Consider the following 41,130-nt stretch of genomic DNA (forward strand, 5'->3'; position numbering starts at 1 on the left):
CGCTGGCGGGAAGAATATAACCATGACAGGACACATTCTTCATTAAATGATCTGACTCCGGCAGAATTTATCCGAAGTCACCAAAAAAGACAGATCCTCTAATTGATCCTGGGTCAGGATATGGGAGAGGTCAATTGATGCTCCACCTCTAATCGTGCGAGGCCCGTACTGGCGGGATGTTATGTCCTGCAAGTGTAGCGCTATTATGCGAAGCTATTTAGAGTGATTTAATTGTATTGATCCGATCAAGTAACGGCGGTTGCGCGTCTTTATCGATCAACACATCAATCACAGCGGGAACACCTTTCATGATCGCCGCACGCAGCGCGGTTTCCAACTCGTCCGCCTGTGCAACCCTGACGCCATCTGCGCCCAATGCGGTGGCGAACAACGAAAAATCAACTTGAGGAATAACACAGTCCAGCGGCGGGTTGCCTAACAAGCTCAATCCTTGTCGACACATGTTGTATTCACCGTCGTTCATTATCAGCCAAATAGCCGGTAATTGATAACGGACAGCCGTACTGATTTCATTATTCATCAGCATGGAACCATCACCGATAATACCGAGGGTCGTCTTTCCTGACGCACTCAGGCCAACGATCCCGCAAGCATAGTGGCCCATGGCACCCAGCGCGGTACAAATTCGATAGCGGTTCGGTTTTTGAAAATGTAAATATCGGTTTGCCCATACAAACGTATTTCCTGCTTCCGCAGCGATCAAGCAGTCATATTCTTCAATCGCTACCTTTTGAATAATCGCCATTACCTGCTGTGGATGAACGACTCCAACCTTAACCGATATCGGAGCGCATTGCTCAGGTTCCTGTCCTCTGCAGAACATCTGGGGATGATAATAATCGGCATTTTTTTTTACTTTATCGTATACCCCATGCAGGAAATGAGAAATTTCCGCCTCAATAATCACGGCGCTGGCGGGAAGGTTCTTATTAACATCCTCATTTCTCAGTCCAATATAATATATATTAGCATGGGTCATCTGATTTTGAATATATGAGGAACTGAGCTCCCCTAGTTTCGAACCCAATATAATAACTGTCTTCAATGATGAGTCGCTTAGCTTTTCCCTAAGTTTTTCGCCATTGGATCCTAACCCGGTGGTGCCAATGTAAAGCGCGTGATTTTCGGGGAATATGCCCTTCCCTCTTGGGGTCGACATTACTGGCGTATTCGTTACAACAGCAAGACGGGTTAATATTTCTGCGGAATGAAGGCAACCGAATCCATTCCATATAATGGCTCCATCTGTTGTAAGCGCATCCGCTATTTTTTGCTGTTGATTCTCAGCGCCATTGTCCTTTTTGTAAGAAATTAAAGTGTGAAGGATTCGCTTGCTATTTATTTTATTATTTTCTTTTAAAATTTCTTTTTGAATATTCGTCGGAATGAAAATGCCCAGAACATGACCATAAGATGTCGCAACATTATTGATGGCGGCTATTGCTTCCACTAATTTTTCTTGTCTGTCGACAAAGACAATGCTGTCAAAGAAACCACTGATGCCATCGCCTGCAAGGTCGTTGATATCTTGGCGGGTTGTTTGCTGCAATCCCCATTGACCATTGTGCTCCTCAATGGTGGTTGCAGAAATGAATATCACTTTAGCGCCATCCAACTTCGCCGCGCGCAATCCTGTCAAAGCATTGGTAATACCTGGTCCGGCCGTGGAAAATACGACAGAGGGAATATTGTTATATAAACTGTACTCAGAGGCGGAAAAAGCGGCTCCGCTTTCATGCCTGCAATGGATAACCTTGATGGATGAGTCCGATAGTGCTTCCCACAAAGGGACGATAAATCCGCCTGAAACGCCAAAAGCGGCGTCAACGCCTGCTTTTTTTACATTATCGACCAGTGTTTGTATGACCGTCAGCGGTTGTCCTTCGTTCATAAATCCCACCTATAAAAATATAAAGGTTTACCATCCTTTTATATGGCAGAGTTAAATGATTGACAATCAGAATACACTATTTTGATAAAATCGCCGCATGGATATAGATACATTGCTGGCTTCCCCCCCCCCCCCGATGAACTGCGCTCTCTGGCGTTAAAATTACTAGCAGGCCTTGAGCAAAAGACGCAGCGAAACCAGGAACAGGCAGACTACATTCAGCAGTTGGAAGAGGCACTAAAAAACGCCCGTCAGTGGCTCTTCGGTCGAAAAAGTGAAGCCTTTTAGGGAGAACAGCGCAGCCTGTTCGAAGAAATATCGAGGCTAATATCTCCGATAGGGACTTTTTATCTTAAAATATAACCCAACAATTACTTACAATTCAGTAAAATAATCCACCACACAAATCATTGATACGTTATATCTCTAAAAATCTCTCTCATTTCTATATTTAGTTGTTTACTGCCCCACAATCTGAATCCGATTAAATTTTCCTATCTAATTCATCAGACTGGGGAACAAAAATGCCATTCCGTTGTTTTTTAACGCTATTGATCACGCTTGCTACACAATCTACCGCCGCACAGGCCATCATTTACACTACGGGAAAGTGGCCGGTGATCAGCCCCCAACCCGACACAGTAGTGCAAATACTGGAAGATGTACAAAATCGGGAGCAGACGCTGTTCCCCAATCTGTACACCAGCCCGGAACAGGCTGAACGGCAGGCGCTGCTGCGGATGCAACAGCCAGACTGGCAGGAGAAGGAGGCACGGTTAACTCGCGCCTATCAGGCATTGATGGATGCATGGTCTCTGGGCATCTCCAAAGTTCCGGCAGTGGTGTTTGAAGATAAATACGTTGTCTACGGCACGACGGATATCGGGCTTGCGCGGCAAAAGCTGGAAGCCTGGCGGGAGCGGCAACCATGAAATTGCGCCGTTCCCTCTCATACGCCCTGCTGGCCGTGACGCTGCCCGCCGCCGCCATCACCACGCCGCAGATTGTAGCTTCCTCACTGTCGCCGGACTGCCTGCGATATCGGGTAGTGGGACTTTGCTATTGGCTATTATGCACGCCCTGGGGCTGTAGCGTAAAAGTCTCTATCAAGGTTAAACACAATCTGCCTGAGCTGGTGGTGTCGACGTACACCACACCCGGCGATAACCCGTGGCGGGAGATGGCCTTTATGGGGACTGCGGTCACTGGTGCCGAAGGCGGCGGCGACACCAACCCGCGTCCGGAAAACATCAAAACCAAAATTCGTTTCAAAAACGCCGACGCCATCGGCCACCCCGGCGGCGAGGTATTCAATCGTTTTCTGGGCGCATTCGGTTACAGTTGCAGCAGCGATGTCGTTCCCTTCCAGCCCTACTTTCTCAGTACCCTCGATACGCTGGCCTGGCGCGGCGCCGTGCCGGAAATGCTTTATCCCGAAGCGTTAACTCCCGGTCTGCGTGAAGTGGGACAGACCGGCGATTTATGGGGCAACGTCTACCCCCGCGCCGGCGCGTTGGGACAAACCCACGATCACAAAGCCGCGGCGGTCATGGCGCAACGCGCAGCGGATATCGTCACCCGTACCGGCCAGTTGCACGTCTATCTGCCGCTGACCGCCTCATCCCGTCCCGGTTACTGGCCGCCGTCCCCGGTGCAGGAAAACCGCTCCAACAATCACGGCTGGCAGATGCTCGTTCCCCAAACAAGCAACCAGTGCATCACCTTTCCCGACCGCAGCATCAACGACACCTACGCCGACAGGCTTGCCATTGATGGCAACTACTCCTGGACGCTCTGGCGTCCTTATTCCTGCTGCAAACGTCGCGGTCAGATATTTCTCGGCAGTACCGGAGGAGAATCCAATGAAACTGAAGTTCGCTCTGATCCCCCTATTGTCCTGCTTCCTCGGTGACATCGTGCTGGCAGCTGACGACAGCTATAGTCTGGAACAACGTGGCGCTATTGCGGACAGCCTTTATTACCAGATCGGCGGCGGGTCAGTGATCACTCCCGCCCTGACGCGCCGCAACACGCAGCTACTGAATATGCAACTGGGCTGGAATGCCGATCTGATGTGCGGAAATTTTGATATCAGCACTACGGTCAAAAACCAGCTTAACGGCGTCACAAGCGGGTTTCAGGATCTGATGGGGCAGGTTATCCAGAATGCCACAGGGGCCGTGGCCAGTCTGCCTGCGATGATCATCCAGCGAGCGAACCCTCAGCTTTATGATTTGCTTACCAACGGCATCCTACAGGGGCGGCTCGACTTTGATAAATCCATGCTCAGTTGCCGCAGGATGGCGGAGAAAATGACCGATTTTGCTTCCGGCTCGATATGGACGCAAAGTGCAAAGGCCGAAAATTACCAGACCGTCGCCGCCAGTGAAACCGATGCGGTACGCGCGGAGCAGCAGGCCAGTCGGGAAGCGGCTAAAAAAGGAAAAACCTGGGTGGGCGGGCAAAAACGAGGCGGCGCTGGGCAACGCCCCATCAAACTTATCGGCGATACCGTCAAAGCGGGCTACAACCTCCTGAATCAGCGTGACGTAACGGATACCAGCAGTGTCTCAGGCTCCTGGTGCAAAGGCGAGCTTTGTCAGGTCTGGGAAAAACCGGAAGAGGTCGCCGCATGGACAACGCGCGTTGTCGGTGAACAGACGATTAATGTCGCTCCCGATAATGATGCCGCCGGCAACAGCGAGAATAAAACCGGCGCGCAGGCGGGCGTGGGGCTTTCGCCGCTGATAGAAGAAGAGCAGGAGAAAATCGCGCAGGTGCTGGCCGAACTGGTTAACGGTTCGCTTCGGCCCACGCACGAGAATCTGTCCAAAGCCAGCGGCGGCAAGCTGTTGCTCACACGCGGCGTGATAGAGGCATTGAAAGACGATCCCGACGCCGTGGTGCTGGTACAGCGATTATCGGGAGAAATGGCGCTCGCCAGGGTAATGGAACAGGCGCTGATGGCCCGCCGCACCCTGCTGGCCGGGATGCGCGAGCCCAATATCGCCAGTGAAAAAGAAGCGCAGTCACAACTGGGACAGACCGCCCTGCAACTCGAGCAGGAACTGAACCAGTTACGCCTCGAAATGGAGATGCGCCGTGCGCTGGCGGATAACGCCAGCAGCGTCATTCTGGAACGTCAGTCCTATCGCAATCTGACGCAGGGCCGGACTATTGATACGCATGATGACATGGATAATCGCATCAACAAACTGAATACCCCGGAACAGGAGAGCCACTGATGACATTCTCCCGAACCGGTAAAATACTGCTGTATGTTGTGGCGCTGATACTGGTTGCCGCGCTGACGACCTGGCTGGGAATACAGCTAACCGGCAGTGGATCTGACTGGCGCCATTGGCTGTATCAGGCACGCTTCGGCCTGCTTTGCTGGCGTCTGGCGTTGTACCTCTGTCTGGCCGCCTCCTGGCTGTCGCTGCGCAGAACACTTCTACAACGTTATCCCGCCTGCCAGCGCTTGTCGCTGCGTACCGCCTTCCTGTTTTTTCTGCTGGTCGCTGCCGCAGAATACAGCAATCTGGTATACCTCCGGGGAGATGACGCATGACGGCCAATACCTATCTGGAATACTTCCTCACGCTGCTGGGGTGGCTCGCCAATAACGGCATCTGGTCGGTCATCACCGCGACCGGCCTGTTCGCCTTCCCGCTGCTGGCGAAGCTCATTGAAATCTGGCTAAAAGCCCGCAGTCAGGGGGCTGACGAGGGAAATCAGGGAGGACTGGCGTTAGCCTGGATGGAGCACACGGTCTACACCGCGCTGGTGGTCATCATGTTTGCCTGCGTCCCTCTGCTGGATGTCCATCTGTCCACTCTCCGCTATGATGCCTCTCGTATCTCGCAGTGTGGCCGCACCGTCGTGCAACCCTCTGATTCGGGTTACGCCTCGCTGACCAACGAACTGGGCGGCCAAACCGCGGCGGTTCCGGTATGGTGGTATTTTATTCATGCCGTATCCAAGGGCGTCACTAACGCCGCGGTCTCCACACTCCCCTGCTCTCCCGACCTGCGGCAGATCCGCTTCGAGGTACAGCATAGCCGCATCAGCGACCCGACGCTGGCGCAGGAGCTCCAGGATTTTGTGGAGGAGTGTTATGCGCCTTCCCGAGCCCGCCTGAAAAGACAAGAAGCCGGTCTGGCGCTGGATATCAGCGATGACGTGGCCTGGCTCGGCTCTTCTCACTTCCTGACGACGTCCGGCTACTACGATACCGATCACGCACGTTCGCCGCGAAGCCAATGGCCGTATGACAGCACCCGGGACGCCGGATTATTTGATGCAGGCACCGGCGGCTATCCCACCTGCAAGCAGTGGTGGCAGGACGGTAGCATCGGCCTGAAAGATCGCCTGCTGGCGCTGATTCAGCCTACCGTCTGGCAGCAGCTCAACGCGCTGGGGCAACCGAAAAGCGTTTACGAAGCGTCAGTGCTGCGTTCTCTGGTCAGTCAGCGAAACATGCAGGCATCACAAAGCGGCTCCGTTTATGGCGGATATGGCGGCAATGCCGGAATGATCTCGACCACACAAGCACTAACGAGACTAAGCAGTCTGACGGGTACCGCCGTGTCCAGTCTGGCGATGTTTCCAGCATTCGACAGCATGCGCCAGGCGCTACCGATGGTACAGGCCATTCTACAGATGGCGCTGGTGATCTGCCTTCCCATGGTCATTCTGTTCTCCGCCTATGCGCTGAAAACAGTGATCACACTGACGGCGGTACAGTTCGCCCTGTTCTTCGTCACCTTCTGGTGGGAGCTCGCCCGCTGGCTCGATAGCTGGCTGCTGATTGCGATGTACGACAGCAGTACCCATAGCAGCGTTTCGCTGAATACGCTGAATTACGGATTCCAGAACAGCAGCGACGACATCATCGTCAATATCGTGATGGGTGCCATGTTTCTGGTACTGCCGGCTTTCTGGATGGGGGCGCTGGGATGGGCGGGCATTGCGCTTGGAGGAGCCATAGAGGGTGCAATACGCCAGGGAACACATAATAGCCAGCAAGCCGGTGGTTCCAGCATGAGCGTACTAAAAAACGCTATACGAAAGTAACTATTCCGGCAATTTTACACCATTACAATAATAACCAGGCCCTTCGGGGCCATCACCGTGGTAGCCATTCAGATTTTTTCCATCGTCAAATGTGTCAGGCACAAACGCCAGAAAGTCCAGAATCAATTCGCCGACAGGTACAGCCTGATCCTGCGACTCCGACGCGGGCGATTGATCATGGCTCTGCTGCATTTGCTGCATGGCTTCCCGGCATTTATCTTCATTGGTCCATTCGTTATCCGGTGCGCTTTGCAGCCAGTTTTTGAGGCTGTTTTTCATGATTTCATTCCCTTATCCGTGTCCGCCAGCATGATGAAAGTTTACCACTTTGCACAAAAAACGCACAATATTTGTTCATTTTTGCTGGTTCTTGCGTCGTATCGCATCCAGTTTTCTGTGGCAGGCATCCAGTACCCAGGCGGAGAAATTGGCGTTAGGATTATCCGTTTTTTCCTGCTCTACGCTGGTATTGATTTCGTCGATAAGTTCATGAGGGAAACGAACCCCCTTTGTTGTAGAACGATTGTTTTTAAAACCTGTAGGCATACCGTTTTTCCTTTGTCGGTGAAGGAACACTATACAGAGGAAAAGAGTTTTTAAAAATATTGACGTGTATATGCACCTAGCGCTATGGTGTATATACACCAAGATACTTTATGGTGAATAGCGAAGCCCGGCAGTGCGCCAACACTAACCGGGCCTCTGACCACAACGTTATAGGAGTAACGCTATGGCTGATGCCCAGTCTACCCAAGCTCGTCTTAAATATCAGTACCTTTTACAACTTCTTCCCATTCTGCGAAAGGCTACTGCTCGCCTGTTGGCTCAGGAGGCGGACTATGTACGATGATACGCCACTGGAACTGGACGAACTGATCGATCAGTGCCGGGCGCTGGTTTATGCCGCTGTGAGAATTGAACGAGAGGGTGTTCGTGAGATCCTGCTGTTCATTTTGCAGGAACGGATTGAATGTCTACACAACACTTGCCAGAAGCAAATCAAAGAAGAACTGGCTGAAGCGAATGCAACTAACGGGTAGTCAACGCCAGATTGCCGTTTCCGGTCATCATTCATTTCAATAAAATCATAGCCTGTTTTTCGTCACCTATAACGAAAAAACAGGCTTTTTGCTTACATAAAACCAGAGAAGAACCATCTGCCGGGAAGTATGAATAGCGGCGACCAGGCCATTTTGCAGATGGCGCGAGTGAGTCCTAATACCCGAGCCCCCTTCTCCATCACAGTAACCCGTTAAAAAACATCATTTCAGATATCCAGTTTTCCGTATATCCACGCCACTCCGTAATCCACCATTCCCCCGGCAAGTCGCTGCTGTCGCAGCACCCGGTGAACGCCGTTCACGCCCCCGAATGCTCATACACCTGAAAACGAGCGACGCCTTACGCGCTGGTGCATGCCCTTCACATTATTCTGATATCGGAGAACCAATATGTCTGAATTAATCCAATATGGCCTTTTTTCGCCTACGGACAAAATGCTGATTGCCCGAGCTATCCAGGCAATCGAAAAACAATTTATCGGTGCATCTGAGAATACGCCGGTTTTTACCGACAACCAGATGGCGGTTGATTATCTGCGTTTACAACTGTGCGACCATGACCGGGAACATTTTATGGTGCTGTTTCTTAACTCTCAGAACAGGTTAATTGCCGCAGAGAAAGTCTTCAGCGGCAGTCTGGCGTCTGTGGAAGTTCATCCGCGAATTATTGCCCGCAAGGCGCTCATTCATAATTCCAGAAGCCTGATTCTGGCGCATAATCACCCTTCGGGTAATGCACTTCCCAGCCAGGCGGACAGGGTGCTCACCCGTAATATGGTGCAGTGCCTTTCCCTCTTCGACATTAACATTCTGGACCATATTATTATCACGCCCGGCGATGCGTATTATGCCTTTTCCCAACATGGTGAAATATAATCTGAAAGCACCCTTCAATGGAGGGTGCTTTTTAATTATGCATTCATGAAAAATGGATTTTGTTATTATCTTTGACGAACTAAAAAGGGAAAGGGCCAACGGCAAGGGATAAAGGTTTTTAAGGGTAACAGGCTTTACCGAAAGGGCCAGAGGCAAAAGGCTATTTCCCTGAACAGGAAATCCTGTTTTCATGCATTCAGTCTTTAATAAAACATGCTGGATCTGTTTTTAATTAATTACCGACCAATTAGTGATTTTCCGTCAGAGTTTCTCTTGCATTCATTCTTTTGGCTTTTCAGTATTTCATGAATTCAGGAGATCTTATGATCATCAGCTTTATCAGCCAGAAAGGTGGCGTCAGCCGTTCAACGCTCGCCCGCGCCACTGCCGTTGAACTCATTCACTCAGGCAAAAAAGTACATCTCGCCGATCTGGACAGCCAGCAGCAAACGTCCGCCAAATGGGCGGAGCGCCGCGACAACGCCGGTATTTCTCCCGCAGTGGAAACCGGCGTTTATCGCCGTCACGACGTGGCGCTAAAAGTCGCAAACAGTTATCAGTGCCTTATCATCGATACCCGTCCATTTGTCGATATCTCCTCTCTCGATATCGCCCGTCAGTCAAACCTCGTCGTGATCGCCACCGGCACCTCGCTGGATGACCTGGAACCCTCACTGCTGTTGGGCCATGAACTGGTGCACAGAGGCATTCCCCACAACCGGTTGTTTTATGTGGTCAGCAAAGCGCCCAGCCAGGCCGAAGGCCGTTCCGCCTGTCAGACCATCACCGCCTGGCAGTTTGCCTGCGCGCACACGTTCCTCACGTTTAAACCGGGTTACAGCATTGCACTGGATGCTGGACTGTCCATCACAGAAACGCCGTGGAAAACGTTGAACCGACGCGCAAAAAACGTGATCCACGAAATTTGTGGTCGTGCAGCCCGTCCCCAGCCTTAATTTCTTCCTGCCTGAAAACAGGAAAGAAGAAAAATCGGCATTCATGATTTCAGGCTCTTTCGGCATTCAGGACTTCCGATATGGCAAAAAAATCCGTACTCAAGTTGACGCCCCTTGCACCCCGTCCACTGGAGGTAACGAGCACCGAGCACCAGACCGACAATACAAAACCCATTCAGATCCGCATCGATCCCCTGATGCACCGGGAAATCAAGGCGTTTGCCGCCGAGCAGGGAAAAACCATCACGGCATTTTTACTGGAGTGCTACCAGTTTTACCGCCAGATGAACAAATAACATCATGACAGGTCACCATCATGAAAACCGGCATTCATGCAAAACTGAAATGGCTCACCAGCAAAAAGTCAATACCCGAACCGGCAACAGCCCCTGTCTATCAGGAAATCACTACCGGCTGGCTATATCCACAGAAAGCAGAAGCGCTGCTCGTCACCCCATTGCGCCGACAACTGATGAAAATCATCTGGCAGAGAACATCGTTACCCGTCGCATTATTCAAGGAACTGTATCAACGCCCGATTGCACGTTTTTCCGAACTGGTACAACAGTTCCCGGCCTCCGAATATCATCATCACTCGCATCCGGGAGGGTTGCTGGATCACACGCTGGAGGTCATGGCATTTGCGGCAAAGCTGCGCCAGCGCCATCTCCTTCCCGTTGGCGCGGCGCCGGAAGATCAGGCCCGAGAAGCCGAAGCCTGGACAGCGGGGATACTTTATGCCGCTCTGCTGCATGATATCGGAAAAATAGTAACGGATATTGAAGTCATGACCGACGATAACCAGCGCTGGTTGCCGTGGATGGGGCCGCTGGCGCAACCCTATCGCCTGAGATACCAAAAAAACCGCGATCACCGGCTCCACCCGGCGATCGGAAGCCTGCTGGCCCTACAGATCCTGCCGGTTTCGGCGCTCAACTGGCTGGCGCAGTACCGGGAACTCAACGAATCCTTCCTGTATTGTATCAGCGGCCATTATGACAACGCGGGTGTACTGGGTGAACTGGTACAGGAAGCGGATCGCGCATCAGTGGCACAGTTTATGGGGGGCAATGCCAGCCAGACGCTGACCCGCCCGGCATCCTCGCTGCCGGAACAACTCCTCTCTGCCCTGCGGGAACTGGTGAGAGCGGAACTCAAGCTAAGTAACCCAAGTTCAGGCTCCGATGGCTGGCTAACGGACGACGCGCTTTGGCTGATCAGCAAAACCACCGCCGACAGAGCGCGGGCGTGGTTGTTGCAACAGGGCGTAACCAGCGTACCTGAAAGCAATGTCCGGCTATTTGATGAAATGCAGGCGCATGGGCTGATTGTTCCCACGCAGGACGGTAAGGCGGTCTGGTCATGCACCGTCACCGCTGACAGCGGCTGGACGCCGGGCCGCCCACTAACATTGTTGCGCCTAGCGCCATCACGGATCTGGCCGAACTCAGAAGATCGACCCACGCCGTTTTCCGGAAAAGTGATACCAGGTAGTACGGCGACGACCATAGCCACTGAAAGAGGAAAAGCTGACAGCCAAACCGCTCCCGACATTACTGCACCTGAAAACGAACTCAGTGAGTTGGCTTTTTCTCTGTTTGCACCACCGGAACAGGAAATCGATAAACACATCCTGCCCGCATCGACAGATATAGTTGATGAATTACCGAAAGTTCAGCCCGGACAGGTAGAAGCAGAGACAGGCGGCAGGGAAAACGTCAGTCGGCAACCAGAGACGCCACGTCCCGTTGCCGTACCCGAAACCGCTCAGGTTACGGATACCGGTTTTATCGACTGGCTCAGGGAAGGCATACGAACCTATAAAATTGCGGTAAACGACACGCTGGCAAGGATCCATATGGTCGAAGGCAAAGCGTTTCTGGTCTCACCGGAAATCTTTAAGCTGTACGTCAAAACCACTACCGGCGCAACCGGCGATGAATGGAAACAGGTGCAGAAAGCATTCCAGAAACTGAAACTCCACCAGCGCGGCAACGATGGCATCAACATTTTCGTTTGCGAAGTGAAAGGTCCGCGTAAAACGCGTCGGGTGAAGGGGTATCTGCTAAACAGGCCGGAAGATATATTTGATGAAGCTGTGCCAGAGGATAATCCTTATTTGTCGGTTGTTACGGACATTCAAAGCGGTAGATGACTTTAACCATATAGCGCTATTATCAGACAGTCGGGTATGGTTAAGGGACATAAAGGAATACATACGACCCGCCCAGAGCGTTCCCCACGATATACCTTACGCGGAGATTAAACTGCGAATTTATTTTACTTACCCATGTTAATCCAGAAGTATAATTTACCTTCATGCTAAAAATTAGAGTTATTGACTTATTTTTAAAGCACTGGTTATTTGTACATTGAAAAGGAAAAAAACAGACACATTTATAAGCTATCTTTCCGAGAGGGAGTTAGCGATGTCTGACGTAAGTGCAGTGAATGATTACAACGTTCGGATACTTAGTCTGAATGGTGGTGGGGCTAGGGGGATGTTTACTATCAGTGTCCTTGCAGAGATTGAGAGGATACTTGCCAGTAAACACCCTAGCCAAGACATCAAAATTGGTGACTATTTTGATCTCATTACTGGAACATCAATAGGCGGTATATTGGCTCTCGGGCTTGCTACAGGCAAGAGTGCTCGCGATCTGGAACGAGCCTTCTTCGTTAAAGCGAATGACATTTTTCCAACCAGATGGTGGCTGACCAACCTGGTTAAGTCACTTGTTGCTCCTATTTACAGTAGCTTGCCCCTCCGGGAAACCGTTGAAGAAATGATAGGAGCTGAAACCACCTTTAATGACCTGACCCGGCGAGTGATGGTTCCGGCAGTAAACCTGTCAACAGGAAAGCCGCAGTTTTTCAAGACACCACATAACCCTGATTTCACCCGCGACGGGCCGCTAAAATTGATTGATGCCGCGCTCGCAACCTCCGCCGCACCAACGTACTTTGCCCCGCACTATTGCAAAGATCTCCGCGCGTATTTTGCTGATGGGGGTTTGGTTGCTAACAACCCTAGTTACATAGGACTTCTGGAAGTGTTCAGGGATATGAAGTCTGACTTTAATGTAGCCCACAAAGACATACACATACTCAATATCGGTACTGTCGGTGAAGAATACTCACTTAGTCCAAGGCTTCTGAGCAAAAAATGGTGGAGTGGATACTGCCACCTGTGGGGAGTGGGTAAACGACTGGTGCTTACAACCATGACGGCTAACCAGCATCTTCATAAAAATATGCTCCTGCGTGAGCTTACTCTCCATGACGCGTTCGATAACTATATCTACTTGGATGAAGTTATCCCCAATGAAGCAGCCAGTGATATCACTCTGGATAATGCCACGAAGAGTTCCCTGGAAAATCTAAGCGCAAGGGGAACACAACTCGCTAATGTGCAGTTCGCTCAGAATCAGAAGCTTAAGAACTTTTTCACTACACCTGCAAAACCCTTTAGGCGCACAATCGCGCAGGAGATACTCTGATGCGTTGGGATTTTAACAATTACTACAGCCACAATGTGGATGGCTTAATCAGTAAACTCAAACTGGGAAAGACTGAATCCGATAAACTGAAAGCGCTTCGCCAGAAAGTCCGTGAGAGAACGAGAGATGTATTTAAGGAAGCCCGGGAAGTCGCTACTGACGTCAGAAGGCAAACATTGACACTTGAGAGCGTCAGGTTAAAACTGGAGCAAACGAATGTTCGCTACCTCTCGCCCTCAGACCGTGCTGATCTTGCACGGCTCATTTTTGAAATGGAAGATGAAGCACGAGATGATTTCATCAAATTTCAGCCTCGTTTCTGGACTCAGGGAAGCTTTCAGTACGATACGTTAAACAGGCCTTTTCATCCGGGGCAGGAAATGGATATAGATGATGGTACCTATATGCCCATGACCGTATTTGAATCCGAACCTAGCATTGGCCACACTCTGCTACTTCTACTCGTAGATACTTCACTGAAATCGTTAGAAGCTGAAAACGATGGATGGAGATTTGAAGAAAAGAATACATGTGGCCGCATTAAAATTCCTCATGAGAAAACACACATTGATGTGCCTATGTATGCGATCCCGAAAGAGCAATTTCAGACCAAACAAACCGCAGCAGATTCTGCACACGTCATAAAGGCAAATTCGATGTTTGAGTCTGTAGCTATGAATAGGGATTTGCGCGAGGCATATGTCGTTGAGTCCGACAAAGTCAATTTAGCACTACGTGATGGGGTAAAAAGGTGGTCGATAAGCGACCCAAAAATTGTTGAAGACTGGTTTAACGACAGTTGCAAGCGCATCGGAGGGCACCTTCGTTCAATTTGCCGCTTTATGAAAGCCTGGAGAGATGCTCAATGGGAAGTTGGAGGCCCTTCATCAATCAGTCTGATGACTGCCGTGGTAAACATCCTCGACAGAGAGGATCATAATGGTTCCGACCTCACCGAGACGATGAAACTCGTTGCCAGACTACTGCCTGATGAATTCTGTAGTGGTCTGGAAAGTCCCGACGATACTGATGACAAGTTACTGTTCCCGGCTGAATGCGATCATAATGTACACCAGAGAACCATCGTTGAAACTATGAGAAGCTTACAGGGTATTTTACTTGATGCTGAGAGCTCAGGCAGCAGAGAAGATGCGCTACATAAAATGAATGAAGCATTTGGGAAACGAGTAACTAATGCTTCGTTAATCACATCAATTGCTGCGGCTCCGGCATTTCACAATTTGCCATCTAAAGAGCCTGCACCCGTGAAAATCAACAAAACGATGGTAAGTGGCTGATGGAGGAAGGGCTACTTCATAAAGTGATGACAGGTTGCGGGTATCGCTATACACGTGCTCGCAATCTGCCTGAGAAGGCTATTCTGCACAGCCAGGATCGTCGGAAAGGCTTTTATACGAAAGAATACGAGACTATCGCAGGTAACTTTAATATTGCTCTTGTGATCCACTCTGACCCATTTACTGAACTACCGATAGCTTGCATTTTTGAACTCCCTGAGCAATTCAGAGACCGTCTTATGCCCCATGTCAGTCTTGAAGGGATCCTATGTTATGTAGAACAAATGGAGGCGGACTGGGATTCCAACGACCTAGAAGGAACATATAGAGAAGTTGATACACAGATACACAGAACTCTAGTTAACTCGGTATTAGCAGCTATAGAAGGGCAGAATGATAAGAGAGAACTGGAAGGCGAATTTACCACATACTGGCGACCCAGTGAGAGCCTGTTTATTCTGTCAAACGCAAGCCGGGAGACAAAACTTAAAACTCGTTTGTCGAAATCATTAACGCCTGATGGTACCCCCAGACTGGAGTATATAACGGTTGAGGAATCGTCACCGGAGGACTCGGAAAGTGTTATTACAAAATGGCTTAAGCAAAGGTATCTCCACCTGAGCTCGTTAAAAGAATACCTTATCAATACGCACTACATTTCTGTAAACCCCTGCCGCCTTGCCGGGATGAAATGGCCACCGGCTTCATTTCGGGACTTATTGGATTGGCTTGAAAAGGCGGATCGCAATGCCAGAGATAGAGTCATTGAACACATCAAAGCGGAAGGCAAGAAAAGGTACATTTTTCTCTTTGATATTTTCAACCAGGATATCTTTGCTATTTATGTTGAGTTCAACACAAAGTCTATTGATTTCAGGAGACATAAGAGATCAGCCAAAAACTCAACCGCCAAATTAGCTACAATGTTGGGTGGCAAAAGCGTTTGTACAGCGTATCAAAGACTGGAGGTTATTCGTGCGGATATTGCGACATTACTTAGCCGAAATTCCCGGCGAGAAGGGGCAGCAAATCTATCAGAAAAGTGTATAGCTCTGGTCGGCTGTGGAACAATTGGTGGGTATCTTGCGGAATTATTACTCCGGAACGGGGCTGGATGCGGTAAAGGTTTCCTGCACCTCTATGATGATGATTTATATAAACCAAGTAATTTTGGTCGCCATCCCTTATCGTCACATGATTTTGGGTGGCCCAAATCCCTTTCACTTGCAACAAGACTCCAGGACTCCGTGCATTTACAGACGAAGGTTGTCGGATTTATAAAACAATTCACTATCAGTACTGATGTAATGCAGAAATACGACATTATTATTGATGCAACAGGCCGTCCTCCGGTATCCAAGCGTATGGCTGCGATAGTAAGAGAGATTCCCCCAGAGCAAAGACCAATAGTTATTCACGCATTTAATGATGGTAACGGACGAGCATCAAAAGTTTTAATCGATGACGGTCGAAGCTGCTATGTGTGTATGGTTTCTAATCCCGCAAAATACCGCAACGAGATCGATTCACGATTTTACAATCTCGATATATCAAGTGAAAAAAGCAAAAGCTGTGGTAGCACTTACACACCTTATGATGCGGCGGTGAGTAGTATAACTGCATCTTTAGCTCAACTGGCGGTGTTGAGTATTCTCGAACCCGAGCTGAAGTGGACTTATAGTGAACATATGCTTGAGGGTGGACGTTCGCTCAAACCTCAATTTTTGCCACGCCAGCCTAACTGCCCTATATGTAATGAACATAAATGAATTGGTATTCATCGATGATTTTAACAATCATGTCGTTATCATGAGTGAGGTCGTGCAACGGCTCAATTCATATCGTCAAATGCATTATGCTAGTACCGAGGCTGGAGGGACCCTGATAGGAGAACGCCGGGGGCAACACATTGTCATCACTAACATTTCGGAGCCCGGTTCTGGTGATATCAGGTCACGTAATCAGGTAGATAGAAAAGGTGTTCACCATCAGCAAAAAATTGACGAATTATTTCAACAATCAGACGGCTTCCTTGTTTATTTGGGCGAATGGCATACACATCCCGAAGATTTTCCGCAACCATCGTATACAGACATAAAATCTTGGCTGACCGGGCTAAAAGTAACTGAACCAATGGTCATGCTTATTGTGGGCAGAAAAAGAGTATGGGGAGGTAAAAAATATTGTAATGACATAAAAATTTTAAAAGAGAAAATAAGTAATAGCCAGGATTAATGGCCCATATGTATTAGCTATATTAGCTCATAGCTGCTCTGAGATATTAGCCGCCATTAACTACTGGATATTTTGTGGATACTGTCCTGTCAGATATTTCAAGTTCGGAACGGCGGCGCTGACCTGTCAACGCTGTACGGTTATCCGTCTGATATCCGCAAGGCGATTTACACCACCAACGCTATTGAGTCGCTGAATAGCGTAATCCGGCATGCGATTAAAAAACGTAAGGTGTTCCCATCAGACGACTCGGTAAAGAAGGTGATATGGCTGGCGATAGAGACGGCGTCAAAGAAATGGACAATGCCGCTGAGGGACTGGCGGTTGGCCATGAGCCGCTTTATTATCGAGTTCGGTGATCGTGCGAGCGATCACCTTTAAATGAGATGGCGATTAAACAGAATCGTGGACAGGCTCCAAAAATGAAAAAGACGATCCGTTTTCCACAGCGGATCGCCCTCACTGGATAAATTCTGCTACAGCATTACTGCGCGTGCCGATTCATTAACTTTTCGCCCCCACCACTCCATAACCTCAACACGCTGCGAGAGATATGTGGAGCGGTTATAAGCGGCCCGCGTCTGATTGGTATCGACATGCGCCAACACAGCTTCAATCACATCCGGTGAAAATCCGGCTTCATTCATGGCCGTACTGCCCAAGGCCCGAAAACCGTGCGATACCAGTTCTCCCCCCAGTCCCATGCGATGTAAAGCCTTATTGACCGTTTCACTGTTCATCGGCTTGCTACGCTTCCCTCTGCCGGGAAAAACGAATGCCGAGTGCCCGCTAAACGGTTTAAGCCGCTCTAGTAGCACCATCGCTTGCGGTGACAGCGGTACTTGATGTTCACGGCGCTTCTTCATACGCTCTGGCGGAATGGTCCAGAGTTTTTTTTCCATGTCGATTTCACGCCACATAGCCCCGGCCGCCTCGCCGGGACGAACCAATGTCAAAAGTTGCCATTTCAGCAGATAGCGCGTCATCAGGCCCAGATTGGTCGTTTCAATGCGCTGCATTAGTTCCGGCAAACGTTCGGGACGAATGGTTGCCATATGCTGTTTCTTCGGCTTCTCAAACACCTTACCAATCGTGGATGCCGGGTTGGCATCAAGAAGCCCGGAATTGACCGCGAATACCATGATTTCATTGATACGCTGCGTCAGACGGCGCAGGGTTTCCAGCGCACCACGTACCCGTACCGGTTCAAGCGCGGCGATCAGTGTGTGCGCTTTCAAGTCAGCCACAGCTATCTGTCCAATTACCGGAAAAACGTCACGCTCCAGTGAACGCCAAATATCGCCGGCATGAACCTCGGAAATACCGCTGTTTTTTTTAATGGCAAACCACCTCGTTGCCACATTAACGAACAGGCTGTCTTTGGCTCTTTTTTCCTGCTCAGCCTCGTCCTGTTCCTGTTTTTTGGGGTCGATACCTTTGATCAAAAGCGAGATATATTCATCATGAAGGCTACGCGCGGCCGCCAGCGTCATGGAGGGATAATGGCCCAGCGTGATATTGGTACGCGTTGAGGAATTTGGTCGCTGGTAACGAAAACGCCAGATTTTCTTGCCCGTAGTCCTGATGGAAAGTGTCAGACCATGACCATCAGGCAGTTCATAATCTTTAGCGGCGGGTTTTGCTTTTTGTACTGTGACAGCAGAAAGCAGGCGGTGTGTTGCGGTCATCGTTCACTCCTTAGTTGTCGTTAAAAAACCAAACGACGGGAATGGTGTAATGTCCTGTATCCGCAACCCTTTCTCAGCCACAAAACCAAAATGGCCTACGAAATTTCTCTTTCCTATGCGTAGGCCATTTTGTGGGCCATTTCGCGCCGGATACCCCGATATGCAGAGGGTATCATAGAGACGAAAAAAAACCGTATGCCTTTGACAGCGATACGGTTTTCATTCATCCAGAGATGTATAGGAACATCCCGGAATAGATAAGTGGCGGAACGGACGGGACTCGAACCCGCGACCCCCTGCGTGACAGGCAGGTATTCTAACCAACTGAACTACCGCTCCACTCGCGCTCATTGAGCGCGGGTTGAATACTAAGATGGCAGTGCTATTACGTCAATGGTTTTATAACTAAGCGCTTCTGTTTGCTTATAATTTCAACTGAACGTCTATTTCCCCAGCAAGCGAAGACTACTCATTGCGCCATAGGCAACTGCCGCCTTTTTTCGCAATCAAATCCAGACGTTGTTCATGCAGTTGCAGTTCTTCATCGCTGGCGTACAACACCTTCAGAGCCGAGATTGGGCGGGTAATCCGCTGAATGCTTTCGCTTTCATTCTCCTGCCGCTGCGTTTCGCCTTCCATAGAGAACGTCAATGATGTCTGACCGCCCGTCATGGACAGATAAACTTCCGCCAGAATTTCGGCATCGAGCAATGCGCCGTGCAGCGTTCGTTTACTGTTATCTATCTGATAGCGATCGCATAACGCATCCAAATTATTCCGTTTGCCCGGAAATATTTTACGCGCCATCAACAGGCTATCGGTTATCTTACAGAAAGTTTCCGTCTTGGGAATGTCCCGGTTTAACATCCGGAATTCATAATCCATAAAGCCGATATCAAACATCGCGTTATGGATTACCAGTTCGGCGCCGCGAATAAACTCGAGAAAATCGTCAGCGATCTCCGCATAGGTCGGCTTATCAGCCAGAAACTCGTCGCTGATGCCGTGCACGTGATAGGCTTCCGGATCGACCAGACGATCGGGCTTGACGTACACATGGAAGTGGCGCCCGGTCAGACGACGGTTAACCACCTCAACAGCGCCAATTTCAATGATTTTATGTCCTTCATAGTGCACCCCCAGCTTATTCATACCGGTGGTTTCCGTATCCAGGACGATTTGTCGCGTAATTTCAGTGCTCATCGTTTTCGTTTATGTCAGACTTGCCATTTTCACCATAAGGAAGAGTCTACCAGAGATGCTTAAACAGGTAGAGATTTTCACCGACGGATCTTGCCTCGGTAATCCGGGCCCCGGTGGTTACGGCGCCTTGCTGCGCTATAAGCAGCATGAAAAAACATTAAGCGCGGGTTATCGGTTAACCACCAATAATCGAATGGAGCTGATGGCGGCCATCGCGGCGCTTGAAACATTAACCTCTCCCTGTGAAGTGGTATTAAGCACCGACAGTCAGTATGTCCGTCAGGGGATCACCCTTTGGATCCACAACTGGAAAAAGCGCGGCTGGAAAACAGCGGATAAAAAACCGGTGAAAAATGTCGATCTTTGGCAGCGCCTGGATCAGGCTATCCAACACCATACCCTGCGCTGGGAATGGGTAAAAGGGCATGCCGGCCATCCTGAAAATGAACGCTGTGATGAACTTGCCCGTAGCGCCGCCAGCGCGCCAACGCTTGATGACGTCGGCTACAAGCCCGAATGACCGGCGCTCATTTACGATAAACTTTGGTCGCGCCAACCGTGCGGCGCAAGGGGACTTTACACAACCGGGTACGCATTGGCGTAAAGCTCAGCGGGATGGTTCTCTTACGTGCGACGATCAATGACAGGCAGCCGAATACCGGAAAATGCTTATTCAGTTTTCCCCTGTTTTGGCGCCATGGCGTTACCTGAAGGCTGGCGTGATGCACCACCTCATAATTCAACAAACTGAGCCAGTCTATCATCCGCATTTGAGTAAACATCCGCCCGCAATAGGGCTGTCGCTGGTTTAAACCCGGGATGAGTTTTGCAATTCCCAGCAGGCTCACCGGGTTGAAACTGCTCAATATCAGCCAACCATCATCAATCAGCACCCGATCCACCTCCCGCAGGATACGGTGCGGATCGGCGGAGTAGCACAGCGTTTGCACCAGCAGGCAGGCATCAACCGATTTTTCAGAAAACGGCAGTTGATGCGGATCGGCAATAACCTGCACACTCTCTCCAGCCGTCGCAACATTGACCTGATGCGCAATGGGGCAATCTTTTATCGTCGTTGCCGCACTCAATGGCCCGATTTTCAGCAGATGAAAACCGAATAGCTTCGGCCACCAGGGCAACAGCGCCTGCTCAAGCGATTCGCGGTAATATCGTCCCCAGGAGATGTCGTCCCATGAGCCGGGAACCGCAACAGTCTGAGATGTTTGTGCTGGCTTCATGTTCTATTCTTTCCTCAGGCTGATAGCAAAACGAGGTAATCCATGAATCTTATCAGTATTGCAGCGCTTCAGGACAACTACATTTGGTTATTGAGTAACAAAGAAAAACAGTGCGTCATCGTCGATCCCGGCGAAGCGCAGCCGGTATTAGACGCGCTCGCCAAGCATCAGCTTGCGCCGGAGGCGATTTTACTGACTCATCATCATCATGACCATGTCGGAGGCGTTGCCGCGCTTGTCGAACGTTATGCGAATCTGCCGGTCTTTGGTCCGCCGGAAACCCAAAAAAGCGGGGCTACGATCATTGTTGAAGAGGGTGAGACGCTGTCATTGTTAAATTCGGACTTTTCCGTACTGGCCGTTCCGGGCCATACGGCAGGACATATCGCCTATTATAGTCATCCTTATTTGTTCTGCGGCGACACGCTTTTTTCCGGCGGATGCGGTCGAATTTTCGAAGGAACGCCAAAACAAATGTATGATTCAATTGAAAAAATATCAAGACTACCTGATGACACGCTAATTTGCTGCGCACATGAATACACCCTTTCAAATCTGGAATTTGCTCATGCGATCTGGCCTGAAGAGCCAACTATTAGCAGCTATCTTCATAAAATCAGGCAGATACGTGAAAAGTCGCAATCTAGCCTGCCGACAACCCTGGGGATGGAGAGAAAAATCAATCTTTTTCTTAGATGTTATGATTTTGATTTAAAAAGAAAAATATCATCAGAACCTGAGAACATAGAGAATTGGCAAGCTTTTTCGAAGCTACGTAGCAAGAAAGACTGCTTCTAAAGGTTTATGTTGTGCTAATCCTCTAATCAAAGTATTATTGCTCGTCTTTTAAGCGACTATTGACACACATATGAAGGCTAAAGCGATGATAATCGCCTCGGTCTTGCTGGTCGGTTGTCAGGTACCGCCTTACGATACCTCTCAACCCAAGCAGCATGCACAGAGTCTGTCTTCGGCAAGTCAAAGTGAAGCAGTAAGGTACGCAGAGGGTCGAGAGACCTCGGCGCGATGGCTGGATGATGACAGCATCGCGCAACAAGATCTGTGGAACTTCATTGGCGACGAGCTGAAGATGGAGGTTCCGGATAACGCCCGGATCCGCGAGCAAAAAATGCGTTATTTAAAGAATAAGAGCTATCTCCACGATGTAACATTACGGGCAGAGCCGTACATGTACTGGATTGTCGAGCAGATTAAGCAACGTAAAATGCCGATGGAACTGGTACTGCTACCCATAGTGGAGAGCGCTTTTGACCCTCAGGCCACATCATCCGCCAACGCCGCAGGGCTATGGCAGATTATCCCTGGCACGGGGCGTAACTATGGTTTGAAACAAAACCAGTGGTATGACGGACGCCGCGACGTTGTCGCGTCGACGACCGCCGCGCTGGATATGATGCAACGCCTCAACAACATGTTTGACGGTGATTGGTTGTTAACCGTCGCCGCTTATAACAGCGGTGAAGGTCGCGTCATGAAAGCGGTTAAAGCGAATAAAGCAAAAGGCAAACCAACCAATTTCTGGGCGTTGGCGTTACCTCGTGAAACGTCAATCTATGTTCCAAAAATGTTGGCCTTGAGCGATATTCTTAAGAATAGCAAAAAATACGGCGTTAACCTGCCCAAACCAAACGAAAGCCGAGCATTGGCCAGAGTTGATCTTGGACAGCAGATGCAATTGACGCAAGCAGCAGAAATGGCTGGCCTGCCGTTGAACAAACTGAAGAGCTACAATTCGGGCTATAAGCGTAATGTGACCTCACCCAACGGCCCACATTACATCATGGTGCCGAAAGCTCACGTCGAGCGCTTGAAGGATTCACTGGCGGATAGCGATATCGCCGCGATCCAGCCAACGCGCCTGGCGCAATCAACGCAGGAATCGCAGTATAAGGTTCGCTCTGGCGACACATTATCTACGATTGCCGCTCGACTGAATGTCAGCACAAAGGATTTGCAAAGCTGGAACAATCTACGCAGTGCAAATTCGCTGAAGGTTGGTCAAACCTTGCAAGTTGCTCAGGTGTCTGACGTTGACAACGGCAGTAAAGGCGGGTCAATCACCTATCAGGTTCGTAAAGGTGATTCGCTTTCCAGTATTGCCAAGCGTCATGGAGTAAACATCGCCGATGTTATGCGCTGGAATACGGTAATTAACAAAAATGCCAATATCCAGCCCGGCGATCGGCTGACGCTTTATGTCAGCAAAAACGCCCAACCGCAGTCTTAAGCGTTTTACATAAAAAAACTGCCTTCGCGGCAGTTTTTTTATGTCCTGACTTTGCTTTCCATCACCAACGTCGCGTAAATTTTTATGCTAGCTAAAGCTGGAATTCAACTAGCAAGGGATTATGGTCCGACGCCTGCGTAACCAGAATGGAAGACTGAACAACCCCTAACTGCCGATAGAACACAAAATCCAGCGGCCGACCAAACACCTTGCGACGAAAATCGTCAGCAAAACCGACCTCCTGCAAATCCATCTTCATAGCAAACCGATAAAGCGCCCTAATTCGGGGCTGACTCCAGGCATTGAAATCCCCCGCCATAATTACAGGGCCGCGATGATGGAACAACTGCTCCCCAATGGTTTCCAGTTGCTTGCTATACACTTCAACGCCAAAACTGAAATTCACCGCATGAATGTTAATCACCATCAACTGTCGGCCATCGGGCAATGAATAAACCGTTACCAGTGCCGATTTGGATAAACGCAGCAAAGGTTCTTTTTCCCGTAAGGGACAACAGTACATTGGCTGAGCGGCAGACAAGGTCATTACACCAGAAGGGTGCTGTGGCAAAATAATTGCGGGCACCTGATCGGTAGAAAGGTAGTTCGAGGTTGCAAAGCGAATAAGTTCCGGCGAGCTTTGTGCCTCCTGGAGTAAAACTAACTGCGTATCTTTACCAAAGTTCTGCAAAACAGAAAGCCAGTTCATTCTCTGTTGCTTAAAGATATTCCACACCATGACGCGTAAAACATCTTTCTCCAGCAGCAGTGGACCTGACGGCAGCACTTGCTCCAGATGGCGCATGGTTCCAGGTGGAAAGATACGTTCTGCCGGCTGACCAGCTACATATCTCATCGCATATGTTTTTTTTCGCACGCCTCGCCTTGCTATAAATTCCGGTACGCCAATACACCTTCATAGATCAAAGGTACACTTCTGTTATAGAGATTGTATAGTAGACTTTCAATACATGGCAGCACTAATACGACCAACGCAATCGCAGAGTGTGAGAACCACGGCGAAGCCTCGTCGGAACTTTCGCAAAAAAGCCCTGAGCGTTAACTCAGGGCTTATGAATAAGTGACGGAACGGACGGGAATCTATCTTGTTGCTTATCTATTCTATGAAAGGAAAAAACTCGCCACATTCAGTCGTCGCTGTGAGCCAAGCCGAGTTTTATTGCAGACCATTTTGAAAGGAGTCTGCAAGCACGATTCTCGCGTTATTGCTCTAAGCGAGCGATTTTTTAGGCGCAGTATGATAACACCCGGATCGTTATGAATGGTTGTATTATTACCAATAATGCCCGAGTCCATCAGGAAAAAATGTACTGTGGACATACACCGATGGAAGCATTACATGATGAAAAACATATCTGGGCTGAAAAAATTTAAGCCAGATGCTGTAATCTGACAGGCACCTGCATAAATAAGCGGTAACTGCCAGATTAACTCTGAGTTAATATAATTAAACTATGCCATCGCGGTTTCAATCATGACAAAGTGTTGCGTCAAACTACCCTTGATTAAGTTATCACCTATCACTTTGGCTGGTAGATAGCCGTTTCTCTCAAACAATTTATTGATATCACCAAGATAGAACCCATGAAATATCCCTTCATACATGTTTATTTCAGCTTTATTATCAATGAGCATGTTGCGATCAATTAGTCTTTTTTGTTGTTGATCCCACACTCTTCTGATCAATTTATAGTGGGGCAACTCGCTCAGAAGCCCTCCATTTTCAAGATATTCCCATGTCCCATCTTCATTCGCCAGCGCTTTCATGAAATCGACTTTCATCATCTCAATCACCAGCTTTCCATTGGGTGTAAGGTTTTTTCTGAGTTTATTCAACAATGCATCAATATTACTTAGATTGTTAATAATTCCAAATAACATAATGACAAGATCAAATTCCCCTTGGAAATTATATTCTTCAAGATCCATTTGTTGATATTTCTCTAAATCACCAGCACGCGCAGTAGCGTACTCAATGGCGGAAGGAGAAATATCCAAACCTGTCGCATATGCACCTTTAGCAGCAAAACGCGAAGTGTATAGACCGGGACCGCATGCCAGATCGAGTACCTTTTTTTGAGGCCGTAAGTAAGCATTGAACAAAAAATCCACTTGCCGATCTATTTCCTGAATCGTACGACTCGCGAATTCGCTCTCTTGACTCAAATGCTCTTTGAGCATTCTTTTACTGAACTCCGCATCGCCAAAGTTCATCAGATACTTTACCTGATGAATCGGAGAAATAAAATCCCTCAACATTTCAATATTCATTGAATATCCTTATGGTAAAATCAAGAAAATTACTTACTTAGCTTTCTAATTTTTTTAACTTTTTTGATGGCCATTTGATATTTTAGAGGTGATAAATAGTCAATAAATACTTTCCCATGAAGATGATCAATTTCGTGTTGCATAACTATAGCTAAATAACCATCATCTTCTACAAAAATCTCTTTCCCATCCCGGTCTAATGCTCTGACTCTCACTTTCTTATAACGATTCACTTGCGCATAAGTACCAGGAATTGACAGGCATCCCTCTTCACTCTTAATGTTTCCCTCTGTGATGATGATCTCAGGGTTCACCATGATAAGCGGCCGGTCTCTTTGCTCAGAAATGTCTATGATTATCACCGCATCTTTGTAGCCAATCTGCGGAGCGGCAAGGCCGATGCCATTATCTGTCGCATAGAGCGTATCTAACATGTCATCGATTAAACTTTGTACCGAGCTAATATTTTCAACATGAGAGTAGGTCACTCGCAAACGCTCATCAGGTACTTCTATAATATCTCTTACTGCCAAAATTACCTCCCTTCTATACCCGTTATACTTCAAGCTACAGGTGCATTGGCTTTTTTCGCTCCCCCGCTACCGGAAATTCGTTACGTTGCCGTCCTCCCGCAACTCAAATTATTTGGGGTATAAAACAATTATTGAGATCAAAAATGGATTGAATCTCAAGAGCCTAAAATCTGTCTAATCAAAATCAGACAACATAAATTGGTTTTCAGTTTGTTCAATCACTGATACAAATGTGTTAAACATTAATGGTAAGATCTCCGTTGAGTAAATATCGCGAGCACATTCCAGATCGGCAATAATGCCGCCCCCGGAATACGTCATATTGAAGACCGTATCAAATCGACAATATGGATTATCCAGGTCGACATCCAACCCATAAGCGCCGTTCTCTTCCGTTTGATGAAAAGAGAATACATTTTGTACCAGCGGGGCATAATATTCATGTCGCCGGATATCCGAGATAAAAGGGATGGTTTGCGTTGCAGGTCTTAGCTTAATGTAAAGGCGGTTATTTCGCACCAGCTCCTTAAGGAGCGATAGTGACCACTCAGCCCACCGCTCGAATTGAGTTCGCACAGGCAGCAGATCGACAAAATACCCAACCACATCAGTTATTCCCAGATCCACTCGTGGCGAATACGGAAATGCGACGACGATGTCATCTTGGCCGGAAATCAGTCCGACAGTGCGTTGATATAGCGCAAAAGTGACTTCAAAAACTGAGCATTGAAGAGTATACGCCAGTTTTTTGATTGACTCAACGTGCTGCTTTTGCAACCTGAATCGTTGACGATAACAGAGATGGTCAGGATAGTTTGTGCGTTCTTTAGTGGTGAATTTAAGTTTGCCCTGATAGTTTTTAAACGCTTCGCTCCAGTAAGTGTGAGACTTCTCCACCGAACCTCTCGCTGTAACGATATGCATATATTCACAATAGTCTAAATAATCGTAATGTGGTTTCGGAAGATATTGTTTATCATAATAATCAACGATAGAACTAAACAAATGATTAAGGCTCATCTCATCCGCGATGATATGATGGACGTTGATAAAAAGGAATGACTCAGCTGAGTTCTTTAGCGGTAAGTAGCAACATTCAATAAGCGGAAAATCATGAAGATCAAAAACCTTCTCAGCCAGTTCCCTCATTTTGCAATAAGCATCCTCTTTGTTTAATAAGGGGAAAACACTCAGTTTAAATTGGCTTTCTTCCTGCCTAACCATCACGAGTTCTTCATTATTATCAAACCCAAACTTAAAATTCAATACACGTTCATTTTTAAATACCACCTCTACCGTTTTCTTCAGCCTCTCAACTTCAAAATAGCGTGAAAAGCATCGAGAAACAGGAATGTTATATAAAGATTTGTTACTTGCCATTTCATTAGAAAAGTAAAGATTGAGTTGTTGCGACGTTGCCAGATAACTTTGTTTTTTAGTTTTAACAAGATTATTTCCATGATTACCTTGATGTTGTTCGGTATATTTTCCGAGATATTCCGATAGTTTGAAAACTGTCTGATACTCAATAACTTCAATAAAAGAAAGTTTAATACCTGTCAATTCAAAAATATGATGCACAATTTTAGGAACTAGCAGCGAGTGTCCGCCAATATCAAAAAAACGGTCATGTATGCAAAAATCATCTATCCCCAGCAACTGCAACCAGTAGGCATGCAACTGTTTTTCCAATTCACTTTTCGGAGCTATCACTGAATTTATGGGGGTTATGGCTTCGATAGGTAAACATTTTGTATCGACTTTTCCATTGACCGTCAGTGGTATTTCTTCAACAAATAGAATAACGGATGGAACCTGAAAAGGCTCAAGCTTGGATCGTAAATAAGATAAAATCTCAACGCGGAGTGAAGCATCATTTTCAACCGAATTCCTTTTGACAACATAAGCGAAAATCATTTTCACATCCCGCTCAACGACGCAAACATGCGAGTTTTTGATTTTCGGATGACCTGAAATGACTTTATTAATACCGCTAAGCTCCACGCGATTGCCGCGGATCTTCACCATTTTGTCACGCCGACCAATGTACTCGACATCCATTGTACCGTTGTAGCGGGCAATATCTCCCGATAAGTAAAGATAGCGGCAATCATCAAAATGATAATAGGGGTTAGATACAAACTTCTCGCTATTCAGCGCCTCCCTGCGGTTATAGTTCGGTCTCAACCAGGGAGCGCCAATAGCGATTTCTCCGACCTGGCCGGGATGACAGAGTATCATTTCACTATCGAGAACATAAACAAAAGTATCGTTTATCGGCTTACCGATGGGTACACAAGTATGACAGGAAGTGAGATTAAAAATATTAAACCACGTCGAAAATGTCGTACACTCTGTTGGTCCATAGCCATTCACAAATTGCTTGAGCCGACAATACGGACTGGACATAAACGCTCTCACGATGGTGATATCCAGAGCATCGCCTCCGATAAGTAAGTTATCGAGAGATTGAAGCGCCTGAGGGCGGGATGACGCAATGTCATTAAATAATGAAACCGTTAGCCACGCAGTATTAATTTCCTTGTTTTTTAATTGCGTCTCCAGCTTTTCATAATCCAATAGCGTCTCTTTTGCTACAGTGCCGCAGCTGGCACCATTGAGTAAAGGTACAAAAATCTCCAGTAAAGATGCATCAAAGGCTGGGGACGAAGTGACTAAAAAGCGATCATTCGAAGTCAGTTGCAAAAAATTGGGAGACTGAGCCAGCCGCATAATCGAATCAATACATATTTCCACCCCTTTGGGCGTTCCCGTCGATCCAGAGGTATAAAGCACGCATGCTTCCCCATGTCGCCCTTTTTTAAGAGGTGACCTCGCATTACATGAAAAATCAAACGATGCATGATCAAAATCGCGCCTTTCTTCCGACGGTTTGTCGTCAATATTAATTAACAGGGTCCCGTAGATTTCAGCGTCATCGATAATAAATGAAAGCCTCTCGTTCGGGTAATGAGGGTCTAATGGTACAAATGAGCAACGATTTAATAAAATCGAAAAAATGGCGACAATATATTGATACGATGGTATGCCAGTCACGCCGATACGCATACCAGGCTGGACGCCCTGCTCATTTAGGAAATGACGTGTCCGCGAGATGTCTTTGGACATTTGAGAAAAAGAATATTCGCAGAGTTCATCGACAACCGCTATCGCACTAGCCCTCTGTTCAAATACGTTATTAAGACACGCTTCAAAAGCAATGGGCACTAAAGAAGGAGCGGTAACCAATTGAGCCAATCGAGAAGGGATATCAGGCTCACATGGATAGCCTGCCGACGCCATTAAGTGCTGTTTGAACAACGCCATAAGGCTTTTAACGTACGCTGAATAGATATAATCGCTATTGTACTCGAAAGTTAATAGCATCCCCTCATTAACCAATGTACAGTGGCAAAAGAGATCGAACATTGCTTGTTCTATAGGCATCTTCATAAATCGAGACTCGCACCCGGCAATCTCTAAGCAATTATCATGCCCACTGTTTTGCAAAACTATCCCGGTCTGTAGTGAATGTAAATTCACATCGCTATTATTATGCGTCATCTCATCCAGATACACTTGGGAATGCTGTAAACATTGCAGTATATTTTTATGCGCGTCACTAAGTGAGAGATTGTCTTTATAATTCAGCCGAACCGGGATAGTGTTTACAAACATCCCTATCGTCTGAGCAAACTCTTCACGATTTGCAACCGGTACGGCAACTACCACTTCATCCAATACGGCAAAATCAGCAAGCGTCTTACCAAAATAGAACAGCAAATAACTGAATAAACTGATATTTTCACGCTGTGTAGAGGCATAAATCGATCGCATGAGTTCTTTACTCAGAGATATTGAGTATTGATTTTTTTCGCGATGATTTTGTTGATTTACCGCGATCTTAGATTCTGCTCTTGGGATGATTGTTGGAATAACACACTGATTGAGATAGGACGCCCAATAAGAGAGGTCGTCTTTAAATCGTGGGCTGGCGCGATAGGCCAACATTTGCCGTGTGGCGCTCAGATAATCATTATCTGTTTTACCAGATAAAGGCAGCCCATTGCTTAAATTTTCATAATACGCGGATAATTGTTGAATCAATAACTTAACCGACCAGCCATCCAGCGCCAAATGAGTAGAAAAAATCAGTAAAGTATGCTGATCTGTACCGTTAGTGATAAAGCGAAAACGGATCAACGGCCCAACCGACAGGTTTATCGGCTGTTTCACTTCTTCGGCGTAAACCGCTTGCCAACACCTATCCGTGAGTATGATAAAATCCACATCAGCCACGGAAGATTCCTGAAATACCTCTCCTTCAGCTTCACAAAATACCGTCTGGAGCGCCTCATTATTTTCAACAACCGCACGACAGGCTACCTGAAGATTATTTGCATCTATTTCACCATCCAGCCTATAACCGAACACCAATAGATTTGGGGATATCTGTTCGTTTAATTGCTCAATATACCAAAGACGTTTTTGAGCTGGAGACATCGGAACGCGTGCTGATATAAATGTTTCAACGCTTTCGCAGTTGGTTTCGCCTTTGCTCATTTTTGTTCTGACTAATAATGCCAGCTCAACCGCACGGCTATGCTTGAGAAATTCATCCACCCGTAATCTGACACCAAAATTCGATGCAATATTATGAATTACCTCATAAATTTGTAGAGAACTCCCCCCCAACTCAAAAAAATCACATTCCGCGACGGCCTGTTTCGCCTGAGGTAGAAGACTCCGGTATAATCTCTCAATTTCGTTAGTAAGATTATCCGCTTGCTGCAAGCACTGCTCATCCTGAGTGGACTGTATATTTGATTCAATCGCGTTAATATCAACCTTACCGTTTCGGGTTAATGGGATCGCATTCAACAATACCATACGCTCAGGTATCATATAGCGAGGCAGGCGTTGAGCTAGGTGCGTATTAATTTCTGACGGAGTGAGCGGTATTTCTGCTGGAGAAACCTCAATATAGGCAACCAGCGTCTGGTTTGCCTGATCAGGATCTGGCCGGATATAGCACACATTGATGCCATTAATTTCCTGTAGGATTTGCTCAACCTGTGAGAGATTGACTCTCAATCCCCGTATTTTTACTTCATGGTCTTTCCGAGCGATAAACTCTAGGTTTCCACAGGGAAGCCGACGCACCAGATCGCCGGTTTTGTAATACCAACAGCCGTTAATCTCTACAAATTTCTTCTTCGTTTCCTGCTCGCACGTATATCCTTGGGCGAGCCCAAGGCCGCTCACCCATAGCTCCCCGACTTCGCCATCCACTATGGCATTGCCATGATCACTGACAATCATAACCTGCGTTCCATTGATGGGTTTACCAATAGGAACACTTGAATGATCCGGTGATAATTGGAAAATGTCATACGTTGTCGTAAACGTAGTATTCTCCGTTGGGCCATAACCATTAATAAAAGAAGTTAAATGACAATATGGGCTGGACATAAATTGGCGAACCAACTCAATATTGAGCGCGTCCCCGCCAATCAACAGATTTTTCAAATGAGAAAGCGCATTAGGATAGTGAGTAAAAATGGTATTAAATAACGCCACCGTCAGCCATAAAGTTTCGACGCCGCCAAAGATTAATTGTTGTTCTAGCCGCTCGAAATCAAGAACATCCTGCTTATCGATAACATATATTCGGCCACCGTTAAGTAATGGATACCAAATCTCAAACGTCGATGCATCAAATCCTATCGAGGAACAATGCGCCGTTGCTTCCAAACCATTACTATTTATATAATTGGCATTTACGACTAATCGTATAATGCCTGAGTGGTCCACTTTTACCCCTTTGGGCAGCCCTGTCGAGCCAGAGGTATACATAATATAAGCAGGGCTTTTCGGATCATATTCAGTATTCGGTTTTGCATCATTCTCATACTCTAAAAGAGATCGCGCAAGGCAAAACGTCAACTCTGTTTCAAGATGTTGATCGGATATCACGACAGAGGCATGGCTGTCTTGGGAAATATAATCTAACTGCGCCACGGAGTAGCTTTTATCAACAGGCAGATAAGCCCTGCCCGTCTTAACAATCCCCAATATTACAACCACAGCTTCTAAACTTCTGTCCATATATACTAAGACAGGCCGATTATCATGAGGAAAATGATCGACAAGATAATTGGCAACTCTATTTGATATACTATCAAGTTCATTATAATTGAGCTGGCGATGAGCATCAGACAGCGCCACGGAGTGCCCAGATTTTCCAACAATCTCAGCAAATAACTCGGCAGTCAAAGATAAACCTTGGTTTTTTCTGCTAAATGGTGAAAAACTGGTCATTATCCAAAAACTCCACTAACTTATAAATAAACTCTTCAGGTTTGGGAAATTTCATCCCTTGTCCGGTCATAATTTCTTCTGTATTAATAACATTCACATTTCTATAGTCATGGCTGATCACTGGCTTATCGTCATTCTGGTAGGTGTAATACGATAAAATGGGATATAAGGCATTCTCTTTGCCCACTTTGGCTAAATCCCGAATAAGCCAAGTTTTATGATCCGCTCCGTGAATAACATAGCCACGGCGATTCAATATATTAAATACGTCATTCATTTGTCCGATGTTTGGATTCGGAACATTGTATACCTTATTTTTATTGCTCAAACAGATAGCGATAATGAGTCGGGCCATAAAATCGACAGGGGTAATATTGATTTCATTATTAATGTCAGGGAAACTTCCTAACTGGAGACAACCTTTTATGAATAACCACAAATGATCGTGTTCAGCATTAAAAGTTCCAAGAGTCGAATGGCCGACAATGCTTGAAGGGCGCACAACATTAATGGAAAAACCTCTTTCCCGGGCTTGCCGCAGTAGAACTTCCGCCGCCCACTTGGAGCGAGCATAACCATTGGATTGAGGTTGTGGACGTGACGATAACGAGGGAAGTTGCTCTACGTACCGCGCACGTTCGTCCAATTCAAATACGCCGGCTAGCGTTGAAACAAAATGGATATTTTTCGGTCTGAATACCGAAGCAACCGCCAAGATTTCCAAGATGCTAAACGTATTGGTGCTCTTTAAACTACTATAGTCGAGAATATGGTTTACTCTGGCAGCATTATGCAAGATATCAGTGACATTCTCGCACACAGATTGATAATCCTCGTCTGAGAGACCCAGTCGTGGTTGTGACACATCACCACTTATCACAGAAAGCTTTGATAGCTCTTGCTCGGGTGCAAAACGGCTCAGTTGCGTTTTAACACGTTGATAAGCTGTCTGACCATCGTGTGCTCGAACCAACGCCACCACGCGAGTCACGCTTTCATTTCGCAGCAGCTCAAGCACCAGGTTACTTCCCAGCAAACCAGCTGCTCCCGTGACAAGAAACACCTTATTTAAATCGGAACGCGCGTCATTCATCAATGGTTTGACAGGGAATAAATCGTCAGGCAACAACAGATCATTATATTCACCGCCGGAATCGGATTCATCCATTGGACAAATTAGGTCAACGATACGACCTACCGTGGGGCGATCGATAAACCGGTGTAGAGCCAGCTCAAAGCCTAATTTGCGACGAAGACATTGTGACAATTGCGTAAAAATCAGAGAGTCGCCGCCGCAGTCAAAAAAATGACTATCCTCATCGACCGCGTCAATATGAAGCAAATCTACAAATATCTTCTTCACTACGGTTGAAACCCTATCTCTGTCGACAACCGTCTTGCCTAAAGTGTTAGTGATAACATCGATAATGTGCTCTGGCGTGGGAATATTCATGAATTCATGCAGCGGCAGCGCTACTCCCAGTGAATTCTTTATTTCTGCCATCAGCGACGTGAACATCACGGATTCCCCACCCAGCGAAAAGAAGTTGCTGTGATCATCAATCTCTTCTACTTCAAGCACTCGGCAAAAAACCTCACGTACGATTTGTGCTATCTGAGTCCGATCTAATGAATGGCGCGTATGTCCATTCGGTATTGGTCCACTCACCCATTGAGCTAAGCGTTGATGCAGGTTGTGAGTGGAAACAATAAAATGCCGTAGAGACAACAGATCGAACATTGATGAGAAAATCTCATCAGCATCCTGATTATTAATAGCTAATTGTTTGACTTCATTAGACAAGTTAGGATCGTCATGCAAATTCCATCCGTCCCACGATACGCTCAACCAGCGGGTTTTGGCACCACACCGGGTGAACACAAATTCATTCATAAACTGATTCACATATGCGTAGATGCCCAAGCCAATCCCGCCGAGTACCGTTGAGATAGAGGACATTAATACACAGAACTCTGGCTCATATTTAGCGCATATTTTTGTAAGCGAGGTCATGCCATCCACTTTTGCCTGATAATGGCGTTCAATATTCGATTCCGTTGCGGAAAACAGCGGCATTAATCCCTCTGGATTAGTGTAACCCGCGCAGTGTGCAATACCGACGATCGGCCCAAACCTGCAATTGAGCCGTTCAACGAGATCCTGAAAATCTTGTTGCTGTGTGACACAAAGCGAGGCATAAAACACCCGTTCAGAATGATGTATCGCTTCAAACGCAACATCATTTTCAATCGACGTAATGGCGCTTTCACTCAGTTGATAAAGCGGCCTGATTGGCGCATCGGCATATTTCCGCCCCGTGAGCACAACATTGAGTTCGGAGTGAGCAATAATATGCGCGGCCAAAATCAAGCCCACCTTTCCTAATCCCCCCGTAATGAGCACATATCCTTGCTCTGGCCAAACGAACGGATCTTTCAATGAAGGATCGACAGGAACATATTGTTTATACCAGAGGCGATCAGTATCAATATGAAGTACATTAGCTCGGTTCATCACCGTGGAAAGATCTGCATTCAGCACATGCTCCAAGGTGCCGGTATAACTAAGCAACTTCATGGAAAGCCCAGGATTTTCCTGTGGGATAACTTGACATAACGAGCTCAACGCTCGCCTATAACAATCCTGTTGCTGCAAAGCAAGTGGCTGGGGCGAATCTGAAATCACGACATAGGCGGTCATTTCGCATTCATGGCTGATGGCCTTAAATTCAGCCAAAAATATGTTCAGATGCTCCGGAGTGATGGCGTCAACGTCCTGGAAGCCGATATAAAAGAGTTCGTGTTCCCGGCGAAACCAATGGCGATATTCATTTAACGGTTCAGCCGTCGTGCAGCTTTTGAGAGAAGTTGGTTCAATTGCCCAACAGTCACGATATAACCATTGAGCGACAGGTAATTTACCTTTGTGTCGCAAAGTGGCTGGCGTTGACTGATGGAAATATTCCTTTTGGTTAAAAACATAGCCTGGCAGGTTGCATTTTCGCCATCTTTCGGACAGCCTCCGTTGCCAATCTATAGCAATACCGTGAGTCCATAGCAATCCAAGTAGCGCAACCTCTCCTTCCTGAACCGGAACCGATCTCACCGCAACGAATCGTTCCCGGCTCGAGGGGTGACAGCCCAGCACAATTTGCTCCATTGCACCGCTCAGGCCAAGATCGACACAGACTGTTTTTTCGACTCGTATCGCCTCGACACAATTCAGCATTTGCACCGGTTGAAGTAATTGCTCCAACCAATATTCCTTATTGCACAGCGCCGTCAGCGAAACCTTTTTCCCACTCAAATTAGAATAAATACGGGCATGAACTTGTTGGAAAGTTATCGTGGCAAAAATACGTTTGAGCGGCTCAATAGCCTTTGCCAACAAAGGACTATGGAACGCCTTATTTGTAAGCAATCGTTTTGTTCGACGCTCTTCGTTCTTCAATTGTTGTTCAAGGGTATCAATGTCAGCATCACTTCCGGAGATGGCAACAAGATGCGATCCATTAATCGCCGCCACCGTTAGCGAGTTAAAAAGCCGGCTCCTCACATTTTTCTCTGTATCAAATACCGCCAACATAGCACCGTTGTCACAACGCTGTATCGCCACGGCCCGGCAGGCAATGAGACGAATGGCATCTTCAAAATCCCACAAACCGGCAATTGCGGCAGCTATCCATTCTCCCAGGCTATGACCAATATATGACGAAAAATGGACGCCTTCATCTTCCAGCATTTTTGCCAGCGAATATTGAATGGCAAACAATATCGGTTGTGCATAAAGTGTATGCTGCGTTGTGATATTTTTCTGGTAGTTCTTATCAAGCGCAACACATGCCAGGTCCTTAGGTATTCCAGGCTGAGACAAGAATTGCCGAATGCAACGCTCGAAATAATGTCTGAAAGCGGGGAAATATTCGTAATATTGGCCGGCGGCCCCTTTTATATTTCCTCCCTGCCCTTCAATAATTAGCAACGCTTCAGCGCCTGACGCCACAGTTTGTATCGGCGTTCTAGGTGCAGATAACGAGGCTTTAAGTTCCTTGATTGTTTTCACCAGATGAAAACGCCGCACATTTTCCTGAGGGCGGCAAAAAATCATCGTCCCTGCAATATCCGCTACAGAACAGCTATCATTTTTTTCTAGCCAGGCCAGCAAATCGCACTCAAGAGACGCTAATGAAGACGCATTCCGGCTGCTCAACGGTATAAGATACGAGTGACCCTCATTTTGCTTCTCTACCGGCTGCTTTTCTGGTTCCGGATGAGCTTCGAGGATCAAATGGCAATTAGTTCCTCCCATGCCAAAGGCGCTTATCGCCGCTTTAGGACAAGAATTTTGATAGACAATGTTCTCCCGAGGTACGTATAACGACGTACTCTCAATATCCAATCTCGGATTGTATTCCCTAAGATACGGCGAACCAACTATGGTATTATATTTCAAAGACATAGCAACTTTTATAACGCCAGCGACCCCTGAGGCAGAATCCGTATGGCCGATATTCCATTTGACACCGCCCAAAGCATAACCAGCCCCAAATTCTGGCTGGTTATATACCAGGTCGAGTGCGGCAATTTCGATCGGATCGCCTAAAGCGGTTCCTGTCGCGTGGCATTCAATATATTCAACGTCTTTTGCTGAAACATTACTTTGTCGTAAGGCCTGTTGAATAACCTCACGTTGTCCTTCAATGCTTGGCGCCGTATATCCGACTTTCCTCGCCCCGTCATTATTGACCGCCCCTCCTTTTATCACCGCATAGATCGGATCACCGTCTGTCAGAGCATCGGCCAAACGTTTAAGTACCAAGATTCCTACGCCGCTAGCAGGAACAGTGCCATCGCTTTCAGAGGAAAAAGGCCGGCATTGACCGTATTGTGAAAGGACGCTGCCTGTAACAAACTCATATCCCTGCCCTTGAGGAATATTGATGCTCGCGCCTCCCGCCAACGCAATGCCACTTTCGCCTATCGATAAGCTCCGACAAGCCTGATAAATGGCTACCAATGAGGAGGAGCACGCCGTTGAGAGCGTGTAAGCGGGACCTTGCAAGTTGAGATGATAGGCAACCTGGGTCGCAACACAATGATGGCTATTTCCTATTAATAAAGAGTACTGAAGATTTTCATCTTCGTAATAGGGCGAGTTAACAAGATTTTTTGTAAGGTATTGATTCGCGCCAACACTTAAAAATGTTCCAATCTTATTGTCGCTGAGATGCTCTGTGACATTGGCATCATAAAGCGCCATGACACTGTGTTGCAGCAACTGCCTCAATTGGGGGTCCATCAATTTGGCATCGCGGGGCGAAAGGTGAAAATAAGAGGCATCAAACATATAGGCGTTTGACAAAACACCTTCAGCAGGCACATTTCCTTTTTTCGCCGTTGCCAGCGGTATTTCAGTCGCAGTTTGATGGTGTTTGATCAGTTCCCAAAATTGCTCTTTATTTTCTGCGCCAGGAAATGAACAAGAGATCCCAACAATTGCAACATCGATAAAGCTTTTTTCGCTAAGGTTCATATTCTATATCTTTATTAATTTGACAAATTTTCCTTGAAAAAAATTAGAGATTTAATTATGAATAATAAGGCGATGATATTTTTGAATTAATAAGCTCCGCTTGCTGCGAGATTGTGGCACTCGTAAATAGTTCATTCATTTTTATTTTTACGTTGAATTTTTTTATCATCTCTCGATGAAGCTTCAACATTAACACTGAATTACCACCAACTTCAAAATACTTATCATCATAACCAATATTTTTAGTTCCGAGTAATTTACGCCATATATCCAGAATGACGTCACATATATCCTCATCACCGATAAGGACAGGTTCAGTAGTAATATATTTTTCCGTCAAAACACTTACATCTACTTTACCATTGGTAGTCAACGGAAATAAGTCTATCTTTATTAGTCTGTTCGGGATCATATATTCAGGCAAACGAGAAGATAATTTTTTTCTTAACACATCTTCTTTCATTTCACACTGACAATAAAATGTCACCAACAGATCTCCCAACTCACCTTTATGAATAATTGTTTTAGATTGTATGGCAGCATCTAAGGATGCCATTTCATTATCAATTTCACCTAGATTGATCCGAAACCCATGAAGCTTAATAGTATTATCTGCTCGGTGGGAGAAAATAAGCTGCCGATTTTCATCCCAATACGCAATATCTGATGTTTTGAAATACCGCTCACCAGACAAAAGAATAAAATTCCGATGGGTTAGCTCTTCGTCCAATAAATATCCCATCGCAACGCAATCCCCACCTAAGTAAATTTCACCGTTGGTGTTACTCTCTCTGATTTCTCTGCCTGACTGATCCATAAGCTTCAGTTTGGAATTGGCCAATGGTTTCCCTAAAGGTAAAGGATCCATCACTTCTTTTACTAACTGAGACACATTCCAGACTGACGCTTCTGACGGCCCATAGCAGTGCATCAACTCGTAATCCAACATGCTAAAATCTCGAGCAATAGCGTTTGGCTGAACTTGTTCGCCACCAAAATACAATCGTCTAAAACTTGGACACCCTATAAAATTGGTTAACACGCCAGCATTCACTAAGGCGCTGGTTACAAAAGCCAACGTAATACCCTGCTGCCGTACAGTTTTTTGAAGCTCTTCGCGCTTTAAAAGAAGTTTGGGTGAAGTAAAGCAAAGAGAACCGCCTTTTAGCAACAGGCTCCATAGTTCAAACTGAAAAGCATCGAAAGAAATAGATGAGAATTGAGCCATACAGTCATTTTCATTGATATCATCTTGAGTATTAATAAAACTCAAGATGTTATCATGACTCAACATAACGCCTTTTGGTTGTCCAGTTGATCCGGAGGTAAAAATAACGCACATCAACTCATTATTCTGAGTAACTTGATGCTCAAAAGACGAGGATTCAAACAAAGAATCATAGCTAATAACCGGACATTTCTGAGTATTTAATGGTCTATCGGATATGACCGCTTTTGCATATTTCAAGATCATCTCTTTACGAAACTGGGGGTTGCGAGTATCGAGACAAGTATATGAACCAGAACTTTTTAACACCCCTAAAATACAAACAACAAGCTCAAAAGATGACTCTAAATGTAAGCAAATTAACTTTCCAGACATATTATTTTTTATTAAATAATTAGCTACCTGAGTTGATTTTAAATCTAACTCAGAATACGTCATTCTGTCTGTATCATTTACTAGCGCAATATGCTGAGGAAACTTTTTAACAATTTTACCAAAACAATCAATAATCTTATTCAAAATTAACCGTCCTAAAAATCATTTAAAGCCTATCAATAAAAAAGCAAGAATTATACTAATAACTTTTACATATCAAATTAAAAACCGATAGATAACAGAAGATAACAAAACCCTATAATAACCAATCAACATTTATTAAATGATATACAATTTTATTGCTCGTAATATTAATACATGTAGTTATTGGTGTCTAGGGATTATAAAAAACAGGATTTTATACAAGTTCAATTTTTTATTTATTAGTTTGCGTTTAAACAATGAATATTAATAAAATCAATAAAAAAGTTAATCGTGGAATAAAAATTGCTTTTACATTTAATTCTACAAAAAACAAGAAATTAAGAATATTAAATTACGCTAAATATAATTAAATAAATTTAATCCTAAAAAGATATTTTTTATATTTATTTTATTTTTTATAAAATTTTAAATATAAATTAAATATTGTTTTTATAATATTATTATGTGATTAATAATAATATGTTTGTTTAGACTTGATCTGACAGTTAACGATTATTTATACAGGTATCTGTCAGGTTATATCTGGCTTAAAATTTTTCAGTCCAAATAATTTTTTCTTCAAACAATGTTTCCACCGGTGATCTTGTAAGTACACTCGCTTTAGTTTCACATGCTTTTTGAAATTTTTAGGTTTTCAGCCATCAGTCGGTATTCTTCCAGCGTCAAGCTATTCAGGGATTCATGGAAATGCTTGCGGTTGTATTCGTTCAACAGCGTTATGTGATTTCCCTGACATCATTCAGCGCCCAGGAAAAATACCCGCACTGGTTCAAACGCGGCAATCAGGGTAAACGTAGCCTCATCAGGCTGGCAGACAATACCGGAAACTCTGGCAGCACTGAGTGTCTATGAGGAGTTGCCGTGATGCATGAGCTGGAAACGCGCTGCTGGGTCGCCTCCTGAAGATGGAGCTTCTGAGTTATCACGTCGAGAGTCTGCTGGAACAGGCTGCAAAAGGTTAGAGTGGGGCACCATAAGAAATGGCCTGTGAAATTTTTCTTTCCGCCGCGTAGGACTTTTACTCTGGATACCCGCTATTCTGAGAGAATCATTAGAGACGAAAAAAAACCGTATCCCTTTGACAGCGATACGGTTTTCATGCATCCAGAAATGTATAAAAAATTCCGGAATAAATTAGTGGCGGAACGGACGGGACTCGAACCCGCGACCCCCTGCGTGACAGGCAGGTATTCTAACCAACTGAACTACCGCTCCACCGATTCTTTTACGCGTATCGTCCTGATACCTGCCCTTAGGGCCAGCATTCCGCTGCTTAGACTCATCTCTTTGAGTTTGTCGATTATCAGATGTCACTCCGATAATCCGTGTTTGATGCCTGGCAGTTCCCTACTCTCACATGGGGAGACCCCACACTACCATCGGCGCTACGGC

31 protein-coding genes, 2 tRNA genes and 2 pseudogenes are annotated in these 41,130 nt (G+C 46.5%); 21 read left to right on the top strand and 14 right to left on the bottom strand.

Annotated features, from left to right (window positions below):
* Positions 1-102, top strand: a 102-nt coding sequence (locus JG725_RS20765; protein WP_233356425.1) for an integrase core domain-containing protein, incomplete at its 5' end; no start/stop codon positions are given.
* A gap of 115 nt (positions 103-217) precedes the next feature.
* Here JG725_RS20765 and JG725_RS19670 read toward each other — a convergent pair.
* Positions 218-1,912 (bottom strand): thiamine pyrophosphate-binding protein, encoded by a 1,695-nt coding sequence (locus tag JG725_RS19670; protein WP_150437844.1) that lies wholly within the window; start codon positions 1,910-1,912, stop codon positions 218-220.
* Positions 1,913-2,436: 524 nt separating this feature from the next.
* Between JG725_RS19670 and JG725_RS19675 the strand changes: the two genes are divergently transcribed.
* Genes JG725_RS19675 through JG725_RS19695 form a run of 5 tightly spaced genes read left to right on the top strand, consistent with a single transcriptional unit; the run spans position 2,437 to position 6,988 of the window.
* The gene (locus JG725_RS19675) at positions 2,437-2,844 is read left to right on the top strand and encodes a TIGR03757 family integrating conjugative element protein (protein WP_112092787.1); all 408 of its coding nucleotides are present in this window, start codon (positions 2,437-2,439) and stop codon (positions 2,842-2,844) included.
* Positions 2,841-3,824 (top strand): TIGR03756 family integrating conjugative element protein, encoded by a 984-nt coding sequence (locus JG725_RS19680; protein WP_150437843.1) that lies wholly within the window; start codon positions 2,841-2,843, stop codon positions 3,822-3,824. The genes JG725_RS19675 and JG725_RS19680 overlap by 4 nt, the downstream gene beginning before the upstream one ends.
* On the top strand, positions 3,775-5,157 hold the full coding sequence (locus JG725_RS19685; protein ID WP_150437842.1) for an integrating conjugative element protein: 1,383 nt from the start codon (positions 3,775-3,777) through the stop codon (positions 5,155-5,157). The genes JG725_RS19680 and JG725_RS19685 overlap by 50 nt, the downstream gene beginning before the upstream one ends.
* On the top strand, positions 5,157-5,483 hold the full coding sequence (locus JG725_RS19690; RefSeq protein ID WP_112092790.1) for a hypothetical protein: 327 nt from the start codon (positions 5,157-5,159) through the stop codon (positions 5,481-5,483). Before JG725_RS19685 ends, JG725_RS19690 begins: the two co-directional genes overlap by 1 nt.
* A complete protein-coding gene (locus JG725_RS19695; RefSeq protein WP_172291750.1) occupies positions 5,480-6,988 on the top strand; it encodes a conjugal transfer protein TraG N-terminal domain-containing protein in 1,509 nt (502 codons plus the stop codon). Before JG725_RS19690 ends, JG725_RS19695 begins: the two co-directional genes overlap by 4 nt.
* On the opposite strand, the gene JG725_RS19700 is transcribed toward JG725_RS19695, so the two are convergent.
* Positions 6,989-7,267, bottom strand: coding sequence for a hypothetical protein (locus tag JG725_RS19700; RefSeq protein ID WP_150437839.1), 279 nt, complete (start codon positions 7,265-7,267; stop codon positions 6,989-6,991).
* A 75-nt stretch (positions 7,268-7,342) separates the two neighbouring features.
* Positions 7,343-7,534 (bottom strand): YlcI/YnfO family protein, encoded by a 192-nt coding sequence (locus JG725_RS19705; protein ID WP_150437838.1) that lies wholly within the window; start codon positions 7,532-7,534, stop codon positions 7,343-7,345.
* A gap of 293 nt (positions 7,535-7,827) precedes the next feature.
* Between JG725_RS19705 and JG725_RS19710 the strand changes: the two genes are divergently transcribed.
* The 10 genes and pseudogenes from JG725_RS19710 to JG725_RS19755 all read left to right on the top strand — a co-directional run.
* On the top strand, positions 7,828-8,028 hold the full coding sequence (locus tag JG725_RS19710; RefSeq protein ID WP_150437837.1) for a hypothetical protein: 201 nt from the start codon (positions 7,828-7,830) through the stop codon (positions 8,026-8,028).
* Between the two features lie 411 nt (positions 8,029-8,439).
* Entirely contained in the window at positions 8,440-8,925 is a 486-nt protein-coding gene (locus JG725_RS19715) for a RadC family protein (protein ID WP_150437836.1), read from the top strand.
* A 323-nt stretch (positions 8,926-9,248) separates the two neighbouring features.
* A complete protein-coding gene (locus JG725_RS19720; RefSeq protein WP_199379562.1) occupies positions 9,249-9,881 on the top strand; it encodes a ParA family protein in 633 nt (210 codons plus the stop codon).
* Positions 9,882-9,961: 80 nt separating this feature from the next.
* A complete protein-coding gene (locus tag JG725_RS19725; RefSeq protein WP_121590240.1) occupies positions 9,962-10,177 on the top strand; it encodes a hypothetical protein in 216 nt (71 codons plus the stop codon).
* Positions 10,178-10,197: 20 nt separating this feature from the next.
* Entirely contained in the window at positions 10,198-12,036 is a 1,839-nt protein-coding gene (gene mobH, locus JG725_RS19730; RefSeq protein WP_199379564.1) for a MobH family relaxase, read from the top strand.
* Between the two features lie 274 nt (positions 12,037-12,310).
* Complete coding sequence (locus JG725_RS19735; RefSeq protein WP_199379566.1) at positions 12,311-13,381, top strand: CBASS cGAMP-activated phospholipase; 1,071 nt, start codon at positions 12,311-12,313, stop codon at positions 13,379-13,381.
* Positions 13,381-14,679, top strand: a complete 1,299-nt coding sequence (locus JG725_RS19740; protein ID WP_085690037.1) for a cyclic GMP-AMP synthase DncV-like nucleotidyltransferase — start codon at positions 13,381-13,383, stop codon at positions 14,677-14,679. Before JG725_RS19735 ends, JG725_RS19740 begins: the two co-directional genes overlap by 1 nt.
* Entirely contained in the window at positions 14,679-16,448 is a 1,770-nt protein-coding gene (locus tag JG725_RS19745; protein ID WP_085690035.1) for an E2/UBC family protein, read from the top strand. Before JG725_RS19740 ends, JG725_RS19745 begins: the two co-directional genes overlap by 1 nt.
* Positions 16,435-16,914, top strand: a complete 480-nt coding sequence (locus tag JG725_RS19750; RefSeq protein WP_085690033.1) for a Mov34/MPN/PAD-1 family protein — start codon at positions 16,435-16,437, stop codon at positions 16,912-16,914. The genes JG725_RS19745 and JG725_RS19750 overlap by 14 nt, the downstream gene beginning before the upstream one ends.
* 123 nt (positions 16,915-17,037) lie before the next feature.
* Positions 17,038-17,295: pseudogene (locus JG725_RS19755) on the top strand (transposase); the annotation flags it as partial.
* Positions 17,296-17,390: 95 nt separating this feature from the next.
* Here JG725_RS19755 and JG725_RS19760 read toward each other — a convergent pair.
* From JG725_RS19760 to dnaQ, 3 genes are all read right to left on the bottom strand, one after another.
* Complete coding sequence (locus tag JG725_RS19760; protein WP_150437886.1) at positions 17,391-18,602, bottom strand: integrase domain-containing protein; 1,212 nt, start codon at positions 18,600-18,602, stop codon at positions 17,391-17,393.
* 262 nt (positions 18,603-18,864) lie between these two features.
* Positions 18,865-18,941: transfer RNA gene (locus JG725_RS19765), tRNA-Asp, on the bottom strand.
* Between the two features lie 126 nt (positions 18,942-19,067).
* Entirely contained in the window at positions 19,068-19,805 is a 738-nt protein-coding gene (gene dnaQ, locus JG725_RS19770) for a DNA polymerase III subunit epsilon (protein ID WP_172291754.1), read from the bottom strand.
* Here dnaQ and rnhA point away from each other — a divergent pair.
* Entirely contained in the window at positions 19,759-20,325 is a 567-nt protein-coding gene (gene rnhA / locus JG725_RS19775) for a ribonuclease HI (protein WP_172291755.1), read from the top strand. The two genes, dnaQ and rnhA, sit on opposite strands and share 47 nt — an antisense overlap.
* Before the next feature lie 7 nt (positions 20,326-20,332).
* Here rnhA and JG725_RS19780 read toward each other — a convergent pair whose 3' ends face one another.
* Positions 20,333-21,043 carry a class I SAM-dependent methyltransferase gene (locus tag JG725_RS19780; RefSeq protein WP_199379568.1) on the bottom strand — a complete coding sequence of 237 codons (711 nt, stop codon included), beginning with the start codon at positions 21,041-21,043 and terminating at the stop codon, positions 20,333-20,335.
* A 42-nt stretch (positions 21,044-21,085) separates the two neighbouring features.
* Here JG725_RS19780 and gloB point away from each other — a divergent pair, with 42 nt between their 5' ends.
* Together gloB and mltD are read left to right on the top strand one after the other, a co-directional pair.
* Positions 21,086-21,841: a hydroxyacylglutathione hydrolase gene (gene gloB / locus JG725_RS19785; RefSeq protein ID WP_199379570.1), complete on the top strand. Its 756-nt coding sequence runs from the start codon at positions 21,086-21,088 to the stop codon at positions 21,839-21,841.
* A gap of 70 nt (positions 21,842-21,911) precedes the next feature.
* On the top strand, positions 21,912-23,291 hold the full coding sequence (mltD, locus tag JG725_RS19790) for a murein transglycosylase D (protein ID WP_199379572.1): 1,380 nt from the start codon (positions 21,912-21,914) through the stop codon (positions 23,289-23,291).
* 91 nt (positions 23,292-23,382) lie between these two features.
* On the opposite strand, the gene JG725_RS19795 is transcribed toward mltD, so the two are convergent.
* From JG725_RS19795 to JG725_RS19820, 6 genes are all read right to left on the bottom strand, one after another.
* Entirely contained in the window at positions 23,383-24,168 is a 786-nt protein-coding gene (locus JG725_RS19795) for an endonuclease/exonuclease/phosphatase family protein (protein ID WP_172291759.1), read from the bottom strand.
* 596 nt (positions 24,169-24,764) lie between these two features.
* Positions 24,765-25,583 (bottom strand): bifunctional 2-polyprenyl-6-hydroxyphenol methylase/3-demethylubiquinol 3-O-methyltransferase UbiG, encoded by an 819-nt coding sequence (locus JG725_RS19800; RefSeq protein ID WP_172291760.1) that lies wholly within the window; start codon positions 25,581-25,583, stop codon positions 24,765-24,767.
* Between the two features lie 29 nt (positions 25,584-25,612).
* Complete coding sequence (gene def / locus JG725_RS19805; RefSeq protein ID WP_172291761.1) at positions 25,613-26,116, bottom strand: peptide deformylase; 504 nt, start codon at positions 26,114-26,116, stop codon at positions 25,613-25,615.
* Between the two features lie 174 nt (positions 26,117-26,290).
* Positions 26,291-32,437: an AMP-binding protein gene (locus JG725_RS19810; protein WP_199379574.1), complete on the bottom strand. Its 6,147-nt coding sequence runs from the start codon at positions 32,435-32,437 to the stop codon at positions 26,291-26,293.
* Complete coding sequence (locus JG725_RS19815; protein WP_199379576.1) at positions 32,415-37,970, bottom strand: type I polyketide synthase; 5,556 nt, start codon at positions 37,968-37,970, stop codon at positions 32,415-32,417. The genes JG725_RS19810 and JG725_RS19815 overlap by 23 nt, the downstream gene beginning before the upstream one ends.
* A 55-nt stretch (positions 37,971-38,025) precedes the next feature.
* Entirely contained in the window at positions 38,026-39,717 is a 1,692-nt protein-coding gene (locus JG725_RS19820) for a non-ribosomal peptide synthetase (protein ID WP_199379578.1), read from the bottom strand.
* A 708-nt stretch (positions 39,718-40,425) separates the two neighbouring features.
* Between JG725_RS19820 and JG725_RS19825 the strand changes: the two genes are divergently transcribed.
* Positions 40,426-40,590: a hypothetical protein gene (locus tag JG725_RS19825; protein ID WP_199379580.1), complete on the top strand. Its 165-nt coding sequence runs from the start codon at positions 40,426-40,428 to the stop codon at positions 40,588-40,590.
* A gap of 12 nt (positions 40,591-40,602) precedes the next feature.
* A pseudogene (locus JG725_RS20935) lies at positions 40,603-40,694 on the top strand (AAA family ATPase); the annotation flags it as partial.
* A gap of 182 nt (positions 40,695-40,876) precedes the next feature.
* On the opposite strand, the gene JG725_RS19830 reads toward JG725_RS20935, so the two are convergent.
* Positions 40,877-40,953 (bottom strand) — tRNA-Asp (locus tag JG725_RS19830).
* Between the last annotated feature and the right edge of the window lie 177 nt (positions 40,954-41,130).

Origin of the sequence: Brenneria sp. L3-3C-1 (genome assembly GCF_016456245.1) — a bacterium.
GTDB lineage: Bacteria > Pseudomonadota > Gammaproteobacteria > Enterobacterales > Enterobacteriaceae > Brenneria.

Bases quoted from the DNA above. Each gene is read 5' to 3' on its own strand.
- JG725_RS19680 (WP_150437843.1), top strand. From the start codon at position 2,841: ATGAAATTGCGCCGTTCCCTCTCATACGCCCTGCTGGCCGTGACGCTG.
- JG725_RS19740 (WP_085690037.1), top strand. From the start codon at position 13,381: ATGCGTTGGGATTTTAACAATTACTACAGCCACAATGTGGATGGCTTA.
- JG725_RS19685 (WP_150437842.1), top strand. From the start codon at position 3,775: ATGAAACTGAAGTTCGCTCTGATCCCCCTATTGTCCTGCTTCCTCGGT.
- JG725_RS19670 (WP_150437844.1), bottom strand. From the start codon at position 1,912: ATGAACGAAGGACAACCGCTGACGGTCATACAAACACTGGTCGATAAT.
- gloB (WP_199379570.1), top strand. From the start codon at position 21,086: ATGAATCTTATCAGTATTGCAGCGCTTCAGGACAACTACATTTGGTTA.
- JG725_RS19710 (WP_150437837.1), top strand. From the start codon at position 7,828: ATGTACGATGATACGCCACTGGAACTGGACGAACTGATCGATCAGTGC.
- JG725_RS19720 (WP_199379562.1), top strand. From the start codon at position 9,249: ATGATCATCAGCTTTATCAGCCAGAAAGGTGGCGTCAGCCGTTCAACG.
- JG725_RS19810 (WP_199379574.1), bottom strand. From the start codon at position 32,437: ATGACCAGTTTTTCACCATTTAGCAGAAAAAACCAAGGTTTATCTTTG.
- JG725_RS19695 (WP_172291750.1), top strand. From the start codon at position 5,480: ATGACGGCCAATACCTATCTGGAATACTTCCTCACGCTGCTGGGGTGG.
- JG725_RS19705 (WP_150437838.1), bottom strand. From the start codon at position 7,534: ATGCCTACAGGTTTTAAAAACAATCGTTCTACAACAAAGGGGGTTCGT.
- JG725_RS19690 (WP_112092790.1), top strand. From the start codon at position 5,157: ATGACATTCTCCCGAACCGGTAAAATACTGCTGTATGTTGTGGCGCTG.
- JG725_RS19700 (WP_150437839.1), bottom strand. From the start codon at position 7,267: ATGAAAAACAGCCTCAAAAACTGGCTGCAAAGCGCACCGGATAACGAA.
- JG725_RS19780 (WP_199379568.1), bottom strand. From the start codon at position 21,043: ATGAAGCCAGCACAAACATCTCAGACTGTTGCGGTTCCCGGCTCATGG.
- JG725_RS19815 (WP_199379576.1), bottom strand. From the start codon at position 37,970: ATGAACCTTAGCGAAAAAAGCTTTATCGATGTTGCAATTGTTGGGATC.
- JG725_RS19825 (WP_199379580.1), top strand. From the start codon at position 40,426: ATGCTTGCGGTTGTATTCGTTCAACAGCGTTATGTGATTTCCCTGACA.
- JG725_RS19735 (WP_199379566.1), top strand. From the start codon at position 12,311: ATGTCTGACGTAAGTGCAGTGAATGATTACAACGTTCGGATACTTAGT.
- JG725_RS19745 (WP_085690035.1), top strand. From the start codon at position 14,679: ATGGAGGAAGGGCTACTTCATAAAGTGATGACAGGTTGCGGGTATCGC.
- JG725_RS19800 (WP_172291760.1), bottom strand. From the start codon at position 25,583: ATGAATATTGAAATGTTGAGGGATTTTATTTCTCCGATTCATCAGGTA.
- JG725_RS19675 (WP_112092787.1), top strand. From the start codon at position 2,437: ATGCCATTCCGTTGTTTTTTAACGCTATTGATCACGCTTGCTACACAA.
- mobH (WP_199379564.1), top strand. From the start codon at position 10,198: ATGAAAACCGGCATTCATGCAAAACTGAAATGGCTCACCAGCAAAAAG.
- mltD (WP_199379572.1), top strand. From the start codon at position 21,912: ATGAAGGCTAAAGCGATGATAATCGCCTCGGTCTTGCTGGTCGGTTGT.
- JG725_RS19760 (WP_150437886.1), bottom strand. From the start codon at position 18,602: ATGACCGCAACACACCGCCTGCTTTCTGCTGTCACAGTACAAAAAGCA.
- JG725_RS19715 (WP_150437836.1), top strand. From the start codon at position 8,440: ATGTCTGAATTAATCCAATATGGCCTTTTTTCGCCTACGGACAAAATG.
- JG725_RS19725 (WP_121590240.1), top strand. From the start codon at position 9,962: ATGGCAAAAAAATCCGTACTCAAGTTGACGCCCCTTGCACCCCGTCCA.
- JG725_RS19750 (WP_085690033.1), top strand. From the start codon at position 16,435: ATGAACATAAATGAATTGGTATTCATCGATGATTTTAACAATCATGTC.
- dnaQ (WP_172291754.1), bottom strand. From the start codon at position 19,805: ATGAGCACTGAAATTACGCGACAAATCGTCCTGGATACGGAAACCACC.